This is a genomic window from Actinoplanes sp. NPDC023801, from assembly GCF_040639655.1.
Taxonomy (GTDB): Bacteria; Actinomycetota; Actinomycetes; order Mycobacteriales; family Micromonosporaceae; genus Actinoplanes.
Window position 1 is genome coordinate 57,510 of the sequence record NZ_JBFAAI010000014.1, and the last position, 55,105, is coordinate 112,614.

Annotated in this window: 60 protein-coding genes and 1 other RNA gene (1 of these 61 running past the window's edge); 35 read left to right on the forward strand and 26 right to left on the reverse strand. The window is 68.9% G+C overall.

What is annotated here, in order from left to right; translation table 11 throughout:
- Window positions 1-110: 110 nt before the first annotated feature.
- On the reverse strand, window positions 111-1,463 hold the full coding sequence (gene glnA / locus AB0G04_RS24205) for a type I glutamate--ammonia ligase (RefSeq protein ID WP_360986827.1): 1,353 nt from the start codon (window positions 1,461-1,463) through the stop codon (window positions 111-113).
- Window positions 1,464-1,574: 111 nt separating this feature from the next.
- On the opposite strand from glnA, the gene AB0G04_RS24210 reads away from it, so the two are divergent.
- Both AB0G04_RS24210 and panB read left to right on the forward strand, forming a co-directional pair.
- The gene (locus AB0G04_RS24210) at window positions 1,575-3,317 is read left to right on the forward strand and encodes an NAD+ synthase (protein ID WP_360986830.1); all 1,743 of its coding nucleotides are present in this window, start codon (window positions 1,575-1,577) and stop codon (window positions 3,315-3,317) included.
- A 98-nt stretch (window positions 3,318-3,415) separates the two neighbouring features.
- Window positions 3,416-4,249, forward strand: coding sequence for a 3-methyl-2-oxobutanoate hydroxymethyltransferase (panB, locus tag AB0G04_RS24215; protein WP_360986833.1), 834 nt, complete (start codon window positions 3,416-3,418; stop codon window positions 4,247-4,249).
- A 116-nt stretch (window positions 4,250-4,365) separates the two neighbouring features.
- On the opposite strand, the gene AB0G04_RS24220 is transcribed toward panB, so the two are convergent.
- Complete coding sequence (locus AB0G04_RS24220) at window positions 4,366-5,904, reverse strand: RNB domain-containing ribonuclease (RefSeq protein WP_360986836.1); 1,539 nt, start codon at window positions 5,902-5,904, stop codon at window positions 4,366-4,368.
- Window positions 5,905-6,016: 112 nt separating this feature from the next.
- Window positions 6,017-9,652 (reverse strand): hypothetical protein, encoded by a 3,636-nt coding sequence (locus tag AB0G04_RS24225; protein WP_360986839.1) that lies wholly within the window; start codon window positions 9,650-9,652, stop codon window positions 6,017-6,019.
- Between the two features lie 76 nt (window positions 9,653-9,728).
- Here AB0G04_RS24225 and AB0G04_RS24230 point away from each other — a divergent pair, with 76 nt between their 5' ends.
- Together AB0G04_RS24230 and AB0G04_RS24235 are read left to right on the forward strand one after the other, a co-directional pair.
- The gene (locus tag AB0G04_RS24230) at window positions 9,729-10,055 is read left to right on the forward strand and encodes a hypothetical protein (protein ID WP_360986842.1); all 327 of its coding nucleotides are present in this window, start codon (window positions 9,729-9,731) and stop codon (window positions 10,053-10,055) included.
- Window positions 10,056-10,472: 417 nt separating this feature from the next.
- Entirely contained in the window at window positions 10,473-11,759 is a 1,287-nt protein-coding gene (locus tag AB0G04_RS24235; protein WP_360986844.1) for a hypothetical protein, read from the forward strand.
- A 139-nt stretch (window positions 11,760-11,898) separates the two neighbouring features.
- On the opposite strand, the gene AB0G04_RS24240 is transcribed toward AB0G04_RS24235, so the two are convergent.
- On the reverse strand, window positions 11,899-12,105 hold the full coding sequence (locus AB0G04_RS24240; protein ID WP_360986847.1) for a hypothetical protein: 207 nt from the start codon (window positions 12,103-12,105) through the stop codon (window positions 11,899-11,901).
- A gap of 318 nt (window positions 12,106-12,423) precedes the next feature.
- Complete coding sequence (locus AB0G04_RS24245) at window positions 12,424-13,449, reverse strand: aspartate-semialdehyde dehydrogenase (RefSeq protein ID WP_360986850.1); 1,026 nt, start codon at window positions 13,447-13,449, stop codon at window positions 12,424-12,426.
- Window positions 13,450-13,551: 102 nt separating this feature from the next.
- On the opposite strand from AB0G04_RS24245, the gene AB0G04_RS24250 reads away from it, so the two are divergent.
- Window positions 13,552-14,349 carry a methyltransferase domain-containing protein gene (locus AB0G04_RS24250; protein ID WP_360986853.1) on the forward strand — a complete coding sequence of 266 codons (798 nt, stop codon included), beginning with the start codon at window positions 13,552-13,554 and terminating at the stop codon, window positions 14,347-14,349.
- Between the two features lie 34 nt (window positions 14,350-14,383).
- Here the strand turns inward: AB0G04_RS24250 and AB0G04_RS24255 are convergent, their stop codons facing one another.
- From AB0G04_RS24255 to AB0G04_RS24275, 5 genes are all read right to left on the reverse strand, one after another.
- Window positions 14,384-14,974, reverse strand: a complete 591-nt coding sequence (locus AB0G04_RS24255) for a M15 family metallopeptidase (RefSeq protein WP_360986856.1) — start codon at window positions 14,972-14,974, stop codon at window positions 14,384-14,386.
- A gap of 87 nt (window positions 14,975-15,061) precedes the next feature.
- Window positions 15,062-15,670, reverse strand: a complete 609-nt coding sequence (gene ribA, locus AB0G04_RS24260) for a GTP cyclohydrolase II (RefSeq protein WP_360986859.1) — start codon at window positions 15,668-15,670, stop codon at window positions 15,062-15,064.
- An 87-nt stretch (window positions 15,671-15,757) separates the two neighbouring features.
- A complete protein-coding gene (locus AB0G04_RS24265) occupies window positions 15,758-16,870 on the reverse strand; it encodes an ABC transporter permease (RefSeq protein ID WP_360986862.1) in 1,113 nt (370 codons plus the stop codon).
- 27 nt (window positions 16,871-16,897) lie between these two features.
- A complete protein-coding gene (locus AB0G04_RS24270; protein ID WP_360986865.1) occupies window positions 16,898-17,803 on the reverse strand; it encodes a serine/threonine dehydratase in 906 nt (301 codons plus the stop codon).
- A 9-nt stretch (window positions 17,804-17,812) separates the two neighbouring features.
- Window positions 17,813-18,871, reverse strand: coding sequence for a type I glyceraldehyde-3-phosphate dehydrogenase (locus AB0G04_RS24275; RefSeq protein WP_360986868.1), 1,059 nt, complete (start codon window positions 18,869-18,871; stop codon window positions 17,813-17,815).
- Between the two features lie 207 nt (window positions 18,872-19,078).
- On the opposite strand from AB0G04_RS24275, the gene AB0G04_RS24280 reads away from it, so the two are divergent.
- Entirely contained in the window at window positions 19,079-19,495 is a 417-nt protein-coding gene (locus AB0G04_RS24280; RefSeq protein ID WP_360986871.1) for a toll/interleukin-1 receptor domain-containing protein, read from the forward strand.
- A 253-nt stretch (window positions 19,496-19,748) separates the two neighbouring features.
- On the opposite strand, the gene AB0G04_RS24285 is transcribed toward AB0G04_RS24280, so the two are convergent.
- A complete protein-coding gene (locus tag AB0G04_RS24285) occupies window positions 19,749-20,516 on the reverse strand; it encodes a sulfite exporter TauE/SafE family protein (protein ID WP_360986874.1) in 768 nt (255 codons plus the stop codon).
- 369 nt (window positions 20,517-20,885) lie between these two features.
- Here AB0G04_RS24285 and rnpB point away from each other — a divergent pair.
- The 3 genes from rnpB (at window position 20,886) to AB0G04_RS24300 (ending at window position 23,256) form a co-directional block, all read left to right on the forward strand.
- Window positions 20,886-21,288: RNase P RNA component class A (gene rnpB / locus AB0G04_RS24290), an RNA gene on the forward strand.
- A gap of 785 nt (window positions 21,289-22,073) precedes the next feature.
- The gene (locus AB0G04_RS24295; RefSeq protein ID WP_360986877.1) at window positions 22,074-22,679 is read left to right on the forward strand and encodes a hypothetical protein; all 606 of its coding nucleotides are present in this window, start codon (window positions 22,074-22,076) and stop codon (window positions 22,677-22,679) included.
- Between the two features lie 94 nt (window positions 22,680-22,773).
- Entirely contained in the window at window positions 22,774-23,256 is a 483-nt protein-coding gene (locus tag AB0G04_RS24300) for a hypothetical protein (RefSeq protein ID WP_360986880.1), read from the forward strand.
- A 454-nt stretch (window positions 23,257-23,710) separates the two neighbouring features.
- Here AB0G04_RS24300 and AB0G04_RS24305 read toward each other — a convergent pair whose 3' ends face one another.
- Together AB0G04_RS24305 and AB0G04_RS24310 are read right to left on the reverse strand one after the other, a co-directional pair.
- Window positions 23,711-24,271: a GNAT family protein gene (locus AB0G04_RS24305; RefSeq protein ID WP_360986883.1), complete on the reverse strand. Its 561-nt coding sequence runs from the start codon at window positions 24,269-24,271 to the stop codon at window positions 23,711-23,713.
- Between the two features lie 14 nt (window positions 24,272-24,285).
- Window positions 24,286-25,566, reverse strand: a complete 1,281-nt coding sequence (locus AB0G04_RS24310) for a hypothetical protein (RefSeq protein ID WP_360986885.1) — start codon at window positions 25,564-25,566, stop codon at window positions 24,286-24,288.
- A gap of 440 nt (window positions 25,567-26,006) precedes the next feature.
- On the opposite strand from AB0G04_RS24310, the gene AB0G04_RS24315 reads away from it, so the two are divergent.
- The 19 genes from AB0G04_RS24315 to AB0G04_RS24405 all read left to right on the forward strand — a co-directional run bounded on the left by AB0G04_RS24315 (window position 26,007) and on the right by AB0G04_RS24405 (window position 37,456).
- Window positions 26,007-26,219, forward strand: a complete 213-nt coding sequence (locus tag AB0G04_RS24315; protein ID WP_360986888.1) for a hypothetical protein — start codon at window positions 26,007-26,009, stop codon at window positions 26,217-26,219.
- Window positions 26,220-26,364: 145 nt separating this feature from the next.
- Window positions 26,365-26,751, forward strand: coding sequence for a hypothetical protein (locus AB0G04_RS24320; RefSeq protein ID WP_360986891.1), 387 nt, complete (start codon window positions 26,365-26,367; stop codon window positions 26,749-26,751).
- A 154-nt stretch (window positions 26,752-26,905) separates the two neighbouring features.
- Entirely contained in the window at window positions 26,906-27,808 is a 903-nt protein-coding gene (locus AB0G04_RS24325) for a hypothetical protein (protein WP_360986894.1), read from the forward strand.
- Between the two features lie 119 nt (window positions 27,809-27,927).
- Window positions 27,928-28,779, forward strand: a complete 852-nt coding sequence (locus tag AB0G04_RS24330; protein WP_360987246.1) for an FtsK/SpoIIIE domain-containing protein — start codon at window positions 27,928-27,930, stop codon at window positions 28,777-28,779.
- Entirely contained in the window at window positions 28,776-28,967 is a 192-nt protein-coding gene (locus AB0G04_RS24335; protein ID WP_360986897.1) for a hypothetical protein, read from the forward strand. Before AB0G04_RS24330 ends, AB0G04_RS24335 begins: the two co-directional genes overlap by 4 nt.
- A 114-nt stretch (window positions 28,968-29,081) precedes the next feature.
- Window positions 29,082-29,606 (forward strand): hypothetical protein, encoded by a 525-nt coding sequence (locus tag AB0G04_RS24340; RefSeq protein ID WP_360986900.1) that lies wholly within the window; start codon window positions 29,082-29,084, stop codon window positions 29,604-29,606.
- Window positions 29,603-29,791 carry a hypothetical protein gene (locus AB0G04_RS24345; protein WP_360986903.1) on the forward strand — a complete coding sequence of 63 codons (189 nt, stop codon included), beginning with the start codon at window positions 29,603-29,605 and terminating at the stop codon, window positions 29,789-29,791. The genes AB0G04_RS24340 and AB0G04_RS24345 overlap by 4 nt, the downstream gene beginning before the upstream one ends.
- Complete coding sequence (locus tag AB0G04_RS24350; RefSeq protein ID WP_360986906.1) at window positions 29,788-30,240, forward strand: hypothetical protein; 453 nt, start codon at window positions 29,788-29,790, stop codon at window positions 30,238-30,240. The genes AB0G04_RS24345 and AB0G04_RS24350 overlap by 4 nt, the downstream gene beginning before the upstream one ends.
- Before the next feature lie 776 nt (window positions 30,241-31,016).
- Window positions 31,017-31,367 (forward strand): RRQRL motif-containing zinc-binding protein, encoded by a 351-nt coding sequence (locus tag AB0G04_RS24355; protein ID WP_360987248.1) that lies wholly within the window; start codon window positions 31,017-31,019, stop codon window positions 31,365-31,367.
- Entirely contained in the window at window positions 31,364-31,546 is a 183-nt protein-coding gene (locus AB0G04_RS24360) for a hypothetical protein (protein ID WP_360986909.1), read from the forward strand. Before AB0G04_RS24355 ends, AB0G04_RS24360 begins: the two co-directional genes overlap by 4 nt.
- Window positions 31,543-31,962: a hypothetical protein gene (locus tag AB0G04_RS24365; protein WP_360986912.1), complete on the forward strand. Its 420-nt coding sequence runs from the start codon at window positions 31,543-31,545 to the stop codon at window positions 31,960-31,962. The genes AB0G04_RS24360 and AB0G04_RS24365 overlap by 4 nt, the downstream gene beginning before the upstream one ends.
- Window positions 31,959-32,396 (forward strand): DUF3307 domain-containing protein, encoded by a 438-nt coding sequence (locus AB0G04_RS24370; RefSeq protein WP_360986914.1) that lies wholly within the window; start codon window positions 31,959-31,961, stop codon window positions 32,394-32,396. Before AB0G04_RS24365 ends, AB0G04_RS24370 begins: the two co-directional genes overlap by 4 nt.
- Before the next feature lie 17 nt (window positions 32,397-32,413).
- Entirely contained in the window at window positions 32,414-32,650 is a 237-nt protein-coding gene (locus AB0G04_RS24375) for a hypothetical protein (RefSeq protein WP_360986917.1), read from the forward strand.
- A 68-nt stretch (window positions 32,651-32,718) separates the two neighbouring features.
- On the forward strand, window positions 32,719-33,561 hold the full coding sequence (locus tag AB0G04_RS24380; protein ID WP_360986920.1) for a hypothetical protein: 843 nt from the start codon (window positions 32,719-32,721) through the stop codon (window positions 33,559-33,561).
- Complete coding sequence (locus tag AB0G04_RS24385; protein ID WP_360986923.1) at window positions 33,558-35,138, forward strand: replication initiator; 1,581 nt, start codon at window positions 33,558-33,560, stop codon at window positions 35,136-35,138. The genes AB0G04_RS24380 and AB0G04_RS24385 overlap by 4 nt, the downstream gene beginning before the upstream one ends.
- A 69-nt stretch (window positions 35,139-35,207) precedes the next feature.
- Window positions 35,208-35,456, forward strand: coding sequence for a hypothetical protein (locus tag AB0G04_RS24390; protein WP_360986926.1), 249 nt, complete (start codon window positions 35,208-35,210; stop codon window positions 35,454-35,456).
- A complete protein-coding gene (locus AB0G04_RS24395) occupies window positions 35,404-35,598 on the forward strand; it encodes a helix-turn-helix domain-containing protein (RefSeq protein ID WP_360986929.1) in 195 nt (64 codons plus the stop codon). Before AB0G04_RS24390 ends, AB0G04_RS24395 begins: the two co-directional genes overlap by 53 nt.
- Window positions 35,598-36,875, forward strand: a complete 1,278-nt coding sequence (locus tag AB0G04_RS24400; protein ID WP_360986932.1) for a site-specific integrase — start codon at window positions 35,598-35,600, stop codon at window positions 36,873-36,875. The genes AB0G04_RS24395 and AB0G04_RS24400 overlap by 1 nt, the downstream gene beginning before the upstream one ends.
- Window positions 36,876-37,198: 323 nt before the next feature.
- A complete protein-coding gene (locus tag AB0G04_RS24405) occupies window positions 37,199-37,456 on the forward strand; it encodes a hypothetical protein (RefSeq protein WP_360986935.1) in 258 nt (85 codons plus the stop codon).
- Window positions 37,457-37,547: 91 nt separating this feature from the next.
- Here the strand turns inward: AB0G04_RS24405 and cutA are convergent, their stop codons facing one another.
- Both cutA and AB0G04_RS24415 read right to left on the reverse strand, forming a co-directional pair.
- Window positions 37,548-37,886: a divalent-cation tolerance protein CutA gene (gene cutA / locus AB0G04_RS24410; RefSeq protein WP_360986938.1), complete on the reverse strand. Its 339-nt coding sequence runs from the start codon at window positions 37,884-37,886 to the stop codon at window positions 37,548-37,550.
- Window positions 37,887-37,900: 14 nt separating this feature from the next.
- Window positions 37,901-38,359, reverse strand: a complete 459-nt coding sequence (locus tag AB0G04_RS24415) for an NUDIX domain-containing protein (RefSeq protein ID WP_360986941.1) — start codon at window positions 38,357-38,359, stop codon at window positions 37,901-37,903.
- A 158-nt stretch (window positions 38,360-38,517) separates the two neighbouring features.
- Here AB0G04_RS24415 and AB0G04_RS24420 point away from each other — a divergent pair, with 158 nt between their 5' ends.
- A complete protein-coding gene (locus tag AB0G04_RS24420) occupies window positions 38,518-38,844 on the forward strand; it encodes a hypothetical protein (protein WP_360986944.1) in 327 nt (108 codons plus the stop codon).
- A gap of 671 nt (window positions 38,845-39,515) precedes the next feature.
- The gene (locus tag AB0G04_RS24425; protein WP_360986947.1) at window positions 39,516-39,884 is read left to right on the forward strand and encodes a hypothetical protein; all 369 of its coding nucleotides are present in this window, start codon (window positions 39,516-39,518) and stop codon (window positions 39,882-39,884) included.
- A 228-nt stretch (window positions 39,885-40,112) separates the two neighbouring features.
- On the opposite strand, the gene AB0G04_RS24430 is transcribed toward AB0G04_RS24425, so the two are convergent.
- A complete protein-coding gene (locus AB0G04_RS24430) occupies window positions 40,113-40,841 on the reverse strand; it encodes a DUF2637 domain-containing protein (protein ID WP_360986950.1) in 729 nt (242 codons plus the stop codon).
- 177 nt (window positions 40,842-41,018) lie between these two features.
- Between AB0G04_RS24430 and AB0G04_RS24435 the strand changes: the two genes are divergently transcribed.
- Complete coding sequence (locus AB0G04_RS24435) at window positions 41,019-41,807, forward strand: DUF6301 family protein (RefSeq protein WP_360986953.1); 789 nt, start codon at window positions 41,019-41,021, stop codon at window positions 41,805-41,807.
- A 27-nt stretch (window positions 41,808-41,834) separates the two neighbouring features.
- Here the strand turns inward: AB0G04_RS24435 and mctP are convergent, their stop codons facing one another.
- From mctP to AB0G04_RS24475, 8 genes are all read right to left on the reverse strand, one after another.
- The gene (gene mctP, locus AB0G04_RS24440; RefSeq protein ID WP_360986956.1) at window positions 41,835-43,481 is read right to left on the reverse strand and encodes a monocarboxylate uptake permease MctP; all 1,647 of its coding nucleotides are present in this window, start codon (window positions 43,479-43,481) and stop codon (window positions 41,835-41,837) included.
- Window positions 43,478-43,699 (reverse strand): DUF3311 domain-containing protein, encoded by a 222-nt coding sequence (locus AB0G04_RS24445; protein WP_360986959.1) that lies wholly within the window; start codon window positions 43,697-43,699, stop codon window positions 43,478-43,480. Before AB0G04_RS24445 ends, mctP begins: the two co-directional genes overlap by 4 nt.
- A 124-nt stretch (window positions 43,700-43,823) precedes the next feature.
- A complete protein-coding gene (locus AB0G04_RS24450; protein WP_360986962.1) occupies window positions 43,824-45,113 on the reverse strand; it encodes a glycoside hydrolase family 18 protein in 1,290 nt (429 codons plus the stop codon).
- Window positions 45,114-45,197: 84 nt separating this feature from the next.
- Window positions 45,198-46,328 (reverse strand): bifunctional RNase H/acid phosphatase, encoded by a 1,131-nt coding sequence (locus tag AB0G04_RS24455; RefSeq protein ID WP_360986965.1) that lies wholly within the window; start codon window positions 46,326-46,328, stop codon window positions 45,198-45,200.
- Window positions 46,325-47,059: a C4-type zinc ribbon domain-containing protein gene (locus AB0G04_RS24460; RefSeq protein ID WP_360986968.1), complete on the reverse strand. Its 735-nt coding sequence runs from the start codon at window positions 47,057-47,059 to the stop codon at window positions 46,325-46,327. The genes AB0G04_RS24455 and AB0G04_RS24460 overlap by 4 nt, the downstream gene beginning before the upstream one ends.
- Window positions 47,056-47,886, reverse strand: a complete 831-nt coding sequence (locus tag AB0G04_RS24465) for a Nif3-like dinuclear metal center hexameric protein (RefSeq protein ID WP_360987250.1) — start codon at window positions 47,884-47,886, stop codon at window positions 47,056-47,058. The genes AB0G04_RS24460 and AB0G04_RS24465 overlap by 4 nt, the downstream gene beginning before the upstream one ends.
- Before the next feature lie 28 nt (window positions 47,887-47,914).
- Complete coding sequence (locus AB0G04_RS24470) at window positions 47,915-48,499, reverse strand: flavoprotein (protein ID WP_360986971.1); 585 nt, start codon at window positions 48,497-48,499, stop codon at window positions 47,915-47,917.
- Window positions 48,500-48,548: 49 nt separating this feature from the next.
- Complete coding sequence (locus AB0G04_RS24475; protein WP_360987252.1) at window positions 48,549-49,775, reverse strand: helix-turn-helix domain-containing protein; 1,227 nt, start codon at window positions 49,773-49,775, stop codon at window positions 48,549-48,551.
- Between the two features lie 223 nt (window positions 49,776-49,998).
- Here AB0G04_RS24475 and AB0G04_RS24480 point away from each other — a divergent pair, with 223 nt between their 5' ends.
- Complete coding sequence (locus AB0G04_RS24480) at window positions 49,999-50,634, forward strand: bifunctional DNA primase/polymerase (protein ID WP_360986974.1); 636 nt, start codon at window positions 49,999-50,001, stop codon at window positions 50,632-50,634.
- Between the two features lie 217 nt (window positions 50,635-50,851).
- On the opposite strand, the gene AB0G04_RS24485 is transcribed toward AB0G04_RS24480, so the two are convergent.
- Window positions 50,852-51,694 carry a hypothetical protein gene (locus AB0G04_RS24485; protein WP_360986977.1) on the reverse strand — a complete coding sequence of 281 codons (843 nt, stop codon included), beginning with the start codon at window positions 51,692-51,694 and terminating at the stop codon, window positions 50,852-50,854.
- Between the two features lie 367 nt (window positions 51,695-52,061).
- On the opposite strand from AB0G04_RS24485, the gene AB0G04_RS24490 reads away from it, so the two are divergent.
- On the forward strand, window positions 52,062-52,640 hold the full coding sequence (locus AB0G04_RS24490; RefSeq protein WP_360986980.1) for a DUF402 domain-containing protein: 579 nt from the start codon (window positions 52,062-52,064) through the stop codon (window positions 52,638-52,640).
- A 24-nt stretch (window positions 52,641-52,664) separates the two neighbouring features.
- Here the strand turns inward: AB0G04_RS24490 and AB0G04_RS24495 are convergent, their stop codons facing one another.
- Window positions 52,665-52,931, reverse strand: coding sequence for a hypothetical protein (locus tag AB0G04_RS24495; RefSeq protein ID WP_360986983.1), 267 nt, complete (start codon window positions 52,929-52,931; stop codon window positions 52,665-52,667).
- A gap of 664 nt (window positions 52,932-53,595) precedes the next feature.
- Here AB0G04_RS24495 and AB0G04_RS24500 point away from each other — a divergent pair.
- The gene (locus AB0G04_RS24500) at window positions 53,596-53,982 is read left to right on the forward strand and encodes a hypothetical protein (protein WP_360986986.1); all 387 of its coding nucleotides are present in this window, start codon (window positions 53,596-53,598) and stop codon (window positions 53,980-53,982) included.
- 284 nt (window positions 53,983-54,266) lie between these two features.
- Window positions 54,267-55,105: the 5' portion of an FAD-dependent monooxygenase gene (locus AB0G04_RS24505; protein ID WP_360986989.1), read on the forward strand. 409 nt of this gene lie beyond the right edge of the window; only the first 839 of its 1,248 coding nucleotides appear in the window; the start codon lies at window positions 54,267-54,269; the stop codon falls past the right edge of the window.

The following is a 55,105-nucleotide window of genomic DNA, read 5'->3' on the forward strand; positions in this document are numbered from 1 at the left end:
GGTTGCACCGAAGCCAGGCGGTGGCGGCTCGGACACCGCCGCCGCCTGGCGCCGTACACGAGAGAAGGGCCCTCCCGGTCGCGGGAAGGCCCTTCTTCGGTGTACGACTGTTACAGCGCGCCCAGGTACCGCTGGCGCTCGTAGGGCGTGACCTCGCGGCGGAACTGCTCCCACTCCTGACGCTTGTTGCGCAGAAAGAAGTCAAAGACGTGCTCGCCGAGCACCTCGGCGATCAGCTCGGAGCCGGACATCACGTCGATCGCCTCGGACAGGTTCTCCGGGAGCGCCTCGTAGCCGGCGGCCTTGCGCTCGGCCGGCGACAGCGACCACACGTCGTCCTCGGCGCCGGGCGGCAGCTCGTATCCCTCTTCGATGCCCTTGAGGCCGGCGCCGAGCATGACCGCGAACGCGAGGTACGGGTTGGCGGCCGAGTCGATCGAGCGGACCTCGACGCGGGCCGAGTTCGGCTTGCCGAACGCCGGGACGCGGACCAGGGCCGACCGGTTCAGGTGGCCCCAGCTGACGAACGCCGGGGACTCGGTGATGCGGTCCGGCAGCTGCAGCGGGAAGAGCCGCTTGTACGAGTTGACCCACTGGTTGGTGACCGCGGTGTACTCCCGCGCGTGCACCAGCAGACCGGCGATGAACGACCGCGCCGTCTTGGACAGCTTCTGCGGGTCCTCGCTGTCGTAGAAGACGTTGCGCTCGCCCTCGAACAGCGACAGGTGGGTGTGCATGCCCGAACCGGGCTGGTCGGTGTACGGCTTCGGCATGAAGGTGGCCTTGACGCCCTGCGACAGTGCCACCTCCTTGACCACGTGCCGGAACGTCATGATGTTGTCGGCTGTGGTGAGGGCGTCCGCATACCGCAGGTCGATCTCCTGCTGGCCGGGCGCGACCTCGTGGTGGCTGAACTCGACCGAGATGCCGATCCGCTCCAGGGCCAGGACGGCCTGCCTGCGGAAGTCACGGGCCACCGCGTGGGTGGTGTGGTCGAAGTAGCCGCCGGTGTCGACCGGGACCGGCACGGAACCGTCGTTCTCCCCGTCCTGGATCAGGAAGAACTCGACCTCGGGGTGGGTGTAGAAGGTGAAGCCCTTCTCGGCGGCCTTGGCCAGGGCGCGGCGCAGCACGTGACGCGGGTCGGCCCACGCGGCGCTGCCGTCGGGGAGCAGGATGTCGCAGAACATCCGGGCGCTCTCGCCGCTGACCCCGCCCTCGAACGGGAAGACCTGGAAGGTCGTCGGGTCGGGCATGGCGACCATGTCGGACTCGTAGACCCGGGCGAAGCCCTCGATCGCCGAGCCGTCGATGCCGATGCCCTCCTCGAAGGCGGACTCCAGCTCGGCCGGGGCGACCGAGACGCTCTTCAGCGTGCCCAGCACATCGGTGAACCAGAGCCGGACGAATCGGATGTCGCGCTCCTCGAGCGTGCGAAGCACGAACTCCTGCTGTCGGTCCACTGCCACCCCTCGTCCAAAGCCACCTATCGAGTGCGAGACTACGCCGTTCACCCCCTGTGACGTCGGCCCGGGTCAGGATCGGACGGTACGGCTTGGGGGAAGAATGGGGTCATGCCCACGCTGCGCATCGCCCTCGCTCAGGTGAACTCGACAGTCGGCGACATTCCCGGCAACACGGCGACGGTCCGCCGCTGGTCCCGGCAGGCGGCCGAGGCCGGCGCGCACCTGGTCGCCTTCCCCGAGATGATGCTGACCGGCTATCCCATCGAGGACCTGGTCTTCCGCAACTCGTTCGTCGAGGCCTCGCAGCGGGCGCTGCGCGCGCTCGCCGCCGACCTGGCCGCCGACGGTCTGGGTGAGCTGGCCGTGGTGGTCGGTTACGTGGACGCCGACGGCCCGCCCGCGATCAGCTCCGACGCGGTGCCCGGGGTCGGCCGGCGCGACGCATCCGCGCTGCTGCACCGCGGCGAGGTCGTCGCCACCTACTTCAAGCACCACCTGCCCAACTACGGCGTCTTCGACGAGAACCGGTATTTCGAGACCGGTGACACGCTCACCGTGGTCCGGCTCGGCGGGATCGACGTGGCGCTGACCGTGTGCGAGGACATCTGGCAGGCCGGTGGCCCGTTCACCGCGGCGCGGCGGGCCGGGGTCGGCCTGGTCGTCAACATCAACGCCTCGCCGTACGAGCTGAACAAGGACGACGTCCGGCTGGCACTGGTCCAGCGGAGGGCCGTCGAGGCCGGTGCCACGGTCGCGTTCGTCAACATGGTCGGCGGGCAGGACGAACTGGTCTTCGACGGCGACTCGATGATCGTGTCCGAGGCCGGTGAACTGCTCGCCCGGACCGGCCAGTTCACCGAGGAGCTGCTCGTACACGATCTCGATCTTCCGGAGGCCACGGACACGCCGCCGGCCCCGGAGCACGGTGACGGCATGCGGATCCGGCGGGCCACCGTCGCCGGTGAGCTCCCCGCCCTGGCCGGCACCCGGAACGGCGGCATCGCGGACCGCGCCGAGGACGAGTCGGAGATCTGGTCCGCCCTGGTCCTCGGCCTGCGCGATTACGTGAACAAGAACGGCTTCCGCTCGGTGGTCTTCGGCCTGTCCGGCGGTATCGACTCGGCCGTGGTCGCCGCGATCGCCGTTGACGCCCTCGGGCCGGAACGCGTGACCGGCGTCTCGATGCCCAGCGGCTACTCGTCCGAGCACTCCAAGGACGACGCCGCCGACCTGGCCAAACGCACCGGCCTCGACTACCGCGTCGAGCCGATCCAGGCGATGGTCGACTCGTTCCTGGCGAACATCTCGCTGTCCGGCCTCGCGGTGGAGAACCTGCAGGCCCGGGTCCGCGGTGTGATCCTGATGGCGCTCTCGAACCAGGAGGGCCACCTCGTGCTGACCACCGGCAACAAGAGCGAGCTGGCGGTCGGCTACTCGACCCTCTACGGCGACTCGGTCGGCGGCTTCAATCCGCTCAAGGATGTGCCGAAGACGATGGTGTGGCAGCTCGCACGATGGCGGAACACCCAGCCCGGCACGCCTCCGATCCCGGAGAACTCGATCACCAAGGCACCCAGCGCCGAGCTGCGGCCGGACCAGAAGGACTCCGACTCGCTGCCCGACTACGAGATCCTCGACCCGATCATCAAGGGGTACGTGGACCGCGACCTGGGCCGCGACGAGCTGATCGCGGCCGGCAACGACCCGGCCCTGGTCGACCGGACGCTACGCATGATCGACCTGGCCGAGTACAAGAGGCGGCAGTCCGCCCCCGGTACCAAGATCTCCGGCAAGGCGTTCGGCCGTGACCGCCGCCTGCCCATTACGAATTTGTTTCGAGAAGGCCTGTGAGAACCTCCACTGACCCCTGACCGGCGGCCGGTTCCCGGTGCGACGATTAGCGCACCCGGGGACCGCATCCGCGCGGCCTCGAGGGAGGAGCGAACGAGATGCCGGACACCATCCCGACCCTGTACGGCGGCCCGCCCACCCGCCGGGTGCGCACCCGCGACCTGCTCAACGCCAAGGTCCGCGGCGACCGCTGGCCGATGCTCACGTCGTACGACATGTACACCGCGCAGATCTTCGACCAGTCCGGTGTGCCGGTGCTGCTCGTCGGCGACTCGGCGGCCAACAACGTCTACGGCTACGAGACCACCGTCCCGGTCACCGTCGACGAACTGTTGCCGCTGGTCCGCGCGGTCGTCCGGGCCACCAAAACCGCGCTGATCGTCGGCGACCTGCCGTTCGGCAGCTACGAGGAGGGCCCCACCCAGGCGCTCCGCACCGCCGTCCGCTTCATGAAGGAGGGCGGCTGCCACGCCGTCAAACTCGAGGGCGGCCGCCGGATGGCTCCGCAGATCGAGGCGATCACCGGCGCCGGCATCCCGGTCATGGCGCACATCGGCTTCACCCCGCAGCGCGAGCACGCCATCGGCGGCTACCGCGTCCAGGGCCGGGAGAACGAGGGCGCCGAGGTGATCTCGGACGCCCGGGCGGTCGCCGACGCGGGCGCCTTCGCCGTCGTCCTGGAGATGGTGCCCGGCGAGGTCTCCAAGCAGATCACCAAGGAACTGGCGATCCCCACGGTCGGCATCGGCGCCGGCCCCGACACCGACGCCCAGGTGCTGGTCTGGCAGGACATGGCCGGGCTGCGCACCGGCAAGGCACCGCGCTTCGTCAAGCGTTACGCCGACCTGGCCGGCGCGCTCACCGAAGCGACGCGGCAATTCGCGGACGAGGTCCGCAACGGCGAGTTCCCCGCCGCGGAACACACCTTCTGAAACCTTCTGCCGGTACGGGGTCCGCAGCGCTCACATGCAACGGACCCCGTCCCGTCATGGCACCACCGGGCGGCGCGGCCCGGGTCTTCGCCCAGGCACCCGTGCCGCCGGCCCGTTCACACCCGCTCGAACCCGACCGCACGGCTCGCCGGGTCAGCAGCCGTCAGCCGGACCCGGATCCGCTGCCCGAGCGGCAGGTCACCGACACACTTGGCACGCACCGCCGGCTCGTCCAGAGCGATCGTCCCGCCGGCCGGCCGCTTCCCGTTCGCCTCGTCCCGGTCCAGCACGGCCGCCTCGAACACCTCGCCGACCCGGCCCTGCAGCAGCACCGCCTCGGCCAGATCGATGGCACCCCGGTCGGCAGCACCCGCGACCCGATCGGTCGACGACATCGCCTTCGGCAGCCGCGGGAGTGCCCCGGCCGCCCACTCGGGAACCGGGCGCCCCTCGTACAGCGAGAGACTGATCTCGGTCGCGTAGCGATCCGCAAGCCGCCGCAGCGGCGCCGTCACATGCGCATACGGTGCCCCGACCCCACCGTGCCCCATCGCGCCGGTCTCCCGCCCGGCGTCCCCGGACGTGTTCTCCCCGGCCGTTCCCGAGCCGGCCTTCGCAGGCGGGTTCTCCCCGGCTCTTGCCGGCCCGCCGTCCCCGGACTTGTTCTCCCCGGGCGGCCCCACCGGCCCGCCGAACGCCGTGTAGGCGGCACCACGCAGCAGCTCGGCCGCCTGGTCGAGGAACGCCGCACCCCGCGGATCCGCCGGGTCCACGGCCGCGACCACCGCACCGACCTGCGCGCCGTCCGGCCACGGGATGCCGAGCGGCCTCGCCGCGGCCCGCAGTTTCTCCACCGCCTCCGGCTTCGGCGACGGCATGGTCCGCAGCAGGCCGATCCCGCCGTCCAGCATGATCCGCGCCGCCGCCATCCCGGTGAGCAGCGAGATCTGCGCGTTGTGTTCCTCGATCGGCAGCGGCGCCCGCAGCACCAGCCGCCACCCGTCGCTGTCCCGCTCGACCTCCTGCGACGGCAACGGCAGATTGACCGCACCCCGATCCGACGCCCGGCGCGCCAGCAACCCACCGATCTCCGGCAGCAGCGTCAGCATCTCCGGAGCGGTACCCGCGTCGATCTGCCGCTGCACCCCCGCATAATCCAGCTTCGCCCGGCTGCGCACCCGGGCCCGCTCCAACCGGACGGCCACGGTCGCCCCGTCACCGTCCAGATCGATCGTCCACACGACCGCGGCACGGTCCCCGTCCGGCAGCAGACTCACCGCGTCCTCGCTCAGCACCGGCGGATGCAACGGAACCCGCCCGTCCGGCAGGTAGATGGTCTGCCCCCGAACCCAGCTCTCCGCCTCCAACGGCCCACCCGGCCGCACATAGGAGGCCACATCGGCGATCGCGTACTGCACCCGATAGCCGCCACCGGCCCGCCGGCTCAGATGCATGGCCTGGTCGAGATCCCGCGACGTGGCCGGATCGATCGTCACGAACTCGACCCCGGTCAGATCCCGCTCGGGCAACCGCGTCCCGCCGGCCGCGGCCCCCGCCTCGGCGAGCACCGCCTCCGGGAACGCATCCGGTAGATCCAGCTCCCGCCGCAGCGCCGAGAAGTCGATCTGCGGCGCCACCACCCGTTTGATCGGCACGGCTCATTCCTACCAGTACACGCCCGTGACCGCCCGGGTAGCCGGGCCACGACGCGCTGCCGGGTGTCCCCACCCCACGACAGCGCGCCGCGGCCCCCGCTCCACCGGCTACCTACCGCCGGCGCGGCACCGCACGCGACGCCTGCACCGGCTCGCTCTTGGCGGTGTTACGAGCGGTCCGAGCACTCCCCGGCGTACGGCTGGAAGCACCCGCGTTGACCCCCGAACTCCGCCCGGCCCGCGTCGCCTTGGCCGCGTTCCCGCCCGCACTCCTGGCCGCGTTCCCACCCGCAGCCTTGGCCGCGTTCCCGGTCCCGCCCGCGTTCCCGGACCCGCCCGCGTTCCTGGACCCGCCGGCCATCCTGGCCGCGGCCTTGGTGGGTGCCGCCTTGGCGTTGGCCGCTCTGGCCGTGGTGCCCTTCGCCGCGGTGGGCCTGCCGGTGGCCGCCTTGCGCACACCGGTGCCCGCGGTCTTGGCTGCGGACCCACGGGTTCCGGTGGCCTTGGTAGCCGTCCCGGTGACCGTGGCCCCGGCCCCCGCCGCCTTCGCCGCTACCCCGGTCGCCTTCGCACCGGTCACCTTCGCGCCGGCGGCCTTGGTCTTGGCAGCGTTGGTACCAGCGACCTTGGCCGTGGTTGCCTTTCCACCCGCCGCCTTCGTTCCGGTGGCCTTCATTCCGGCGGCCTTGGCCGCCGGAGCCTTGGCGGCCGCAGCCCCGGTCCCAGCAGCCTTGGTCGCCGTCGCCTTGGCACCGGCAGCCCTGGTTCCGCCAGCCTTGGCCGCCGTCGCCTTGGCACCCGCAGCCCCGGTCCCGGCAGCCTTGGCCGCCGTCGCCTTCGCGGGTGCCTTCTTCGCGGCGGTGGCCTGACCCGCCGCCGACCTGGCCCCAGCGGTCTTCGCAACCGCAGTGCCGGATCCGGCACTCTTCGCAGCCCTCTGCCCGGTTCCGGTCACCGCCGAGCCAGCCTTGGCACCCTTCGCAGCGGTCGCCCGCCCCGCCGATGCCGTGGCCGATGCGGTCTTCCGTCCGCCGCGCCCGGCCGACGGCGAAGTAGCGGTGGTCTTCGCCGCCGTCTTCCTCGCCGCGGCGCCTTTAGCCGTGCCGACTCCACCGGTACCAGCAGCCTTGGCGGCGCTCGCCGTGCCCGTAGCCTGCTTGGACGCCGCCGGCTTGGCTTCACCGGACGTGTCCGCTGCCGCCCTGCCCTTCGCGCCCGCGACCTTTGCCCCAGTCGCCTTCGTCCCCGTCGCCTTCTTCACAGCCGCCTTCGTCGCGGCGACCTTCGTTCCAGCCGCCTTCGTCCCGGCCGCCTTGGCCCCGGCCAGCTTCGTACCAGCCGCCTTCGTCCCGGCCAGCTTCGTACCAGCCGCCTTCGTCCCAGCCGCCTTGGCCCCCGCCAGCTTCGTCCCAGGCGCCTTCGTCGCTGCGACGGACAAGGTCGCCGCCGCACCGCCGCCGGAAGCGTTCCTGCCGGCGGTTTTCCCAGCCGCCACTCCGGCACCGGTCGCTTTCGCAGCTGTCGCCCTGGTGCCGGCCGCCGTCCCAGTACCGGCTGCGGTCTTGGCCGCCGTAGCCTTGCCCACGGTCTTCTTGGCCGCCGTAGCGCTTCCAGCCGTGGCCGCGCTCTTCCTGACCCCGGTGGCCCTCGTTCCCGCCGCTGTGCCGGCAGCCGCTCTGCCACCCGCCGCCTTGGTCGCCGCACTTCCGGCGGCTGCCCTGGTCCCGGACGGCTTCCCGGCAACAGCCTTGGCCGCGGCGCTCTTGGCGGCCGTAGCCTTCGCCCCTGCCGCCCTGCCAGCCGTGCCGCCGACGACCGCTGCCCTGCTTCCGGTCGCCTTCGCGGCCGTCGCCTTACCCGCCGCGCTCTTGGCAGCCGTCGCCTTCGTCCCGCCCGCCGCCTTGCTCGCCGCCGCGCCGCCCGCTGCCTTGGCGCCGGTCACCTTGGTGGCCGTCGCTTTCGCAGCCGTCGCTTTCGCAGCCGTAGCCTTCGCAGCGCCCGCCCGTGTGGCCCCCGCCGAGGTCCCCGCCGTGCTCGCGGCACCTGCCTTGGCGGCACCTGCCTTCGCGGCGCCTGCCCGGCCCCCGACCGTCTTGGCCGCAGTGCTCTTCCGAGCGCCCGACTCCCTAGTCGTCGTGGCGGCCGTCTTCCGCGCCGTCGTTCCGGTTCCGGCCGACCCCGTCGCGGTACGCCCACCGGTTCCGGTCGCCTTGGCGGGCGCCTTCGACGCCGTGGCCTTGACCGCGGCGCCTCCGGCGGTACCGCGCCCGGCAGCCGTCCCCCGTGCCCCGGCCTTGGCCGCCGTATCCGAGGTCCCGGCAGCACCGGCCCGGCTCGCGGGGGCCTTGGCGGTCGTACCGGCGCCCTTCCCCGCGGTGGTGGCTTTGCCCGGAGTCCCCTTGCTCGCCGCGGTCCTGGTCCCGGTGGATTCACCGGCCGGGTCCGTCGAAGTCTTGCTCGCGGCGGCTCTGGCCCCCGTTGCTTTGGCTGTTCCGGTGCCGGTGGTCTTCTTCGGCGCCGTACCGGATCCCGCCGCCTTCGAGCCCGTTCCCGCTGTGCTGGCGCTCTTCTTGGCGCCGGCCATCGTTCCCGCCTTGCCGGCGCCCGTGCGGGCGCCTCGCCTCGCGGGGCCGGTGCTCGCCGGGGCTGTCACCTCGTCCAGGTCGGCCGCGATGTCGTCGGCGATCTCGCCGGTCTTGTCGTCCCCGTCCTCCGCCGAGGGCCCGACCCGCGACTCCGCGCTCTCGAACTCGCCCGGGATCACCGTCCCCGCGAGACCGGCCGCCCGGGAGGGGCCGGCCGACGGCCTCCGTGTCCGGCTCGGTGTCGTCGTGGGGACGGCCGGCTCGGTCACCTCGCCGGCGACGCCCTCGTCCCGGCGGGCCTCGACGTCATCGTCGTCGTCCGTGTCGTCATCGTCGTCGTAGTCGTAGTCACCGTCGGCCTCGTCCAAGCCGGGGTCGTCGAACTGGCCGAACGACGCGTCACCAGCACTGCCGGCCGAACCACCGGCACCGCCGGCTGTCGCTGCGGTCGGCTGCCTGAGTTCATCGTCATCGGGTTCGCCGGCCGAGCCTGCGGTCTCCCCGGATTCTTCGTCGGCCGTGGCCATCTCGCGCCCGTCGGCAACGGAGACACGTGCGAGGGTGGAGACCCATCCCGACTCGACCGCGTCCGCCGGGCCGGTGTACTCGGGGGCTTCCTCGTCGTCGTCCGCGTCCTCGGTTCCGGTGTCGCTGCCGATCGCCTCCAGATCGGGCCGGTCGGCACCCCACTGATCGGATTCCTCATCCGGCTGTACGGGTCCGCGATGCGGCGGGAACCACCCTCCGAGGAACGGCACGTCCTGCGGGGAACCGGTGCCGGCCGCGTCGTCCTCGGTATCGTTCTGCGATCCGGGTACGAGCTGCTCCGGCCGCATCGGCGCGGCGAGGTAGTCGGCGGTTCGTCCTTCGGTGTCGTCGTCCCGGTTCCCGGTGTCACCCGTGGAGACGGTCACCTGGTTCTTCGGGGTGTTGCTCATGGCTGCCGCGACGCGCCGGGAGCCGGCCCGTCCGGCCGGAACGCGTCCCCCGGTGGCCGCGGCACTCCCGCTCCTGGGCCGGATCGGCAGGGTGACGGCCCCGGCGGTCTTGCCGGCGGTGGTCTTGCCGGTCGTCGCTCGTCTGCCGCTCGCCTTGGCTGCGGCGTCCTTCCCGGCCACGCTCACCGACGACACGGCCTTGCCCGAGCGGGGTACGCCCTTCACAGCCTTGCCGGCAGCCGGTGCCTTACCCGCGGGAACGGCTTTGGTGGAGGCACTTACGCCCGCGGATCGTCCGATCTTGACCCGGCCGGCCGGCGCCTCGGCAGTCACGTCACTTCTGCCCGTCGAGGCACGGCCAGGCTTCGCGGCCGCCGATTTCGCGGTCCCGGCCTTCCCCGCCGCCGGGCTGACCCCGGCCTTGGCTGAGGTTCGCGCCGATGCGGTGGACGGCTTCGCTGCCATGGCGGACGACTTCGTGGCGGAGAACTTCACGGAGGCGGCAGACGACCTGCCGGAGGCGGCAGACGACTTGGCAGCGGCGGAGGCGGCGGGCGACTTGGCAGCGGCGGAGGCGGCGGGCGGCTTGGCAGCGGCGGAGGCGGCAGAAGACTTGGAGGCGCCGTAGGTGGCGGACGGCTTGGCGGAACGGGCGGACGGCTTCGCTGTCGTGGCGGCGCCCGTCGATCGGCCGGCAGGGGTCCGGCCTCCTGGCCCCGTGACCGTGGCGGCGCGGCCACGGCCGGGAGTCGCGGTCTTCTCGGGGGCGGCAGCGACCCGGGCCGCGACGACGCGGGCCGGCTTACCGGCCGCTACCGCTCGGGCGGCCGGCTTCTTCGGCCCCGGTGTGTCGGCAACGGTTCCCGCGACGGTTCGCTGCGCCGCGACCCTGCGGCTCCCGGTCAGCGCCCCGATCCGGGCAACGCTGCCCGCACCGTCCTTGGCGCCGGCCTTGGGGACAGAGGCGACCGCGCGCTTGCCGGCGGTCTTTTCCGCAGCCGTGGGCCGAGCGGTCGTCCTGCCCGCGGATGTTCGGGTACCGGCGGTGCCGCGCGTACCGGCGGAGGTGCCGGTCTTCGTGGACGCCGCCGTCCGTGTGCCGGGAACTGTCGCGGTTTTCCCCGCGGAGGCCCGGCCGGTGCTCTCGGCGGCCTTCGTCCGGGTGGTCAACGGCTTCCCGGCGATCGACTCGGGCGCGGAACGCTGCGCCACGGGACGGCGGGACGTGGTCTTGGCGGCCGGCGCCTTACTGCCGGCGGCCGGCGCGTTCCTGCCGGCGGCCGGCGCCTTGATAACGGTGGCCGGCGCTTTGCTGCTGGTGGCGGCCGTCCTGGCCCGGGGCGACGCGTTCGCGCCGCCGGTCGAGGTCGTGCCGCGTTTTCCGGCGGGGATTGCCGGGCTCGCGACAGCGGTCCTTGAGCGGCTCGTGCCGGTCGGCGACTTCGACGCGGTGGTCTTTCCCGGCGTGGCCGGCTTGCGGGGCTTCACCACTCCGGCTTCCGGCGACGCTTTCGTACGGCCGGCGGCCGCCGATGCTCCGCCGCCCTGGGCTGCTCTGCGGATCGGCTGCCGTACGGCTACCGGGTCCGGCCCGGCGGCCTTCCCGGCGCTCTTCTTCGAAGGAGTCACGGCAAGCTTGCCCGTCACCCGCGCCGATCCGGCGGCACGGGACGCTGCGGGCGTGCCGATCACCCGCGCCGATCCGGCGGTACGGGCCGCTGCGGGCGTGCCGGTCACCCGCGCCGACCCGGCGGTACGGGACGTCCCGGCGGTCACAGCGGGCGTGCCGGTGGCGCGCGTCGACCCGGCGGTACGGGGCGCCGGCGCTTTTGTCGGCGACGTGGCCGCTGACCGGGCCGTTCCGGATCCGGCGGCGACAACGCCGGCGGTTCGCCCGGCTCGGACGGGGACACCTTTGAGGGTTTTCACCGGAGCTGCCGTGTTCGAGCCGGCCGCGCTTCTGCTGACAGCCTTGGCGGGAGGGTTCCGCACCGCGGCACCGCTCTTCGACGAGACCGCGGTACGCCCGGCGGCGGCCTTCACCGTGGTGGGCCGGGCGGCTGCGGGTGTGGTCCTCGGGCTCACGGCCTTCGCTGCCGGGCTCTTCGCTGCGGGCTTCGCGGGGACGGGCTTCGCGGGGACGGGCGTGGCCGTGGAACGGGTGGGTTTCCGGGCGGCCGAGCCCGTGGAGGCGTTGGTGGCGGTGGCGGTCGCGCGGCTGCCCGTACCGGATGGCGTTTTTCTGCGTTCCGGACCTTTGCTTTCGGCAGCGGGCCCTGTCGAAGCCTTTTTGGCAGGGGGCATCGAGGTGTTCCTCCTTGCGAATGACTGAACTTTTTCAACGTGGCGAGGGCCGATCCACAGACCCGCAGGGCTCGGCCCGATGCCAGGTTGAGAGAGGTTCGCTGCGGGCACGTCCGCGCCGGGAGACTCGCGGCTCCGGCGCTGTCGGCCGGAGCGGCGGATTTACGTCAGCTGGCTTCCCCTGTCCAGCGGGCGTCGTCGGCATCCCACTCGGCATTGCGCTTCTCGACGGTCTCGAGTGCCCGCGTCGCTTCGTCAGCCGTGGCGTAGGGACCGAGCCGGTATTGAGCGGGGCACACGTCGTCGCCACTCTCCACCCGGTGGTCGCGAAGGCACCAGAAGTAGCCCGCTCCGCCCAGCCCACTGTCGTTCATTCCATCACTGTGCCGTTAAAACCGGCCAAGCGCTACCGATTCGTGCAAAAAGTCCCAAATTCCCATTGTAAAGCCCAACAGGGTCGCGCATGGCCGCCGCCGCCCACCGCGGGGCCGGCCGGACAGCGCAGGTCGCCGGTGATGCGGACATGCCCGTGAGGCGCCTTGGGGCCGTGCGCACCGGACATGTCGCGCTGTGGCCCCGGTACGCGTCCGATGCGCCCGGGGTCGCCTGGCCGTACCGGAAAAATGACGCTGCCCCGGTCGGACGGCGACCGGGGCAGCGTGGGAAGCGTCGGGAAACGCTCCGGAAGTGGGTCAGCGCAGTTCGGCGGCGACCAGCTCGGCGATCTGGACCGCGTTGAGGGCCGCGCCCTTGCGGAGGTTGTCGTTGGAGATGAAGAACGACAGGCCGTTCTCCGCGGTGGGGTCGACACGGAAGCGGCCCACGTAGGACGGGTCCCGGCCGGCGGCCTGCAGCGGGGTCGGCACGTCGGAGAGTTCCACGCCGGGCGCCGTGGCCAGGATCTCGCGGGCCCGCGCGACGCTCAGCGGGTTCGCAAAGCGGGCGTTGACCTGCAGGGAGTGGCCGGTGAAGACCGGTACGCGGACGCAGGTGCCGGAGACCAGCAGACCCGGCAGGTCGAGGATCTTGCGGCTCTCGTTGCGGAGCTTCTGCTCCTCGTCGGTCTCGAAGCTGCCGTCGTCGACGAAGGAGCCGGCCTGCGGGATCACGTTGAACGCGATCGGCTTCGGGAAGACCTTCGACTCGGGGAACTCGACCGCGGAGCCGTCGTGGGTCAGCTCGGTGGCCCGGTCGGCGACCTTCTTGACCTGCTCGTCGAGCTCGGCCACCCCGGCGAGGCCGGCGCCGCCGACCGCCTGGTAGGTGGTGGCGATGAAGGAGACCAGCCCGGCCTCGTCGTGCAGCGGGCGCAGCACCGGCATCGCCGCCATGGTGGTGCAGTTGGGGTTCGCGATGATGCCCTTGGGGCGTACGCGAGCGGCATCGGGGTTGACCTCGGCGACAACCAGCGGGACGTCAGGGTCCATCCGGTAGGCCGACGAGTTGTCGACGATGACCGCGCCGGCCTCGGCGAAGCGCGGGGCGAACTCCAGGGACCCGCCCTTGCCCGCGGAGAAGAGCACGATGTCGAGGCCGGAGTAGTCGGCCGTGGCGGTGTCCTCGACGGTCACGTCGCCGCCGCCCCACGAGATCGTGCGGCCCGCGCTGCGCGCGGAGGCGAAGAGCCGGAGCTCGGAAACAGGGAACTGGCGCTCGGCCAGGATGCGGCGCATGACGCCGCCCACCTGTCCCGTCGCCCCGACGATACCGATCCTCATGGCCACCAAACTACGTCCTGATCTGCGGAGTAAGAAATCGCCTTATCCATGATGTGGGACGCCTGTCTCACATTCGAGGACAACAGGCCTACCGTGAGGGCCATGGCGACCTACACCCACGGACACCACGAGTCGGTCTTGCGCTCACACCGGTGGCGCACCGCAGAGAATTCGGCGGCGTACCTGCTGCCGCATCTTTCCTCCGGATTTTCCCTGTTGGACGTCGGATGCGGTCCCGGAACGATCACGGCCGAGCTGGCGGAGCTGGTGGCACCCGGCCGGGTGACCGCCCTGGAACAGACCGCGGATGCGCTCGGCCTGGCCCGTGCCGAGATCACGCGCCGCGGCCTGAGCGGCGTCGACTTCGTGGTCGGTGACGTGCACGCGCTCGACTTCCCGGACGGCACCTTCGACGTCGTCCATGCCCATCAGGTGCTGCAGCACGTCGCCGACCCGGTGGCGGCGCTGCGGGAGATGCGCCGGGTCACGAAGCCGGGCGGCGTGGTCGCGGCACGCGACAGCGACTATGCGGCGTTCACCTGGTTCCCGCTGGTCCCCGAGCTGGACGAGTGGCTGGACCTGTATCAGCGGGTGGCCCGGGGCAACGGCGGCGAGCCGGACGCCGGGCGGCGGCTGATGGCGTGGGCACGGGAGGCCGGGTTCACCGACGTCACGGCGACGGCGAGTGTCTGGTGCTTCGCGAACGAGGAGGACCGCGAGTGGTGGGGCGGCATGTGGGAGGAGCGGGTGCTCAACTCCGAGATGGCCGCCTCGGCCAAGCGCACCGGCGCCGCGACCGAAACCGATCTGCGGCGGATCTCGGCCGGCTGGCGCCGGTGGGCCGACGATCCCGACGGCTGGCTGATCATCCCGCACGGCGAGATCATCTGCCGGGATTGACCGGGCAGCGCGGCCGGAGGAGCCGCGCCCGGGGCTACGACGGCGGCCGGAACGCCCAGTGCCACGACTCCCGCGGCACGTTCTCCACGAAGCCGTAGTTCTTGGCGTTCTTCCGCATCCAGGAGAGCGCCTCGGAGTTGAGGTCCAGGTCGGTGGCCATGCCCCAGCCGTGCTCGCTGGTGCCGGGCTTGGCCGCCAGACCGCCCTGCGAGTAGAGGCCCTTACGGCGGACCAGGTCGACCTGCTCGGCGTACGGCCGGTAGGAGTCGGTGATGCCGATCTTGACGCCGTCCCGTTTGGCGTCCTCGATCATCCGGTTCAGTTTCTCGGCGGCCGGTGCCCAGAGCTGGTGCCTGGTGTCACCGACGCGGCCGAGCGCCTCCGGGGGGATCTTGCCGTTGCCGTACGCGGCGAGATCCTCCGGAACGCCCTTGCTGTTGAGTTTGTAGCTCTTGTCCGGCGCGCCGGTGGACGCCACCGCGCTCTGGAGGTGACTGGCGAAGGTCGCCTGCCCGGGCGTCTCCGTCCGGGCACGTGACGTCGTGGTCGCCGCCTGCTGACCCTGGAGCGCGAGGATCCGGCTCTGGATGTCCGCGATACGCGAATTCACTCCCTCGATTCCCACGCCTAACACCTTCGGCGCGCCTCAGGGAATCTGAGGCGCAACCGAAGAGAAACCCGGGACGAACCCGCGGCGCCGCAGGCGAGGAACTCAGGACGCCGGGGCCAGGTCGATCGTGTGCTGGGTGTGGGCCACCTTGGCCTGCAGGTAGCGGACGTTCGCCGGGGACGCGTGCACCCCGGTCGGCCGGACCGCCCGCACGTCGACGCCGAGATCGCGCAGCTGCCGGGACTTGTCCGGGTTGTTGGTGAGCAGGTCGACGGCCTCGGCACCGAGCGCCGTGAGCATCTGCGCGGCGGCGGTGTAGTCGCGCTCGTCGTCGGCGTGCCCCAGAGCCCGGTTGGCCTCGTAGGTGTCCATGCCGGTGTCCTGCAGGGCGTAGGCGTCGAGTTTCGCGTACAGCCCGATGCCACGGCCCTCCTGCCGCAGGTATAGCAGGTACCCGCCGACCTCGCTGATGCGTTCGACGGCCTCGCGCAACTGCGGGCCGCAGTCGCAGCGCAGCGAGCCGAAGACATCGCCGGTCATGCATTCGGAGTGCAGCCGCACGAGCGGCACCTCGGACTTCGCGACGTCCCCGAGGGCGAGCGCGAGGTGTTCCTTACCGTCGGACAGACCGGTGAAGGTGACGACCTCGGCGGTGGTGCGATACCCGTCGGGGAACTCGAGCGGAACGGTGACGCGCGTACGAACCGGCATGCCCTCTCCCAGCACTTGACACTTCAAGTACGGATCGACCGTACGCGCCGGTTCATGAGGTGGCCATGGTTGCGGATGGGTCGCCGATCACAGACTCAGATCCACCTCGGATGTACGATCCGTCCGGTTCGGGAGAATGTTGGTGATGAGCACGATCAGGCAGCCGATAGCCGCGTAGAGCACCAGCACGGTCAGATGACCACCGATCGGCGCCTGCGGGAAGTAGAGATTGTCGCGGACCGCCTGCACCCCGGCACCGGTCGGCAGATGCTCCCCCAGCTCCCGCCCGAAGGCAGGCAGGAACTCCGGCAGGATGCTGGCGCCCGAGATCACCGTCCCGATCGTGAAGTAGAAGGCGCCGAGCAGCGCCCCGGCCGGACCCACCAGCGCGACCGCACCGGCCGTCGACCCGGTCACGGCCAGCGAGATCAGCGAGAAGATGCAGAGCATCTCCACGTGATCGGCACCCTCGCCCACCCCGAACCAGCTCATCGACCAGAGCACCGCGGCGGCCGACCCCACCGCATAGAGGATCAGGGTCGCCAGATGCGCGACGCCACGGCGCCAGGATCTTCGGGTACGGGGAATGAGGCGCCCCAGCCCCATCGAGGCGATCGTGCCGCCCAGGGACAGCGCCTGGGTGAGGAAGCCCAGCGACACCCCGTTGACGTCGTCCGCGGGCAGCGGCACCACGTCGGTCACCTTCGGCGCCGTGATCAGCGACTCGGCCACGGTGACACCGACCGTGTCCCCGCCCTGCGTCATCGCCGTGAGCTGCTGCGCCTTCTGCTGCTGCATGACGTCGCCGTAGGTGGAGCGCAGCAGGGACGCCGCCGAGGCTCCCGCCGCGCCGGCCACGTAGAGCATCGGCTCGTTGCCGGTGACGTCCACCCCGCCGTACACGTCACGCCGTCTGATCGCCGTGACCAGCGCCTCCGCCGAGTCGTAGTCGGCGACCGCGAACGCGCCGCCCTCCTCCAGCATCGTGGTGATCGATCCGCGCTGCTCGGGGCCCGCGACCAGCCCGACCGGCAGGTCGTGCGGCGCGGCCCGGTGCCCCATGCCCAGGTAGTAGGCGGTCAGCAGCAGCTGGACCAGGATGCCGACGACACAGACGGCCGTCGCGAACCGGCGGAACTCCCCGGCCGGCGTCTCGGCAGCCCCGGGTTTCTCGTCCGCTTCGGGCTCGCTGTCCGTCATCAGCCGAGCCTCGCCGAATCAGCGCGCCTACGTGGCCAGATCAGCGGGATCGGTGTTGGCTCCGCAGAGCAGTACGACCACCCGTTCACCAGGAGCGGGACGGTAGGCGCCGGAGAGCAGGGCGGCCTGTGCCGACGCGGTGCCGTGCTCCACGACGATCCGGTACTCGTCCCACAGCCGGCGGCGGGCCTCGACGATCGCGGCGTCGTCCACCAGAACCGAGTCGATCTTCGCGGCACGCGCCAGCTCGAAGGCGATGCCGCCGACACGGCGGGCGCCGAGCGAGTCAGCGGCGACGCCGCCGACCGGCACGTCGACCGGCTCCCCGGCTTCCAGCGCCGCATGCAGGGCACGTGCGCCGATCGACTCGACCGCGACGATCCGGGCATTCCGCGAGACGGCGGAGATGACTCCGGCGAGCAGACCGCCCCCGCCCACCGCCACGATCACCGTGTCGAAATCGAGCTGTTCCATCAGCTCCAGGCCGAGCGTGCCGTTTCCCGCCACCATCGCCGGATCGTCGTAGGCGTGGCAGAACCGGGCGCCGGTCTCCGCGGCCCGGACGATCGCGGCCGCGTACGCCTCCGCGTACTCCCCGCCCTCCTGCACCACCCGCGCGCCGAGCTTGCCGAGTTTCGCCACCTTGACCGCAGGCGCCGTGACCGGAACGAACACCTCGACCGGATGGCCCAGCTCGCGGGCCGCGTAGGCAGCGGCCAGCCCGGCATTGCCGCCCGAAGCGGCGATGAGCCCGGCCGCGGACACCTCGCCGGCGAGAATCTGGTTCATCATGCCGCGGGTCTTGAACGACCCCGCGTGCTGGGTGAACTCGAGCTTGAACCACCGATCCGGGCCGGCGGCGAGCACCGGGGTCCGCCGGATCCGGCCGTCGATGCGCTTCGCCGCGGCACGCACGTCCGCCAGGTCGACCACGACGCCAGCCTAGGCCACGCTCCAGGAGACCCGGCTCGACCCGACGGGTAAACGTTCACCCACGAGCTTGGCCAGGTCCAGCAGGCGGTTGGAGAAGCCCCACTCGTTGTCGAACCAGCCGCGCACCTTCACCCCGCCGTCCGCCGTGGTCTGCGTGCCGGACGGGTCGAACAGGCAGGATGCCGAGCAGTTCTTCACGTCGACGGAGACCGTCGGGTCGGGGTCGTAGGCGAGCACCCCGCGCAGCGGCCCGGCCGCCGCCTCGGCCATGGCCCGGTTGACCTCCTCGGCCGTCACCGGGTGGCTGGTCTGGCCGGACAGCTCGGCCAGCGAGCCGATCGGGGTGGGCACGCAGTAGTAGCTGTAGCGCATCTCGCCGATCTCCGGCAGCGCGACGCGGACCAGGTCACCGACCACGTAGTTGTGCGGGATGATGCTCTCCCCGATGGCCCGCCCCAGCCGGGGGTCGTCCCGCGAGTTGCCGACCATCGAATCCTGCACCCGCTGCCAGCCCTGGCTGGCCAGGATGACCGAGGTGTTCACCGAGCGCAGCCCGAACCGGTCGAGCAGCACCTTCGCCATCACGGTGAGGGCGTTGACACCGCACGAGGCCGGGGAGACCACGTCGTGCGCGACCGGGTCGTAGCTCTGATGGTTGGCCCCGACGATCAGGAACGCGTCCGGGTCGTCGGCGGAGGCGCTGATCACCACCTTGCGGGCGCCACCGTGGGAGATGTGCTGGCGGGCCGTCGTCCCGGCCCGGAACCGGCCGGTCGCCTCGATCACCACGTCGACCCCGTGCTCTGCCCACGGGATCCGATCCGGGCGCTCGTGGCGGAACGCCCGGATGGCGTGGTCGTTGACCACGAGATAGTCCCCGCGGGCGGTCACGGTACCCGGGAACGCGCCCCGGATGCTGTCGCGGCGCAGGCCGTACGCCAGCTTGTCGGTCGTGGCGATGTCGTTCACCGCGACGATCTCCACACCCGGGTGTGGCATGGACGCCACGATCCGGGTCAAACTTCGGCCGATCCGCCCGAGTCCATTGATCCCGATCGCGACAGTCATCGAGCGCTCCTCGATTGTGAGGCTTTGTCAGCATTTCCCCCGTGACTCGGCCGACCCGGTTTCCATAAGGGTCCACGCGCCGTCACGATACCGACACTATGAGTTGTGCAAGTTGCACGTCAACGGACGACATTCTCACACCACGCAGTCGAGTGGCGACACAAACCCCATCGAGCACTATGGACGACTGTCCGGCATGCTGGGGTTGTGCCCGTGCTCATCTCCCACCCGCTCGCCGACGAGCCATGGGCACAGTGGATCGCCGGCGCCCTCCGCGCCGCAGGTCACGAGGTCGTCCTCGACCCCGCCGACCCGGCCTTCGCACAGCGCCTCACCGAGGCCCGGCACAGCGGCACCGGCCCGGTCCTGCTGCTGCTCTCCGCCGAACACCGGGCCACCGCCACCGACTGGGAGCTGCTGGTTCACTCCCCCGCCCTCGTCGGCCGTCTCATCACCGTGCGCCTCGACGCGTGCGAGGCACCCCGCGTCCTGCGCGCCCTGCCCTGCCGCAGCCTGCACGACCTCGACGAGGAGGAAGCCCTCGAGATCGTGCTCAACCTGGCCGGCGGCATCCGCCGCGAGAAACTCCGGACCCGGGGCCCGCGCGCCACTTGCGGCTGGTGACCGACAGGCCTCCACACCCCGATGTCGTACGGGACAAGCCGCCAGTTTTCGCGCGATACTCCATTCGGCGAACCCCTGTTCCGCCGGGAACGCCGCGGCGCCGTTCAGCCGGCAACGCCCGATCGTGTTCAGCGGGCAACGCCCAGGTGCTGTTCAGCCGGCAACGCCCGGGTGCCGTTCAGCCGGCAACGCCCGGGTGCCGTTCAGCCGGCAACGCCCGGGTGCCGTTCAGCCGGCAACGCCCGGGTGCCGTTCAGCCGAGGAACGCCCGGTGGAGTAGGAACAGCCCGATGGCTGTCCCGAACGTGACGATCAGATACCGCAGAACCCGCTGCGGCAGGCGCCGGGCCAGACGCGCGCCGGCGTACCCCCCGATGATCGTGGCCGGAGCGAGCGTGACCGCCGCAGCCCAGTCGACCCGGGCGAACGCCGCGAAGACCACCAGCGTGACGAGACCCACCGTGGCGGACAGCACGTTCTTCAGCGCGTTGATCCGCTTCAGGGGCTCGTCGATGATCAGGGCCAGCGCCGCCACGTACATCACCCCGAGCGCCGCCCCGAAGTAGCCGCCATAGATCGCACCGGCGAAAACCGTGACCTGAAGCGTCACCGCCGCCCGCCGGGACGACATGCCACGCGGATGTCCGACCAGGCCACGCAGCCTTTCCTGAAAAGCCAGCGTCGCCGCCGACCCCAGCACCAGGAACGGCACCACCACCTCGAACGCCCGCGCCGGGGTGAGCAGCAGCAGCGCGCAGCCCGCCGCCGTACCCAGAGCCGCCGCCGGAATCGTGACCCGCACCCGGCGCCCCTGCCCGGCGAGATCGGCCCGGCTCCCCACGACACTGGACACATACCCAGGGAACACCGAGACCGAGTTCGTCACGTTCGCCTCAACCGACGGAAGTCCGGTAGCGATCAGCGTCGGAAACGTGATCAGCGACCCGCCCCCGGCGATCGCGTTAGCCGCCCCGGCCGCGATCCCGGCCGACACGAGCAGCAGGATGTGCGTGAGATCCATGGTGCAGGTGAATCTACGTCCTCAAGCCCGCCCCGGCCCGCCGATCATCCCGGCGAGACCCCAGCGCCGTATCAACCCACCGGAAACAGCCCTGAGCACTGGCCGCGAGCAGCCAGCCAGACCCCAGCGCCGTATCAACCCGCAGGAAACAGCCCTGAGCACTGGCCGCGAGCAGTCGGCCAGAGACCCCAGCGCCGCATCAACCGGCCAGACCCCAGCGCCCTATCAACCCGCCGGAAACAGCCCTGAACACCAGCTGGGCACACCCAGCCAGACCCCAGCGCTGTATCAACGGGCGGGATACAGCGGTGAGTGCCAGCCGGACCGGAGGCGGTGACGGGGCGGCACGTAGGATTGCGGCGCGACGGACGAGTCGGCTGGGCGGTCGCGTCGGCATCCTTGCGGTGCCGCCGAGGAACGTCCGGACTCCGCAGAGCAGGGTGGTTGTTAACGGCAACCCGGGGCGACCCGCGGGAAAGTGCCACAGAAAACAGACCGCCGACGGCGTACGCCGTCGGTAAGGGTGAAACGGTGAGGTAAGAGCTCACCAGCACCCCGGGTGACCGGGGTGGCTCGGTAAACCCCACCCGGAGCAAGGCCAAGCAAGGCCCGAGCCGCAGGGCGAGGGCCGGCGCAGGCGTTCGAGGGCTGCTCGCCCGAGCCTGCGGGTAGGCTGCTCGAGCCTGCCGGCAACGGCAGGCCTAGATGGATGGCCGCCACCGGCGACCTTGGTCGCCGGGCACAGAATCCGGCGTACAGGCCGACTCGTCCGCCGCCCTCAAGGTGATCGCGACCTTAAGGGCGCTGACCTCTTCTTATTACTAGGTGTTGTTGGTCAACATTGGCCAACCTTGGTTGGCGTCCAACGCCCTGGAGACGCCCTGACGCCCTGGAGACGCCCTGACGCAGCACTCTGGGAGCACCTTCCGCTCTTTACACCAAGTCACTGGTCGACTACGCATCTATGTATGAAGCTTGTGCGTCGATACTGGGGCCTGGTCGCCTTGGCCATCCTTCTAACGGCCTGGTGGACGACCGAAGTCGGACCCGGCTTCTTGTACATACTCTCCGGGCTGGTGGTGGCATGGTCGCTGTTTTCAGCGCCAGCTTGGTGCGGTGCACCGACTCGTGACGGCAACTTTTGCCGCCGCAACTCTTCGGGGCTCATGTTCGGTTGCCACCTGCGTCAGCACCGTTGGGAGAAATTCAAGACGCTCTTCTACCAGCGGCGCTGGGCTGCAATCACCCGAGGCATGTGGGCCTCACCCACCGCAAGGCTCGCTACCGTCTCCGGAGCAATCGGAACCGTGTCAGCCCTGGCCACAGGGGTCAAAGACTTCGGCCCAGGCGTAACGAACCTGCTAGGGATTTGAACCCCATAGATCCTTCGAGGCAGGCAAGGCATCGATATCCGACACTTAGGCCGCCTGGCCTGGGCAGGGACTGTGATCGTCTGACAACGTCTTACATGCCTTGCTGGCCTCATTTGTGCCCGGCGCGTGCCGGATGATCAAGGCCCGCGTCCCGGAGTCGCGCGCTGTCTCTAGCCTTAATTGCATGACTCCGTGGTGGGTAGCCCTCATCAGTGCTCTTTCCGGCGGGATGCTCGGCGGCGCTTTCAGCCTGTGGAGCGTCAAGGTCGTCCAGGACCGCACTGACAGGCGGGAGACGGCCAAGCTTGAGGCCGAACATGCCCGTGACCTACATAGGTTGGAGGGCGAGAAGCCGTCCCGACTACGACCGGACCGTGTCGCGATGCTCTACGAGATCGGTGAGCTGTTGCACGGCTTCGAATCTCTTATGGAGATCATCTTTGACGGGTTGGGCGACGACGGCGAGGCGTCCGACTGGATCCCGGTAGCTGCCGATGCTGGCGATTTCATTCACCAACACCGCAAGCTCGACATTCGCGTGCGCCTCCTCTTCCAGCATGAGGAAAACATGGTTGACAGCTGGAAGGCATTTGGCGCTCGGCTGACCGGCCTCAACCAGACCGTAGAGTTTGGTGATCAGTGGGTCGAGCCGAGTGTGGTCAAAGACCCAGAAGCCAACAGAAAAGCACACTGGCTGACCATCCTGAAGGTAGCTAAAGACGCCAGGGAAGCTGCTGAGAACCTCGGAGTTGCCCTCACAGGCGCCATGAAGCGAATCGACACGGAGTAGGTCATCCCGAACGCCCTACTTCGCTAGGCACGCCCTCAAGGTCAGCATCGAGTAACGTTCGATCACGTACAAAGCCTTTTGAATGGAAATAGCTATGACTGATCCGCAGGCAATGGGGCTGGCCGCGACGCCCTACGGCTTCACGCCCGACGAGCTCGCCGATGCCGCGCGTGTGATGAGCGGGACGCATCCCGTCGAAGTCCGGCCACTCCAGCGGGGCGGATCGGGCTGGGATGTTGAGATCTTGCTCCAAGGTAGCTACGTGGTCCTGATGGCCCTTGGCCCGAATCTTGCCGCGTCGGCAATTTGGGATGGCCTCAAGCTGCTGTTGGTGAACTTCCGGCGTACCCATGGACCATCGCGTCCTGAGCCTCTCGTCACTTTCAAGATCAACGAGGCGGGCGACGGCGGGCGCAGCGTGGAGGCCTTTGTCCGAACGGATGACCCCGAAGTTCTTCGACGGGCGATGAACGGCCTCACCGATGCCATTTCTGCCACCTTTGATCGTTCAGAGGAGGAGTGGAGTTACGTCGTCTATGAGGAGGACAACGGCGGCTGGAGCCCAGCCGAAGAGTAGATCTGATCACCACTCGATCCAGAGGAGTCATCCCGGTCGCCTGGGCTCCGCCATGCTGGACCACCGCCAGGGCGTCAAATAGCCCCATCGTTTGACGCCCTGGCGGTGGTGTGGCATCCCTCTGGGCAGGCGATCGGGATGACTCCGGCACACCTGCCCACAAGTTCTCCGCATGTAGGCAACGGCGCCATCCTGGGAGCCTGCCCGTCCGGCGAGGACATCAGATCTTGCCTCGATCAGCCAGAAGCCCTCGCACTCCTCGTTACTGAGGGCGGCCGGGGCTTCTCTGTATCTACTTCGCGCCTGCCGCCGGGCTGGAACCGCCGTGGGTGCGCCCAGCGAAGCGGCCGGGCGCGGGCCCCGCGAGCGGCGGGCCTCCGGCCCGGCCCTGCTGGGCGGCGCGAGCGGCCGGCGGAGCTGGCCGCCTTGAACCCGTATAGAAACTTCTCACAAGCTAACTGCTGGCTAACAGGGAAACCGAACGCTGCGACCACTCATCCGCCAAGACCGAGTAAAGGAGAGAGTCTCGCCAGGCTCCGTTAGTGAAGACGTGGTGCCGAATACGTCCTTCGTATTGCATGCCCAGCTTGACTGCCACGGCGATGGACGACTCGTTGTCCGGGCCAATAGCGGCCGAGATACGGTGAAGACCGAGCACACGGAACCCAAAGTCTGTAAGTACTTCGGCCGCGTCCGTTGCGTACCCATGCCCCCAGTGTTCCGCTGCGATGGCATAGCCGAGCTTCGCGGCTTTGACCCCGTCGAACCCAAGCCGACAGAACCCCACGAACTCATCGTCCGCTGTCACGGCCAAGTAGTACTCGGTTCGAGGTTCTAACCTGGCTCGTTCCATAGCTCCGCTGATCATGTTCTCGGCCTCAACCCCGCTGCGGCTGTCGAACGAGAGCCATTGCGTGACGCGGTCGTCGCCTACGACGGATAAAGAAGCGGCCGCGTCCTCCATCCGGAATTCCCGGAGCTGGACGACACGGCCGCTGAGTTCTACGGGGTACATGCCCCGATCTTGCCCTACCGCGGCAGGGACCTCAGAGGTGTAGTGGTGAAGTCTTCGATCTGCTCGATCATGTCGGTCGCTTCGGCGGCGAGACCGGCCCGGCTCACGGCCTGGTGGACTCGCTGGACCGAGTGGATGATGCCGTTGATGCGCTGGCTGGGTTCCAGGTCGAGCACCGGGGACACCGCTTCGTACGCTCCCTCAATCTCACCCGCAGCGATCCGCGCAATGGCGAGGTCCGCCTGTGAGCCGGCCTGGTCGCCGAATGCCCACGCCGGATCCCGCCGATCGGCGTAAGCGGCGACCGCCCGTTCGGCGTAGCCGACCGCCTGCTCGTGGCCCGGCAGCCAGGCAAGCGCGTCGGCGGCGTAGTACACGGTCCTCGGCTGGTTGAAGGTACAGGTCCCGCCCAACTCGTCCATCTCGTCGGGCTCGACGTGATGCCACGCCTCCTCCGCTGCCCGGATCGCGGTCATTGCCTTCTCGCTGTTGCCGAGAGCTGCGTACGCGCGGGCGGCACTGACCGGGAGCCAGACAGACGCGGTGCCGCTGCTGCGGGAGGCGAACACTGTTCCCATCTCGGCGTAGCGGACAGACTCTGCGTAGCGTCCGGCCCAGTAGGAGACGAGGGACTGAAGGCCGCGAAGCCAGGCTCGGAGCCCGTTGTGGTCGGCCTGGTCCGCACACAGGATCGCGGTGCGCGCCTGCAACATCGCCGCGTGAGGATCTGCCAGGTCGTGCGAAGCCTTTGCCAGAAGACCGCTCGTCACGCTGGCGAGGAAGTGCAGTTGACGGGCCTGCTGGGGAGTCTGGCGCCGCTCCAGCAGAGTGAACAGGGTGTCCTGCGTTTCGGCGAGATCGCCGAGAATCTCAGGCAACGGTCGCTGCGGGTACGCCAGCGCCAAACGCTGAACGTCATCGCGGAGCTGGTCGACGGCCTCCGGAGTGGTGCTCTCGGAGGTGAGTAGCGCGAAGCGACGGGCTCGGTCGGCTGCCATGACGAGGATGCTCCTTTCGTTGCCGGGAGACGGCAGCACCAATGAGCTGTCATTCGCCGGCGGCGGGGTGACTTCGAGAACCGATTGGTAGGGACGGAGCAAGTCCTCCAGCGACATCCCGAACATCGACTGAAGCGCACGCCGCGTTGCGGGTGTCGCTCCGGTCGATCCCCGCTCACCACGGGCCAGTCGGCCAAGGTGCCGAGCGCTGATCGTTGCGTGCTCGTCCAGGCGGGAGAACTCCACGACCATCTCTTCGTAGGTTCGGTTCCGCTGCTGGATGAGGTGCTCAAGCACGGTCCGGGGTTCGGGGCGCGATCTGGACACGCTGTGTATCCCCTCCCTGTGTCTTCCGGTTCTTTCCTCGACGGTGACTCACGCTGACATGCCTGTTCAACCGATGTCCGTCAGAGGTCCACGAGATGTCCGGCATTGGTCCACACCGGGACCTCGATAGGTCCCTGTCGATCACCGCATTCTTCGATTGTGCCCGCTGCCACTCCCGGCAGCGACCCGATACCGGAGAGGCGGTGGCGTGATGAACGTCCCCGGAATGATTCCCGTCCTGGTCTTCGTCGGGGGGTGCGTGCTGATCGGCCTGGAGATCTGCTTCATCCTGCTGGTCAATCACGGGCGTACCCCACGTAACCGCCGACACCCGAGGCGGCAGACACGCGTTCGCGAGCGCGTGGGTTAGTTAGTCGATCAATGTCGCCAACTGACGTAATCTGGGAGGGATGCCCACGCCTGTAAACGCCGACCAGCTGCCCACCGACTGGTGGACGGCCACCGATTGCGCGGCCTTCCTCGGCATCACGCGGAGCACTTGGGCGGCGTACGTGGCCCGTGAGCAGGCACCGGCTTCCGAACGGATGTTCGGCCGCTCGCCGGTGTGGCGTCCGGCGACCGTCAGAGCGTGGGCTTCCTCCCGGCCTCGCCGTTCCAAGTAGGCACGTCCTCACCTCAGCACACCACTAGCGAATACAGCACTGGAGCTGTATGGTCGCTTTTACAGCACCGGCGCTGTATATCGTCGGATGTTCACCCGGACAGTCACCCATGGTGGGTGCGTCATAGATGCCAAGGAGTCAACAAATGGCCAACCAGCCCCGAATCAGCACTCAGCCGCGTCTGCTGCTGGACACCACGGGCGTCATCTTCGAGATGGCGGACGAGATCATGCCGAAGCTCGATGACAAGGGTGCGCAGAAGATCGACACCCGGGACACGGGTCTGCCGATGTGGACCGCGCCGGTGTTCGGTCGCGGTCGTACGCCGGGCAAGAAGTGGAGCGCGCAGATGAACGTCACGATCGTCAGCGCGGAGCGTCCGAACGTTCAGGACGGCGACCAGGTCCACCCGGTCGACCTGGAGGCGCTGCCGTGGGTGTCGGAGCAGAACGGCAAGACCCGTTCCGGTGTCGCTTTCAAGGCGTCCGGTCTGGAGGTTCTGTCCGGTCCGACGGCTCTCAAGGCGGCCTGACCCCTATCCGTCTGGCTCCTGAAGCCACAACGAGTCACAGGACGCGGGGCCGCCAGAGATTGGCGTCCACGAGCGGCCCCGCACCTGCTCTTTCAGCAACTCCTAGCCCTCCGGAGAGGGAGGAATCGTCATGCAGAAGTGTAGCCGTCGCAGAGTGATCGGCGGCAACGGCAAGGGGCAGTCCGTCACGGTCGTTGAGGCCCCGGTCCTGCAAAGCCAGCGTCGCAAGGCGCTCATCACGTTCTGGGTCACCCTGGCGGTGACCGGTCTGCTCGGCGGCACTGTCGCATCGCACTACATGCACCCGATCCTCGGCATCCTGACCGGGCTCGCTGCGGGCTTCTTCCTGGGCATTCTGCTCGGGTTCCTGGTCCTGGTGTGGCCGATCATCAGGATGGTCTGGTGGTGGCTGCCAGAAATCCTGATCAGCGCGGTACTGGTCTACGGCTGGGTGCTGTTGATGACTTCAACCCCGTTGTGGGTGTCGCTCGTGGTCGTGGTCGCGCTCGCTGCTTCTGCTCTGGCCCGGGTGGTTCGATTCGCAGTGATGTCGGTGTTCTGGTGCCTGGCGGTCCGGCATCGGCTGCGGATGTGCTTCGCCGCGTTCATCGCTAAGAATCGGCAGGGCACGTTGCCGTTCATCCTGCTCGCCCGGCCTACCCCGGCCGGTGAACGGGTGTGGGTCTGGCTCCGGCCCGGTCTCGCGCTGCACGATCTGGAACAGGAAGGTCAGCTGCAACGGCTGGCGGTGGGCTGCTGGGCCAACGAAGTCCGCGTCATCCGCGCGTCGCGCAAGCACGCGGCGTTGATTCGTCTCGACATCACCCGCCGCGACACGCTGGCGGACACGGTGCTGTCGGGCCTGCCGGACTTTGTGCCCGAGGACATGCCGGCCAACGCGCCGACCTCCCCGGCCGTCCCGCCGGTCGGCGTGAACCTGAACGACGTCCCTGTGCGCCCTCGGCGTTCCCCGGACACCAATGAATCCCGGTCGCGTCGCGGACGCCAGCCGGAACCGTCGCCCTCCGACGACTTCGACCCCAACGACTACGCCTGACCCTTCCTGACACGTAGGTGTCAAGAACTTTCCATCACGGTTCCGGCGTGGCCATCGACCGTCGGTCACCAGCGTCACGCCGGACCATCCCTCCGCTATCCGATCGGAGCCACGGCGCTATGTCCTCGCCATTCGCCCGGCCGAATATCCCGGTCGGTCCCTCCATGTCCATATTCGATCCGCTGTTTCTCGGCATCGACGAATTCGGTCACCCGGTCTACCTGCCCCTGATCTACCGGAATCTGCTCATCGGCGGAGAGCCCGGCGCCGGGAAATCGTCGCTGCTCAACACCATCATTGGCACCGCTGCGCTGTGCACTGATGTCCGTCTGTGTCTGCTCGACGGCAAACTCGTCGAACTCGGCCTGTGGAAGGGCTGCGCTGACGTGTTCGTCGGCCCGGACCTTGACTTGGCGATCCTTACCCTGGAACGCCTGCAAACGGTCATGGACAACCGGTACACGTTCCTCGACTCAGTTCGCCGGCAGAAGTTCATCCCGGCCGACGTGTTCGAGGCGATCCTGGTCGCGATCGATGAGATCGCCTGCTTCTCCGCCACCATGGGCGACAAGAAGGACCAGGAACGATTCATGGTCCTGCTCAGGGACCTGGTTGCACGTGGCCGGGCCGTCGGCATCATCGTCATCGCCGCGACTCAGCGGCCTTCTTCGGACATCATCCTGCCGTCGCTGCGGGACCTCTTCGCCTGGCGGTTCGCCGGACGGTGCACCAACGACGTGTCCTCGGACATCGTCCTCGGGCACGGCTGGGCGGCGAAGGGCTACTCGTCCAACACCGTCGATCCCCAGAACCAGGGATGCGGCTTCCTCATCGGTGAAGGCGGGACACCAGGCCTGGTGAAGGCCGCCTACCTCACCAACGAGGACATCATCCGCGTCGCGGACTACGCCGCCTGGGTGCGGCGCACGCGAGCGGCCAAGCCCACCACCGGATTGAGGGCAGTCGCATGAACACCGTCACCGCTCTGATCCCGCGTGTCCGCCGCGACCACCACGGCCGGGCACAGGCGATCCGCTGCACCACCTGCGGTACCTGGCGCAAGCCGCACCGCTTCGCCCGTAACTCCGTCACCTGTCGCCGATGCCCGTTCGGTCCGGTCGGCAGATACCTCGTCGCCTACGCGGCCAAGCACCGCTGACACACGGCTCCACCAGCACCAACCACATAGGAAAAGCCGACGAACCGGTCTCAGCCCTGGAAAGCACGCCCGGCCCGTCGGCCACCACCACCGCCCCCGAAAGGACGTGGCGTCATGCACCGTACCCAAAACCCGACCGGCACCGCAGCCGACACCACCACCGAACTGGTGGTGACTCCGGCTCTCACCCTGCGCGGGGCCGCCGACTACCTCGAACTCCGCGGCTGGGCTCGCGCCCGCTACTACTCCGGAGACGGGGCCTTCCCTTCGGCCTGCGCCCTCGGCGCGATCGGCATGGCCGCTCACGGCTGCCGTACCTCGATCCCGACCACTGCCCTTCTGGAAACCCAGGGCGACTTCCGCCGCGCGGCCGGCTACTTGACCATCTACCTCAACGAGCAGGGCATCGGCTCCTTCCACAGCGAAGGCGACACCGACCTGACCGACATCGTCGGCTGGAACGACAGCGACTGCCAGACGGCCAAGAACGTCATCGCCACCCTCCGGGCGGCGGCCGACGAATACGACTGGGAGCACGCGTCCGAGGACGACCTCGAAACCTATGCCGAGAACGAACTCGACAACGACCGGATCCCCGCCCGTGAAGGCTTCCTCGCTTGGCTGGCGGCCCACCGATGAAGGCCGCGACCCGTTCCCGCTGGCACCGTCGTTGTCGCCGCTACCTGATCACCGCCGCGCCCGCCGACCTGGGCTACGGCTACTCCCGCGAAACCGAGCCGATCACTGCTGAGCCGGTGCCGGTCCCTGCGCGCATCGAGCTGTTCTTCTTCACGGGCCGCGCCACGCGGAGGGCCGTCGCATGACTCTCCCGAAGTGCGACCACCAGACAGTGCCGCCGCGCACCTGCCTGGACATCGGCGATGTCGCCGACTTGCTCGACCGGGCCGCCGCCTACCTCGTCCAGAACGGGTGGACCCCGGCTGCCCTATACGACACCCATAGCGGGTGCAGGGCCAACTGCTGGGTGCATCGCACCCACCGCTACTCCGCCTCGGCCCTGGGCGCTATCCGCGCCGCCATGTTCGGCCGGGCCGTGTTCTACCTGGACCACACCAGCGATGAAGCGCTGCACGTCTACACCGCCGCCGTCGAGTGGTTCAACTCCTACCTGCTCACCGTCGGCCATGCCCGACGGCACGCCTCCCTCTTCGACTGGGAGACCGCCCCGAACCGCACCCGGGTGCACGTAATCGGCGCGCTTCAGTACGCCGCCTCTGCCTACCGCCTTCACTCGCGGAGGACTGCCGCATGACCACCTCCACCACGAAGCCCGACCTGACACCTACGTGTCAACCGTTCACCTCTGCCGGACTGCTGTCCGCTCTCGAATCCGCCTGGACCGCCATCCGGACCCGGCACCCCGAGGTTCCGGAAGTCGTTCTGATCGTCGGCTCTGGCTCGCCGGCCAAACCCAACGCCTCGCTCAAGTACGGGCACTTCGCCTCCCTGCGCTGGCAGCACGGCGACCGCCAGCTGCCCGAGGTGCTGATCTCCGGTGAGGGCCTTAAGCGGTCCCCCGCCGAAATCCTCGTCACCCTGCTGCATGAGGCCACCCACGGTCTCGCCGACGTGCGCGGTGTGCAGGACACCTCCCGTCAGGGCCGTTGGCACAACAAGAAGTTCGCCACCCTCGCCGCCGAACTCGGCCTCAAGGCGGAAAAGGACGACCGGCTCGGCTACTCCCCCTGCACCCTCACCGACCAGGCCGCCGCCGACTACGGCGACGTCATCACCGGTCTGGCCGAGCAGCTGGGCATCTACCGGCACCCGGAGACCTTCGGTCCCGGCAAGGAGCGCACGAACAACAACAACGGCGTCTCCTGCGAATGCGAGTGCCCCCGCAAGATCCGCCTGTCGGTGACGGCCTTCGAGGAAGGCCCGATCGTCTGCGGCGTCTGCGAGGCCGCGTTCCTGCCCGAGGACATCGACCGGGACACCTACACCTTCCCGACGTTCGGCCAGCCGTGCACCCACGGCGACGACCAGGCCGACGACGTCCCGGCCGCCCCTGAAGACCCGGAGGACTCGATGCGCTTCTACGACCCCACCGGTGAGCGGCACGGCGGCACGCCGACCTACCCGTTCCGGATGGCACCCACCGACCTGGCTACCCGCCGCCAGCTGCGGGAGCAGGGCCTTCGCCCAGGCGGTCAGGAGATCGCCGCCCAGATCCTGTGGCGTCGCGGGGACCGCGTCGCCTACCTGTACCGCATCGATCAGGCCAAGCCCAAGCGAGAGGCCACTCCGGCTCAGCGTGCGGCAATCAGCAAGGCCCTGGCAGCGCGTCGGACCTGCCCCAAGTGCGGTGACATAAAGGACTACTACATCTCCACCCGCAACGAGATGTGCGGCGACTGCCTCACCGGCGGTGCCGCATGACTCAGCCGACTCCTCCCACCGAACAACAGCCGTGCCCGTGCGGCGACCACTACTGCGCGGACCTGATGCCGAAGGGCCAGGACCGTTCCGACTGCTGCCAGTACTGCGGCTACTACGACTGCGACGTCTGCCGCTGGACCGACCCGAACCGCCCCACCAGCCGGTGGTGGACCCGATGAGTCTGTTCAACCAACAGCGTGTTCGAGTCGAACTCAACTCACTGGGCTTCTTCGCTCCCGAGCAGCCGTGGGAGGCGTTCTGCCCGTGCTGCGTGCTCGTCCTCGGCGCCTTCGCCACCTGGCCCGAGGCCACAGCGCGGGCACTGGAACACCTGCGGCGTGATCACTGCCGGTTCTGCATCGAGCGCAACATGCCCGCCGGCCGTGATCCCGTGCTGGGCGAACTCTTCGAGCGCTGCCCGGTCTGCACCGACGAGTGCCCCGGCTGTGACGGCATCGCCGTCCATCCGATCGCTTACGCCACCTTCGCCGACCTGGTCGACGACCTGGCATCGATCAACCTCACACCCATTTTCTGCGAAGACTGCCACGGCGTCGTGGCGGTCCTCCCTCTCGATCCGGAGGTCTACGCGTGACCACCATCGCTCTCACGACTGCTCTCACGTTCGCCGTCATGGCGGTCACCCTGCACGCCGCTCACCAGGTCGGCGACCACATCATCCAGACCGACGACAACGCCGCCGGAAAGGTCGGTCCCGGCCGTAGCGGCTGGCAGCACGTGCTGATGCACGTCACCACCTACCACCTCACCGCCTCGGTCATGATCACCATCACCATCTTGTTCCTGGACCTGCCAGTCACCGGGCTTGGTCTGGCCACCGGACTCGGATTTTCCTTCATCACTCACGCGGTCATCGACCGCCGCTGGCTCGTGCGCTGGCTCCTCGACAACACCGGCTCCGCCGCCTTCGCCGATCGGCAGACCCCGATCTGCGGCATGTACCTCGCCGACCAATCCCTTCACTACTGCTGCCTCTGGGTCGCCTCCCTGCTCATCGCCTGTCTCTGACGAAAGGACGTCATCTCATGAACGCCAACCCCACTCGCCACCGGTACTTCATCTCCTTCACCAGCGAGGGCCGTCGCGGCCGTGAATTCCGCAACGCCGAGATCGTGGTCAAGGACCTGATCTCCAACATCGACCAGATCCGGGACCTGTCTGACCAGCTGGCCAGTCAGGGTTACCAGAACCCCGTCATCCTCTCCTTCTCCCTGTTCGCCGAACCGGCTCAGCGGCCCACGCCGTCGCGGGCCTACTCATGACCACCGCCGCGTCTGTAACGGACGCACCCGCACCCACCACACCGCCTAAGCGGATCTCCGTCGACGGTGTGCAGTTCCTCATCCTGATCGTCATCGTCCTGCTCGTTGGCGGCATGGCCGGAGCAGCCTCGTTCACCCACGTCAAGGAATGGACTCTCGACAACAGCCCGACCGGAACCGACGAATGGTTCGGCTGGGCAAACGCGGTCATCTCGGAGCTGATCCCGACCGCAGCCATCATCGAGATCGGCCGTCGCCGTCGCCGTGACCCGCGTGCGGATGTCCGGTACCCGATGGTCCTGTTGTTCGGCGCGGTGCTGTTCTCCCTCACCGCGCAGCTCGCCGTCGCCAAGCCCGGCGTCTCCGGCTGGGTGGTCTCCGCCCTGCCCGCGCTGGCCTTCCTCGGCCTGTCCAAGCTCGTCTTCTCCGCCACCAGCAAACGGCCCACCAACCCGGTCGCGGCTGAAAAGCCGGCCACCTCACCCGCCACGTCATCTGACACCACGCGCGTAGAGGTCCGCCCGGCCGCCGCATCCACGACCAGGGCCACCGCCCCCGCCAAGAAAGCAGCACCGGCGAAGAAGACACCCGCGAAAAGGACCCCGGCCAAGAAGACCACCGCACCGGCAGCAGCGGCACCCGCCCCTGCCCCGGAGACAACCGCGCCCACCGCCCCGGCACCGGCTGCACCGGAACCCCGGTACCCGGACGCGCTGCTGAACAACGCCCGGACCATCGCCGCCTCGCACCGCGAGACCAACGGCAACGACATCAACGCCGGCCAACTCGCCGTCCGGCTGCGCGTCTCCAGCGCCATCGCCCGCGACCTGCTCGCCAAGCTCGAATCCCACCCGACCCTGCCGGAGAACACCCGGCCCCACAACGGCACCCCGATCGGGGCCGCCCGATGAGCAGCTCGACGCTGCCTCTCACACCCACCACCACTTCCCTGGTGGTGGGTGCGGGGGAGAACGCCGAGACCTACTGGCCCTGGGCAACCCCCAAGGCCGGCCCCATCCGCGAGCACCCGGACGCCCGGCTCGGGTTCGACCCTGCCGAAGTCGCGTCAGCCCGCCGCCGTGTCCGTTCCGGTGAGTTCCCCGAGTGGCTCGACCACATCAGCGCGGTCGCCTCCTGCACCCGCCCGATCCGGCTGTCCGGGCAGATCGAAGTCAAGAACCGCGACGGCTCCCTGATGCACGTCATCGACACCGCATCCATGCCCGATGGCGTCATCTACACACCGTGCGGCAACCGCCGCGCTTCCGTCTGCCCGTCCTGCGCCGAGGTCTACCGCCGCGACACCTTCCAGATCCTCCGTGCCGGGCTGGAAGGCAACCGCTACGGCCTGCCCCCACTCGACCAGCACATCGCAATCTTCCTCACCGCCACCGCACCCTCGTTCGGGCCGGTCCACCACCGCGTCGTCAAGACCCATGCCGCCGACTGCAAGAGCCGGGAACGCTGCACCTGCCGGGCCTCCGTCTGTCGACCATTCGGCAACACCTGCCCGCACGGCGCGGAGATCCGCTGCACGCTGCGGCACAAGACCACCGATCCCGCTGTCGGCACCCCGTTCTGCCTCGACTGCTACGACCACGCCGGGCACGTCGTATGGAACCAGCAGGCCACCGAGCTGTGGCGCCGCACCGTTCAGGAAGCCGACCGGGAACTCGAACGCCTCGGCAAGCGCCTCGGTGTCGACCTGCGCCGCCGCTACGTCAAGGTCTACGAATTCCAGGCACGCGGCGTGATCCACTACCACGCCATCTTCCGCCTGGACGGCTACCACCCGGACTGCCCCTCGGCGATCGTCCCGGCCGACCGCATCGTCACCCGCGCCATGTTCGCCAGCGTGCTGGAGACCGCATTCCGCAAAACCTCCTTCGTCACCGCTGCCCACCCGGCCAACGGCGGCAAGGGCTGGCGGATCGCCTGGGGTAGCAAGGGCCTGGACCTCAAGGACATCAACGCGCCCGGCGGCGACGACAACATGGTCAAGCTCACCGGCTACCTCGCCAAATACGTCACCAAGAGCACCGAGGCCACCGGGCAGGTGTTCCGCCGCATCGACGAGATGACCATCGAGTTGTTCGCCCGCCCGGACACCCACCTGGGCCGACTCATCCAGGCCTGCTGGGACCTCGGCGAGGCTGAGGGCTGGCAACGGCTGCGCCGCTACGCCCACCAGTACGGCCACGGCGGGCACATCACCACCAAGAGCCGGGGTTTCTCGGTCACCTACACCTACAAACGGCTGGAGCGCACGATCTGGCGGCGCACCCAGGGCTACCCGCACCTGTGGGACGACCAGGAAGCCGACCTCGTGGTCTGCCGACTCGGCTACGAGGCCACCGGCTGGATCACCACCGGAGACGCTCTGCTCGCCAACTCCGCCGCCGACGCCGCCCGCCGCCGGGACCACGCCCTGGACCTGGCCGACCTCGACCAGGCCCCATCCGCCACCGCCCACCCTCGCGCCGCCTGACACGTACGTGTCAAAACCGTTCCTTGAAAACTCCACAGCGTGAACCCACAAACCCGAAAGGACACCACCATGCCCAACGTCGCCCGGCCCCTGCTGGCCATCCGGCTCATCGGCCCGACCGACACCGTTCAGGTTCAACAGCGCTACCTGACCGCCTATCTCGACAAACTGTTCGGCGGTCAGGCGACGGTTCGCAGCAGTACCCATTCCGCACGTCGTACCGGAGAGATCCGGGTGTACGTGACCGTCACCCGCAAGGAGACCCATGGCAGCACCGAAAACGACGGAACCACTCTGGGAGATAGACCAGGTCGCTGACTATCTCCGCATCCCGAAGGAAACGCTCTACACCTGGCGCAAACGCCACTACGGCCCACCCGCCAGCCGCGTCGGCCGGTACCTGCGGTACGACCCCGAGGAAGTCCGGCAGTGGTTCCGAGACCAGCAGCAGGCGGTCTGATGGGACACATCGAGGACCGCTGGTTCAATACCGTCACCCGGCCCGACGGCAGCACCCACCAAGTCAAGACCCGGCTGTACGGAACCGGCATGCGCTACCGGGTCCGATACGAGGACCCCAACACCGGCCGCGAGCGTAAGAAGTCCTTCCCGGACCGGGCCAAAAAAGCCGCTCAGGATTACCTGATTTCGGTTGAGTCGGACAAGCGTAGGGGCGTCTACATCGATCCGGCCGCCGGCCAGATCCTGTTTCGGGACTACGCCGAGACGTGGCTACGGACACGGCGTATCGACGCGTCCACCCGCGAAAGCATGGAGATCCGGGTCCGGCGGCATCTCTACCCGTTCTTCGGGCATCGGCAGCTCTCAGCTATCCGGCCCGGCCATATCCGTGAATGGGACGCTCAGCTGGTCGGCGTCATCGGCTCGGCGACCCGTGCGGTCACCTTCGCTCATCTCCGCTCGATTTTCAGTGCGGCCGTCGATGATGAGCGCATCGCCAAGAATCCGTGTTCGGCGAAATCAGTGGACCGGCCACGTCCGGACGAACGCAAAGTCGTTCCCTGGACACTGGAGCAGGTTCGGGCCGTACGGGCGGCCATTCCGGCGCGATATCAGCCCATGGTCGATCTCGGGAGCGGCTGCGGGCTCCGCCAAGGGGAGATTTTCGGTCTCGCGGCTGAGGACATCGATTTCGCAGGCGGCTGGATTCACGTCCGACGGCAGGTCAAACGGGTGCGTTCCCGGCTCGTATTCGGCCTGCTGAAGAACAACAAGGACAGACGTGTTCCGCTGGCGGACGCGATCGCGGAAGTCCTCGCACAGCACATCGCCGATGTACCGCCGATGGCGGTGACCCTGCCGTGGGAAGACCCGGACAACGACCGGCGCGAATCCGCCGTGCTGCTGTTCACCACCACCCACAAGAACGCAATCAACCGCAGCGACTTCAACCCGAACTTCTGGCACCCTGCCGTGGCGGCGGCCGGGATGGAGCGCAGCCGGGACAACGGGATGCATGCGCTGCGTCACTTCTACGCCTCGGCGCTCCTGGATGCCGGGGAGACCGTCAAAGCGCTCGCGGCGTACCTCGGCCACGCCGACCCGGGGTTCACGCTCCGGACCTACACCCACCTGATGCCGGCCAGCGAGGAACGCACCCGCGCGGCGATCGACAAACTGTTCGGCACCCGGAGAGAGCCGCACACGCCCTGGAGACGCCCTACACGGGCCTGGCGGCACAGAATCCGCAGGTCAACCCCAGTTCGGGGCACATAGTCCGGCGTACAGGCCGACTCGTCCGCCGCCCTCAAGGTCACGACCGCCGGGGCGGCGTCGAACTCTCCTTATATATGGGTGTTACTGGGTGACGTCGGTCAACATTGGCGCGATCTCCCAGAGGGTCATCCCGAACCACATCTCGACCTCACCGTCGGTGAGCGAGCGGAGTTCCCCTTATCCCGGGAGCCTGCCCGTCCGGCCACGACCGAGTTTTCTCACCGCAAGGCTCGGCTTCCAGAGGACTGGCAGTGATACGCCGAAGGCCCAGTTCGGGACCAAACGGAGGATTCGGAAGCCTAGTCAATCCGTATCTTGAGCGCATGACCAGTGACATCGCCGTACGCCTGCGAATCGCAGTGTGTGCCGCGGTATTGCTCGCTTCAACGGTAGGCACCTTCCAGTACTTCCTGGGGCCCGACTGGGAGCTGAGCGGAGAGTTGCAGTTGGTAGAGGAACACCAGGCCGCAGTGCCAAGTAGCTCCCCCACCCCCTTCCCTGAAGCTCCTTCCGGCTTCGTCTACGACATCGAAGTGACCGTGGTCGACACACCAGATGAAGCCGCCACCCTCACAAGGTGAAGTCCTGGACGTCCTCCCTCCGAGGCGATCCAGGGCTTTTGCATCTCTACGCGCCCGCCGCAGGGCTAAATCGGCGCTGAGGCGGAGGCGCTCATGCGGGCGGGGCAGCTGGGTTCGTCTCGTCGAGGATCCACCGCAAATACGCCGGATTGCCCTCGGTGATCGGCAGAGCTATGACGCAGGGAACCTCGAAAGGGTGCTCGCGGTTCGTACGACTGATGATTTCCGGCACGAGGGCACGCCGGGTGTGAAGGGCCACGCGGGCTTCCGCCTCGTCGTGCACCACTCCTTGCCACCGGTAGACGGTTCGGATGGGCGTCATGTTGTGCCCGCACGCACAGAGCCGGTCTTCCACCAGGGAGCGTGTGAATTGCGCCAGCCACTCGGCATCCGGCGCCGTAATGATCACTTCACAGACTTTCTCGGTCATCGCTGACGTGCTCCTCACATGGCCGGCGGGGCGACTTCCTCATTGAGAAGCTGTACCCCGTCGTGAATGCGGACGGCCACGTCGGTGGAGTCGAGTGCGTCCAGGACTCGGATGGCGAAGGTTTCGCTCATGCGGGCGGCGACTTCGTCAGGTGTCCACCAGTCGACGGCGACGCTCTCCTCGGTCGGCCCCGGCCGGCCGCTCACGAGGCGGGCTCGGAAGACCAGTGCGACGACGCCGAGCCGGACGTTCTTGTAGACGCCGGTGAGGCGATCCGGTTCGGCCACGACGCCGGTTTCCTCCTCTACTTCGCGGCGCGTTCCGGCATGGACGGATTCGTCGAGTTCGAGGATGCCGCCGGGGATCTCCCACTTGCCGGTGTCGCGGCGTTGCACGACGAGAACCCGTCCTGAATCGTCGGTGATGACGGCCGCAACGCTGACCGAGTGGCGTGGGCGTTCAGGGTGGCTCATCAGTTGATCCCTTCGAAAGGAGCGAGAAGGTCCAGCAGGCCGCCCCCATCAGAACAAGTCGACTGTACGACCGCTGCCGAAGCACCGTGGGTCAGCGAAGGACACGGCCCGGACGGTGCAGGGGAAATTGGCGGCGGCGATCCAGTGATGACACCGCCGTGAGCGCCTCCGACCGGAACCAGCTCGCCGATGTGGACGAGGCGATCGGCGACCCGCAAAACCTCCGGACGCACCGACCTGCAGCCCGCTGCGTACAACAGCCCGCGGCTGAACAGTCGGCAGCCAACAACCCGGACATCTACTCCCCGGTATGGCGAAATGAACGAATCCTTGTCGGCCTCCGCGTGGACCCCACCAGAATCACCCATGCGCGGATGCGCGAGTTGATCGAGCTTGCCTGGCGAAACCGGGCACCCAAGCGACTGGTCACCGAGTACGACCGGCGGCTCACCGGCAACTCCGCCGCCCACCCGGCAGCAGACTGATTGAGCCGGCCAATCCGGCGGCCGCGCACCGAAACCTGAAACAACCGTCAAGCAACCATGGGGACGGAAACGTCAAACATCAGCCGGGATGGGACACCAGCGTTCACCACCTGCCCTTTGCAGTGATCTGCGACAGGCGGGCGCGGATCGCGACAGTTCAGTCCGGAAAGGCGTAGCGGACCGCTAAGGCTTCCGCGGCCGCCTCCGCACCCGTGCCGCCACCTCCCTCTATCACCGCGGACACCTCGACCCGCTCAAGTTCGAAGAGCCTGCATGTTGCGCTCGCGGGCGGCCACCGGTGCAGAGGCACTGATTATGATCATGATCGATTCCTATGTCCCGATTCTTCCGCGGTGACCGCGGACGCACTCTACGCTTGCAGCGAGTGTCCGGTTGCCCGGTGAATTGAGTTCCGGAAGATCGATCAGACACTTCTCGAATCGAATTGCCGGCGCTCTTGGCGTCGAGCCTCATCCGCCCGAGGCGGAGCATTCGGTGCGCGACCCGTTCTGGGTGATCCGTTCCTGGGAAACAAATCAGAGGTGTGCAGAGCCCTCTCCGACCGAGGTGGGCGAGCTCATCGGCCCTACCGGAAAAACTCGGACTCACTGTAGCGAAATTCGCTAAATGCCATCAGGGCTGGAAAGAACTGAACTCAGGAGGTTCCCGCAATGCGCCCAATCAATGTCTGGATGACCGCAATACCGCTCGTGCTCGTCGCCGCGCCCGCCCAAGCGGCCACGGGTGCTGCGGGACACGACGCCTCGGCCGATATGGGGTGTAAACGGCCGTCTTGGACGGTAGTGATGAAGTCCGGTGGATTCCTCAACGACGACGTCCCCATCCACACCGGCCCCAGTACTGACTGCCACACGACCGCTTGGGGGGAGGCCACCGACTCGGTGCTTTATCACTGCTACGTCATAGATGAGGATGGCAACTCCTGGACGCACCTGGAAGCCTCCGACGACACCCAAGTCGTGCGCGGCTGGTCCCAGGACTCCGAACTGGAAGATGGGGGCAGCAACCACAAGTGCTGACAAGCCGTACCGCCCGGACTGATCGGCGCCGGACGGGTGACCGTCCGGCGCTGCGAAATGAACGAGTCGATCCCAGAGAGGGGTGCCGCAGCCGCACGCCTTCACTTCGCCCGTTGCACCTCAGCCAACTCCCGGACAGCCCGCTTCTTCCGGCAGAAAGAACCCCGGCAGAAAGGGATCAGGGGACGTGAGGTGCGGCGCGGGTCCAACGGATGCGCGGCGAGCTGGTCAGGTGGCTCGGTGGGCTCCGACGACGTCGTCGTATTCGGCTCGGCCCTCGCGTAGGAAGCGGTCCAGCTCGGCCTGTTCCAGGGCTTCCCTGTCGGCCTTGGCCTTGGCTCGTTCGGCGGCTCGGGTGGCCCGGGCCCGGGCCGCCTCCTCCGCGGCGCGGGCTGCCGCCTCGGCCGCCTCCTGTTTCGCCCGCCGGGTGGCGGCGGCCTTGGCGGCGCGGGCCTTGGCGACGTCGGGGTCGAGTTTGCGGTTGGGGCGGACCTCGGTGATGACGGCGACTTCGCGGGCCTCGATGGCGGCGAAGTCGGGGCGGATCTTGGCGGCTACCCATTCGACTCCGGCGACCAGGCCTACGACCAGGGCGAAGATGATGCGGAGGCCGAGTGGGCCGGGTGCTGCGAAGTTGACCGCGGCCGAGATGGTCACGACGACGGCGAGGATCTTCATGGCTGCCCGTTTGGCGTCGGCGGCCATGCCGGCGGTGTGCGCGATGGTCAGCATGGACAGCATGGCCAGGTCGAAGACGGCCGGTACGATCCAGGCGAACATGCCGGCGCCGAGCGTTGCCAGGTAGTGAGCCTGGTGCAGGTAACTGGCGGCGAGCGCGCCGATGAGGATCAGACTGTTGGCGCGTTTGATCGTCCGGATGGCCCTGAGCATGCCGGGCACCGCGCCTTTGGCGTATTCGGTAGCGAACTGCTGCGTCAGGGTCGTCTGGGTGGGCAACGCTGAGCTCCTGGCGAGAAGGCGGTCGGGCGGTGCAGAACCCGACGCTACCGAACTAAAGGCTCTAGTCGGACTAATACCGAAATTCGTCTCGCGTACGCCCTTACCGTCGCGTGGCCCGGCGATGTGACTTTCGCCAGCGAGAATGGCCGCGGACACGGTGAACGGGGGTCTCGCGTGAGGGTGCTGGAGCGGACCGTGGCCGCGGTCGCCGGGACCGGCTGGGGCTGGACCACGGGCGAGCTGGAAGGGCTGGCCGCGGTTGCGGGCTGGATCTATCGGCCCCCACTGGAAGGCACCGTGAGCTGCACGTTCGACGCCGCACCGGGGCGGGCGGGGGCGTTCCTGTTCCGGGACGAGGTGACCGCCGTCTACCTGATTCTGAGCGAACGGGACGGCATGGCCGTGCTGGACCGGCGCGACGAGTTCGTGGCCGCGATCGATCAGGTGGCGGAGCGGCTCGGGCCGCCGGCGAGCCGCTGCCCGGGCCCGGATCCGAGCGTGGGATGGCGGGTGGCCGCCGGCGTGCTGGAGATCGTCGACCGGCCGGGTGCGCTGGACCTGTGGCTACGCCCGGCCCCGCGGCGGGCACCCCAGCCGGCCGCCACACATGACAAAGGCGCACCTGACAAGGCCACGCCCGACAAGGCCACCCCCGACAACGCAGGGCACGACAGGGCAGGGCACGACAGGGCAGGGCACGACAGGGCAGGGCACGACAGGGCAGGGCACGACAGGGCCGCGCGGGACGAAGCCGCGCGGGTGGAGCACCTGGCGACGGCCGCCGCGGTCCTGCCCGTCGGCGGCGTGCTGCGGGTGTTCACCGGCACGGAGACGGTTGTCGAGCTGCGCCAGGTGGAGGATTGCCTGACCGTGTACGCCGGCGGCCGGACGGAGATCCTCCCGTGGCCGGCCACCGGTTGGGCGTACCGGAAGATGGTGGTTGGTATTACGGCGGGCCGGTGATGAGCAGCCCGCCGCAACCGGAGATGGTCAGGTCGACGAGACGTTGTCGACCGGGGTGGTGCGCTGCCGCTCGATGCGCGGGTCGCCCTCGTCGGCGAGATAGTCCGCCGGCTCGGTGCCGTCCACGCCCTCGGGTGTCTTGGCCGCCCGCAGCGCCAGCGTCACGATGGCCGCGACCAGCGCGTTGACCAGCACCGCGACGAAGCCCACGTAGATGGTCCGCGGGGTGTCGAAGCCGAACTCGGACAGCGGGAACGCCGATCCGCCGAAGTGCTTGCGGCCGGTGGCTGCGTTCGGGATCTGCCAGAGCATCCAGAAGCCGATCGACATGCCGGCCGCCCAGCCGGCGATGAGCGCGCCCCGGTGCAGCCATCGGGTGTAGAGACCGATCACCACGGCCGGCGCGGTCTGCAGGATGATCACGCCGCCGATCAGCTGCAGGTCGATGGAGAACTGCGGGTCGAGGAAGACGATGCAGGCCACCGCGCCGACCTTCACCACCAGCGAGGTGATCTTGGCTACGTTGGCCTCCTGGGCATGGGTGGCGTCCTTGCGCAGGTACTCCTTGTAGATGTTGCGGGTGAACAGGTTCGCCGCGGCGATCGACATGATTGCGGCCGGGACCAGAGCGCCGATGCCGATGGCCGCGAACGCGATGCCGGCGAACCAGGACGGGAACTGCTGGTCGAAGAGCACCGGAACGACCGTGTTGCTGTCCACGGTGCCGGGGTTGGTGCCGGGCAGCGGCTTCACACCGGCGGCGATGGCCATGTAGCCGAGCAGCGCGATCAGGCCGAGCAGGAGGCTGTACGCCGGCAGCGCGCTCATGTTGCGCTTGATGACGTCACGGTTCTTGCTGGCCAGGACCCCGGTGATGCTGTGCGGGTAGAGGAACAGCGCAAGCGCCGACCCGAGGGCCAGGGTGAAGTATTGGACCTGGTTGTTGGCGTTGAGGATGATCCCGTCGTTGGGTGCCGGGGACGCCTGGAACTTCGCGTCCGCCGCGTCGAAGATGGCACCCCATCCGCCGAGCTTGTAGGGAAGCCAGAGCACCGCCACGATGATCACGATGTAGATCAGGGTGTCCTTGACGAACGCGATCAGCGCGGGCGCGCGCAGCCCGGACTGGTAGGTGTAGGCGGCCAGGATCGCGAACGCGATGATGATCGGCAGGTGCCGGGCCAGGACGCTCTCGCCGGTGACGCCCATCGTCTTGAGGACCGCTTCGATACCGATCAACTGCAGGGCGATGTACGGCATGGTCGCCACGATTCCGGTGATCGCGACGACGAGCGCGAGGGTCGGTGAGTCGAACCGGGTGCGCACGAAGTCGGCCGGCGTGACGAAGCCGTGCCGGTGCGACACCGACCAGAGCCGGATCAGGATGAGGAAGAACAGCGGGTAGATGACGACCGTGTAGGGCACGGCGAAGAACCCGGCGGCACCGGCGCCGAAGACCAGGGCGGGCACGGCCACGAAGGTGTACGCCGTGTACAGGTCCCCGCCGACGAGGAACCAGGTGACCCAGCCCCCGAAGCTGCGGCCGCCGAGTCCCCACTCGTCGAGGTGGGCCATGTCCTTCGGCGCCCGCCAGCGCGCCGCCACGAAGCCCATGCCGCTGACCAGCAGGAACAGGGCCGTGAAGATGACGATCTCGGTGACGTGCTCGCTCATGACCGGCCCCGGTTCCGCTTGGTCATCTGGTAGACGAGCGTCGTGGTGCCGACGCCGAGCAGGATGAAGGCGAACTGCAGCCAGTAGAAGAGCGGGAAGCCGGCGATCCGCGGCTCCTCGTGGTTGTACAGGAAGGTCAGCAGCGGCACCACGATCGGCACCAGGAGCAACCAGTTCCAGGGACTTTTATCGGTACGGGGAGTTTCCGGCCCAGCCATGAGTCTCCTCAGTCGACGTTGCGTGTGGTCCACGTCACGCTAACGAGAATCTGGCCGTACAGGCGATCCCTGATGCGCCGAACGGGCGGGACGGTGCGCCGAAAAGCACCGCCCCGCCGCTGTCTCAGCTCAGTCCGGCCGCGATCGCCTTGGTGAGCGACGCCTTCTCGTCGTCGCCGTCGAGCGACCACATCATGGCGCCGCCCAGACCCTTGGCCCGGATGTAGAGCGCCTTCTGGAAGACGACACCCGGGTCGTCGTACGTCCAGAAGGTCTTGCCGTCGAACAGCCAGGCGTGACCGTTACGCAGGTCACGGTGGACGGTGAAGCCCTGCGCCGGCAGCTTCTTGAGGGTCTTGTAGTCCTCGGTGCCGGCCGCGAAGAGACCCGGCGCCGGGCCGGTGGCCGGCTGGAAGAGACCGTTGTTCGCGCTGCTGGCGATGCCGGTCCAGCCCTGCCCGTAGTAGGGCACGCCCAGGATCAGCTTCCTCTTGGGTGCACCGCCGGCGAGCCAGTGGTTGACCGTGTTCTCCACCGAGAAGTCCGGGTTGTCCGGCGCTCCGGCCGGCACGCGCAGCGCCGACTGCTGGTTGGCACGCGGCTCCCAGGTGCCGTGGAAGTCGTAGCCCTGCACGGTGGCGAAGTCCAGGTACTTGAAGATCTTCTTGACCTCGAAACCGACGTCGATCTTCGCGGGCGCGGCCGGCACGAACGCCGTGAGCAGGTACTTCTTCTTCGTCGTACGGCTCAGCCTGTCGAGCTGGCTGCGGAACTCGGCGAGCAGCAGGGTGAAGTTCTGCTTGTCCTCGGGCCGGATGATGTTGCCGTCGTTGCCGGACGACGCCGGCCACTCCCAGTCGAGGTCGATGCCGTCGAGGATACCGGCGGCGACGCCCTCGGGCAGACCGGTCAGGTTGCCCTTGATCCACAGGTCGATGCACGACGAGACGAGCTTCTTACGCGACGCGTCGGTGAGAACCGCGTCCGAGAAGTACGCCGAACCGCTCCAGCCGCCGAGTGAGATCAGCGCCTTGAGCTTGGGGTTCTTCTTCTTGAGCTCGGCGATCTGGTTCAGGTTGCCGGAGATGGGCTGCCCGGCCACGTCGGCGACACCGTCCACACTGTTCTCCGCGGAGAACGGCGTCTGCCAGTCGGCCCACGGGTCGGCGGAGGCGCAGACGCCGTCCGCGGTGACCGGTCCGAACGCGTAGTTCAGGTGGGTCAGCTTGGCCGCGCCGCCGGAGTTCTGCACGTCGGCGAGCTGGAAGTCACGGCCGTAGATACCCCACTGGGTGAAGTAGGCGACCTTGGTGTATTTGTCGTTGCCGTGCGCCTGTGCGGGAGCGGATACGACCACCGTTGCGCACGAGGCGGCCGCCGCCACGGCGACGAGGCGGCGGGTGAAACCGCGCATGAGCCCTCCAGGGCTAAACGTTGAAGAAAGTTTCCTAATTGAGGAAGCTAAACGTCGAGCCCTGCGAGGGTCAATATCCGCCGGCTATCGAAGATGCGCGGTCTCGTTCACCGAGCGGACCGCGATGTTGCCGTCCGGCCACACGTCCATCGTCGACACACCGGCCGCGTCCAGGAACAACCGGTGCAGGAAGGCGTCGCCGGCCGCCAGCGCGTCCCGGAGGATCAACTTGATCGGGGACACATGGGAGACCAGGACCACGACCTTGCCCGGGTACGCGCTGAGCACGGTCGCGAGAGCGCCACGCACCCGTTTCGCCACCGCCTGGAACGACTCCCCGCCCGGCGGGGCGACACTCGTCGAACCCAGCCAGGCGTTCATCTCGGCCGGCCACCGCTCCTGCACCTCGGCGAACGTACGGCCCTCCCACGCACCGAAGTCACACTCGATGAGGTCGTCCATGATGGTCACCGGCAGCCCGCCCGCCTCGTCGGCGATGAGCTGCGCGGTCCGTACACAGCGGGTCAGGGGTGAGCTGAGGACCGCCGCCACCTCGCGGGAGATGCCGGCCACCCGCCCCGCCGCCGCCATCGCCTGGGCCTCGCCCTCGTCGGTGAGCGGCACGTCGCCGCGCCCCGAGTACCGGCCCTGCGCGGTCATCGGCGTCTCACCGTGCCGGACCAGGATGATCCGGGTGGCCTCGGCCAGCGACGCCGGCGGCGCCCAGGACTTCGGCGACTCGGATTTGGGCGCCTCGGACTTCGGCGACTCGGCGGACTTGCCGGCGCGCTTGCCCTCGACGGCCGCCTCGCCGTCCATCGCCCGGTTCGCCAGCTCGTCGGCGGCCTTGTTGCGCTCCCGCGGGATCCACTCGAACGTCACCCCGGCGAACTTGCCGACCAGGGCCGCCGCCTCGGCCGCGAGCGGGCGCAGACCGGCGTTCTTGATCTGCCAGCGGCCGGACATCTGCTCGACGACCAGCTTCGAGTCCATCTTGACGGCCACCCGGGCGGCGTTCAGCTCCGCAGCCGCCGCCAGGCCCGCGATGAGGCCCGAGTACTCCGCCACGTTGTTCGTCGCGACGCCGAGCGAGGCGAACCGCTCGGCCAAAACCTCGCCGGTCTCGGCGTCCCGGACCACCGCGCCGTACCCGGCCGGACCCGGATTGCCGCGCGAACCCCCGTCCGCCTCGACGATCACCCGCAGGTCGCTCACAGGCCCGACTCCGCGGTCCGGACCATGATCCGGCGACACTCCTCGCAGCGGACCACCTCGTCCTTCGGGGCCGCCTTCACCCGGTTCAGGTGGGCGCCGTACAGCTCGATCCGGCAGCCGCCGCAACGGCCCGCGTAGAACAGCGCCGCACCCATGCCCGTCTCCGAACGGATCTTCTCGTAGAGGGTGACCAGGTCGTCCGGCAGATCCGCGGCGAGCGGCACCCGGGACTGGGTCTTGAACTCCAGTTCCTTGGCGATCTCGCCGAGGGCCTCGTCCCGGCGGCGCTCGGCGTCCGACCGGCGCTCGACCGCGGCCGTCAGTCGTCCCTGCACCTCGGCCAGCGTCGCCGAGGCGGTCTCGGTCTGCTCCATCAGTTCGAGCTCGGCGTCCTCCAGCTCGGACTGCCGCCGGTTCAGCGTGCCCAGCTCGTGCTGAAGGCCCTCCACCTCGCGCAGCGAACCACCGGCCTCGAGGCGCTTCTGGTCCTTGTCCTTGCGCTGGCGTACCTGGTCGATGTCCTTCTCCAGGCGCGCGATGTCCCGCTCCAGGTCGTCGACGACCACCTGGGCACGGACCCGCTCGTCCTCGAGCGCGGAGATCTCCCGCGCGACCGCGTCGATCTCGGCCAGCTCGGGCAACGACTTACGCCGGTGCGCGAGCTGCGCCAGGGTGGTGTCGACGGCCTGCAGGTCGAGCAGACGGCGCTGGGCTTCCGGGGCGGCCTTCACGGGCGGATCTCCAAATCATCGCGATTCGCATGGACGGTCCAGGGGTCGGTGTCCACGTCTGACACCAGCACTTCGACTCCGAACGCGTCGCGCAGCCAGGCCGCCACGTCGTCGAGCCAGGGACGCTCGCTCGCCCAGTGGGCGACGTCGAGCAGAGCCGGACCACCGGCGGCGAGATGCTCGCTCACCGGGTGATGCCGCAGATCGGCGCAGAGGTACGCGTCGGCGCCCGACCGCGCGGCGACGGCCAGGAACGAGTCGCCCGCGCCACCGCAGACGGCGACGGTACGGACGATGCGCTCCGGGTCACCGGCGGCACGCACGCCGGCCGCGGTCGCCGGGAGTCGCTCCGCCGCGAGACGGGTCAGCGCCGCCAGGGTCAGCGGCTCGGGCAGCTCCCCGACCCGGCCCAGCCCGCGCCCCTCACCCGCGGCCGCGCCCTCAGCCGGAGCCAGCGGCCGCAGGCCGGTGAGGCCCAGCCGGGCGGCCAGCGCGTCGGAGACACCCGGGTTGGCCACGTCGGCGTTGGTGTGCGCGGTGTACAGCGCCACCCCGGCCCGGATCAGCCGGTGCACGAGGGCGCCCTTGAAGGTGTCCGGGGCGATCGACGACACGGCTTTGAGGAACAGCGGATGATGCGCGACGATGAGGTCAGCGCCCACGTCAAGGGCTTGATCGACGGTCTCCGGCACGCAGTCGACGACGCAGAGGACACGGTTGACCGGATGCTCGAACTCGCCGAGCACCAGTCCCACCCGGTCCCACGACTCCGCCCAGTTCCGCGGGAAACGCGCGTCCAGGGCATCCACCACGGAGCGGACGGTCAAGTCGGTCACGAGGGCCAACCCTATACCGCTAGGAAAGCGCCCCCGGCTCGACTCGGCTGCCCGCCGCGATCGGGTTGCTGACCGCCTGCAGGGCCCGTCGCCAGGGGAACTGGCCACGGAAACGATCCGTCTGTCCCGGGCCGCCGAGACGGCACACATCTTCCCCGTAGAGCACGTGCACGCCCCAGTCCCGGAGCTTCGCGAGACTCTCGTGCAACGCGGGGTGCAGCGCCATCACCTTGTTGGTGTACGGCACCACCGCGGTGGGGACGCCGTAGCCGTACCCCTCGATGAGGAGCCCGAGCACCAGTGTGTCGGTGATTCCGGCGGCCCATTTGTTGACCGTGTTGACGGTGGCCGGCGCGACGATCATCGCGTCGGCCGCCGGCAGCACGTCCGGGTCGCCGGGACTCTTGTAGTCGGAACGGACCGGGTGCCCGGTCTGGGCCTGCAGCGCGGCCACGTCGACGAACTTGCGCCCGTCCGGGGTGGTGACCACGCACACGTCCCAGCCGTCACTCTGGGCAAGACTGACGAGAATCCCGACGTCCCGGGCCATCGGTGAGCCGCACACCAGCACGTACAGCACACCGGGTGAGGGGTTACCCGTCATCACTCGCCAACCCCCCGCCCGCCGCCCGAAAGCGGACTGACGGCTCCCCTCATACACCGACTCCCATCTGTTCGGCCAGCTCCGCGATCGGAGCGGGCGGCGTGCCCCGGGTACGCCGGAGCACGTCGGAAAGGACCTCATGGGCGAGCGGCCGGCACCGGATCTCGGAGGGGGCGAGGCGGTCGCCCTCCAGCAGCATCTCGCCCGCCTTCTCCACATCGCCGATCTGGGTGTAGCCACGCGCGATGTCGAGGTAGTGGTGCGCCCGCCGCTCCGGGAGCATGGCGTGGAACCCGTTCTGGTCCATGCCCAGGTGCGTCTCGACGGCGAGGCGCCCGTCACCGAGCTCGACCGCGGTCGCGCAGCGGTGCAGCTGCACGTTGGTCGGCCCGAAGCTCGTCCAGTAGTGGTTGAAGTCGCCGCCCAGTTCCAGAGAGGCCTGATCGGCGCCGCAGAGCAGGTCCCGGACGGTCGCGCTGTCACCGATCCGCGCGGCCGACATGGCCCCGTTGAGCAGCAGCATCCCGTACACCGAGAGCTGCTCCGGACGCGGCCGGTCCGGTCCGGGCGCGAGCCTGTTCGCTATGTTGACGTTGACCTCGAGCGACGGCCGGACCCGCCCGAGTGCGAGCAGCGCGCTGCCCACCCGGTAACTCGCAAGCCCGGCCAGCAACTGGTCGCCGGCCCGCTGTGAGACGGCGATCGAACGGTCCGCGGCCAGCCAGGACAACTCGTGCTCGCCGACCTTGCGCAGCGCCGACGAGGCGATCTGATAGACCTGGCCGAGCAGGTGCGCGGCGTGCGGCGCGTCGTCGCTGTCGGCGTGGGCGCTGTCCGCCGCCTGGGCGTCGCGGAGCAGCTTGGGCAGTGCGCGCGCCAGTGCCCCGTACTTGGCGTGCTGATAGGTCAGCCAGGCGTGGCTGACCGCTTTGCGCATTTCCGGCAGCGGTGGGCTGTGTGGCACCGCTTGGAAGAACGCACTCATCTGGTCATACCGTTCGAGAGCAGCCCGAATCTCCTCGACCTCGACCTGGTCGATGCAGTTCTGCGTCTCCGGCTTGCGCTCCACCTCCTTGCCCAGCAGCAGCTGGACGTCCACCTGGAGCACGTCGGCGATGTCGTAGACAACGGAGAATTTGTCGAGTCGGCGGACCCCGCGCTCCACCTTGTCGACCCAGCTCTTCGATTTACCCAGCCGGTCCGCGAACACCTGCTGGGACATTTTGCGTCGGCCCCGCCAATAGGCGACGCGGCGGCCGATCGGCAGCTCGTCCACGGTGCCTCCCCCACTCATCCGGCGGACTTTCCGCCGGTGAGCCATCCGGTGTAACTCGCAGTGTGGACCTCTCACGTGCGCGCAGATCGCACAGCGTGTGTGATCGCCTGCTCACCGATGCTCGTAGTTTTCTTGCAAGTTGCAAAGGGTGGATCTGCCGGGCCCAACGACGTCCGTCGCCGCGGGATACGGCCTCCCCACCCGACTCGGGGGGTATCGAGCTATGCAGTGGACCAGCCGTCAGCCGTTCGTCCCACCGTCAATCCTCGACAGAGCCCTCCTGCGCCGGGCCGCGCTGCGGTATGCAGCGCACGGATGGGCCGTGACGCCCGGCGCCTATCTGACCGGCCACAGGTTCACCTGCGGCCGCCCCGGCTGCACCATCACCGGCTGCCACCCGGCCCTCGACTCCTGGGCCGCGGCGGCCGGCGACGATCCGGCCCATGTCGCGACGTGGTGGCGCAGACACCCCTACACCGTCCTGCTCACCACGGGTGGCGCCTTCGACGTACTGGAGGTGCCCGCGAGCCTGGGCCGGCAGGGACCCGGCACCGGACCGGTGGCGGTGACCGCCGCCGGCCGCTGGATGTTCCTGGTCCGCAGCGGCAGCCCGCTACGACCGGAACTGGAACGGCGCCTCGACGTGATCCGCCACGGAACGGGATCGTGGATCCCGGCGCCACCGAGCCGGATGCCCGAAGGCCCGGTCCGCTGGGAGGTGCCGCCGGGCCGCACGCAATGGCGGCTGCCGAGTTCGGAGGAGGTGCAGGAGAAGCTGGTCGCCGCCCTCGGACCGAGCCGCCCGGCCGGCGCGATCCTGGTGCCGCGGCAACTGTCCACGTCCCGCAGGGCGGCCTGAGGCCGCCCCGACTAGGCTCTGGAACACGTGTCACCGGACTAGGGTGCCGGACCGGTGCCCTCGATCACATCACCCCCACGGGGGAAATGTGTGAGTGAATCTTGCCGGCTTGTCCGAGGCGCAGCTCCCCGGCTTTCGGACGGCACTGCTCCCGCGCTTCTCTCGAGCGGCGCAGCCTCCGGTCTTACTTCAGGCGGCGCAGCCTCCGGGGCTTCTCTCAGGCGGCCAGGTCCCGGTAGGCGGCGATCACGGCCTCGGTACGACCGGCGAGGTCGGGCCCGCTCTCGGCGATCGCCGGCACCCCGGCCACCCGGGCCAGCGTCCGCTCAGCATGCCGGGCGGTCGCCGCCACCTGCCGCTCCCGGATGAAGCTCTCCCCCGCACGAGCCGCGGCGTCGATGCTGCCCAGAATGCGGTTGGCGGTGTGCCCGGCCTCCCGCCAGGCGGCGTCGGCCCGCTCCCGCGCGGCATCGGCGGCCAGCCGCGCAGGGCTGTCCCCGGGAATGTCGGCGTCCCGCACCCCCGCGAGATCCGCGCGCAGCCGCCGCAGTTCCTGCCGCCGCGCCAGCACATCGGCCAGCTCACCGAGCGCCCGGGTCAGGGAGCCGTCCGCCAGTACCGGATCGATCATGCCGTTCAGAGCCGGCCAGGTCCGGCGCACCCGCCGCGAGGCATCCAGCGCGCCGGCGAACGCGGCTCGCTCCGGCACCGACCACAGAACCCGCGACTCGTCATCCCGCGGCATTGCGAACACCGTCTCCTGCGCCGCCCGGGCCTGCCGGCGCCACACCGCGGCAACGAGCGCCACACTGCCACCGGCCGCCAGCCACCAGTTGAAACCGGCCGCGGCGAGCACGGCGGAGACGAACAGCAACGGCAGCGCAAGGCGGGCGGCGAACGTCACCCGCTCCTCCCGGCCACGCCCGCTGGGCGTCCGGGGAACCACTTCGATCAGAGTTCCGGTCCGCTCACGGCGGACGTTCCCCCGGCGAGCCTTGATCGGGTACGGGGAGACGACCACCTTCCCGGCGTCGATCCCGGCGTGCAGTTCCGTACCCACGTCCGGCCTCCGTGATAGGTGTCGCCGCTGTTCAGACCCGTATCCCCGGGCGGGCCCAGACCGCCGAGGGGAAACCGGCCGGGACCCGCCCACCGCGGTGTTCCCGCGGACGCCAGTACGGATCGGTCCTCCCACCCTCCTCTTGAGCCCTCCCCCCGTTGCACCTCGGTTGCCGCCTCCCCAACGCACAACCCACTCACCGCCCTCACCGCCCGCCGACCACTCACCGCCCGCTCACCGCCCGCGACCACTTACCACCCGCCGTCCTCACCGTCCGCCGCCCGCCGCGACCTTGTGACCTTCCGGCTCCGGCTGGGGAGGAACCGCACAAGATCTCGCCCTGGGAGCGAGCGGTTAGCCTCAGGCCGTGGATCGGGTTGAGCTGGTGCTCCGCAAATACGACGGACGACCGCACCGCCGGGTGACCGCTCTACGGCTCGGCACCGACGAGTTCGGCACCTGGCTGGGCACGCCTCGCCGGACCGTCGTCCGCTACAGCTACGGCTGGCGGCGGATCGAGTTCACCCGTGAGGACTCGGTCCGCCTGATCCCGCACGACGGCTGGTGGATGGCGATGTTCCTGGCCGAACCCAGCCGCAAGGACGTCTACTGCGACATCACCACGCCCGCCGAGCACACCGGTTCGCGTATCACCGTGATCGACCTGGACATCGACCTGATCCGCTACCGGGCGGACCACCGCGTGGTGATCGACGACGAGGACGAGTTCGAGGCGCACCGCCGCCGGTTCGGATACCCCACCGACGTGGTGGCCCGCGCGACGGCCGCCACCGGTGTCCTGCATGAGGCCCTGGCCACGGCTCGCGAACCGTTCGGGGCCCACCATCACGGCTGGATGACCCGCCTGTGGTCGGTCACGCGCCCGAACCACCGCCGGGCAGATCAAGGACGGACGCCACCGGCGGAGCCGGGAGTTCCGGGATGAGCGAAGGACAGGTACACCGGCGGCTCATCGTGGCGAGAGCCGCAGGTCGCCGGTCCGCGAGAAGGTGAGGGTCAGCGCCTCGATGGTGCTGCCCACCGGAGGGAAGTCCGCCGGCTTGAGGTGATCGTCCTCGGAAAGCAGCACGAAGTCGATGAATGCCGGCATGCCCGGCACCGGACCCGTGATCTCGACCTCCAGGCCGAAGCGCCCGCGATGCCCCACCACCACGCAGACGACCTCCTGGAACGGCCGCAATCCGCTGCTGGACCAGAGGGATTCAGGACCCGTCACAGCCGGCACCTTACTGCTCACGACCGCCCGCCGCTCTTCACTTCAATTACTTGTGATTTCTTCGCCACGGATTTTTCTGCAGCGAGGGCTGCAAATCCAAATTTCGCAGCGTGTGTCGGTGAAACAAGAAACAAGGACATAGTCGACACGAGGACAACGATTTACCGGCGCCGGCCTGGGCAGGAATTCCCAGCCCCGGCCCGCCCTCTCAGGGGACGAATATGCGGCCGGACCGTGACCGATGTGAGGGAGGTCACGTATCGCACTTTACCAATCACCCACGGTCACGTAATCGCGGGCTGAGCGCCGGCAAGCATGCTCCCGAGCCGATGTTTCCGCTGCTCAAGCAGGTCAAGTCACACCCGCGGCACGGACGACCGGCACCGACCTGTGTCAGATCGCGACGACTCCGAGCCGCTCGCGGGCAACACCCCGGAAAAACATTCCTCCCATTTCGACCGGCAACCTGGACGCTCCTTAACGAAGAGAACAGCCCTCCGACCAGGCAAGATCCCACCCACATCAGAATTCATTCCCCTGCCTCACCAACACCCTCGTTGATCCACTCGAGAAACAACTCGGACAATCAAGTTGACAAATTCGTAACATTCTTTTAGCGTCGAGCCATCGCCCTAATCGGGCGAACACGGGAGGAGTAAGTATTATGATTTCAAAGGAAACCACGAGTGGACGGCGCAATGGCCGTTCCATCGCGGCAGCCCTCAGCGCAGCGGCTCTCGCGGTCACCGGAGGAGCCCTCATCGCTCCGTCCGCAGCCCAGGCCCACACCGTGGAGACATGGCTGAGCCGCTCGGGTTGCAACTGGAAGGTCTACAGCTCGCACTCGGCGGCCTACACCCAGGCCAGCACCGCGGACTCGTGCGCGGGCCACGCGTGGCTGTCCTACCGGCTGTCCGGAAGCTCGAGCTGGAGCGCCTGGTTCAGTTCCGCGACGACCGCCCGCGCGATCGTCCCGTCGGGCAAGACCATCACCGGAAGCGCGCACACCTCGTGCGCGAACGGCTGCGAGCGCAAGTACGTCTACCACTAGGCCGAAGCTGATCCGGCGCGCCGGCGTGTGACTCACGCTGCCGGCCCGGCCGACGGCACAGCAAGGATCACGGCGGCACCACCCTCGAGGGTGGTGCCGTCGCCGCATTCACGGACCCTCAGCAACCCCGGCTCCCGCGTTCGGGGCGGCGATGTCCGGGCTGCGCGCAGGAGGAGACATCAAGCGCGGTTCGGTCCGCGCTTTACGCGTCCGGCCGTACGGCTCGGTGGATCGTGGCATGCCGGCGACCTTGCCCAAATCATCTTAGTCATTAAGATAACCGCATGGGCATATCGACGGACTTCTCGGTGGCGATCGCCGGCGCCGGCCTCTCCGGCCTGTGCCTCGCCCAGTACCTGATGCGGGCCGGCATCGACGTGCACGTCTACGAGCGGGATCTGGGCCCCTTCGTCCGGCGGCAGGGCTACCGGATCATTCTCGACCGGTACGGGCTGGAGGCACTGCGCGAAAGCCTGCCCCGCCCGCTGTACCGCCTGGCGTTGACCACCGGCGACGAGCCCGGCGGGCATCTGCGCTTCACCGACAGCCGGCTGCGGGACGCGTTCACCATCAACTTCAAGGACGAACCGCACGCGACCCGGCAGGTCGACCGGCTCACGCTGCGGTCGATCCTGCAGTCGGGGCTGGACGGGCGTATCCACTACGGCAAGACCGCCGTCGCGGTGGACAGCGGCGGCCCGGCCGGGCTGCGGCTGCGGTTCTCCGACGGCGGGGCCGCCGCGGCAACCGTCGTCGTGGCCGCCGACGGCGTCGGCTCGGCGCTGCGCGCACAACTCACGCCGGACGCGGACCCGGCGAACACCCCGATGGCGGGCGTGTACGGCCAGTCGCCCCTGCAGCGCAGCGGTGTGAGCGTCATCCCGGACGCGCTGCGCACCAGCGGGGTCCTGGCCATCGCCGACCGGCCGGGCCGCGCCTTCTTCTTCACCTCCATGCGGTTCGGCGAGAACCCGCGGGAGGCGTTCGCACGCCTGGCCCCGGGCAGCTATGCGCCCACCGGTTACGACTACGTCATGTGGGGACTGCTGCTCCGGCAGGAGGAGGTGCCGGCCGGCGTCCGCGGGAACCTGCTGGCGCTGCGAGACCTGGCCGCCCGGATGAG

Excerpts from the sequence above, each read along its gene's own strand:
- AB0G04_RS24210 (WP_360986830.1), top strand. The coding sequence starts at position 1,575 with ATGCCCACGCTGCGCATCGCCCTCGCTCAGGTGAACTCGACAGTCGGC.
- panB (WP_360986833.1), top strand. The coding sequence starts at position 3,416 with ATGCCGGACACCATCCCGACCCTGTACGGCGGCCCGCCCACCCGCCGG.
- AB0G04_RS24240 (WP_360986847.1), bottom strand. The coding sequence starts at position 12,105 with ATGAACGACAGTGGGCTGGGCGGAGCGGGCTACTTCTGGTGCCTTCGC.
- AB0G04_RS24245 (WP_360986850.1), bottom strand. The coding sequence starts at position 13,449 with ATGAGGATCGGTATCGTCGGGGCGACGGGACAGGTGGGCGGCGTCATG.
- AB0G04_RS24250 (WP_360986853.1), top strand. The coding sequence starts at position 13,552 with ATGGCGACCTACACCCACGGACACCACGAGTCGGTCTTGCGCTCACAC.
- ribA (WP_360986859.1), bottom strand. The coding sequence starts at position 15,670 with ATGCCGGTTCGTACGCGCGTCACCGTTCCGCTCGAGTTCCCCGACGGG.
- AB0G04_RS24265 (WP_360986862.1), bottom strand. The coding sequence starts at position 16,870 with ATGACGGACAGCGAGCCCGAAGCGGACGAGAAACCCGGGGCTGCCGAG.
- AB0G04_RS24275 (WP_360986868.1), bottom strand. The coding sequence starts at position 18,871 with ATGACTGTCGCGATCGGGATCAATGGACTCGGGCGGATCGGCCGAAGT.
- AB0G04_RS24285 (WP_360986874.1), bottom strand. The coding sequence starts at position 20,516 with ATGGATCTCACGCACATCCTGCTGCTCGTGTCGGCCGGGATCGCGGCC.
- AB0G04_RS24295 (WP_360986877.1), top strand. The coding sequence starts at position 22,074 with ATGACTCCGTGGTGGGTAGCCCTCATCAGTGCTCTTTCCGGCGGGATG.
- AB0G04_RS24300 (WP_360986880.1), top strand. The coding sequence starts at position 22,774 with ATGACTGATCCGCAGGCAATGGGGCTGGCCGCGACGCCCTACGGCTTC.
- AB0G04_RS24305 (WP_360986883.1), bottom strand. The coding sequence starts at position 24,271 with ATGTACCCCGTAGAACTCAGCGGCCGTGTCGTCCAGCTCCGGGAATTC.
- AB0G04_RS24315 (WP_360986888.1), top strand. The coding sequence starts at position 26,007 with ATGCCCACGCCTGTAAACGCCGACCAGCTGCCCACCGACTGGTGGACG.
- AB0G04_RS24320 (WP_360986891.1), top strand. The coding sequence starts at position 26,365 with ATGGCCAACCAGCCCCGAATCAGCACTCAGCCGCGTCTGCTGCTGGAC.
- AB0G04_RS24330 (WP_360987246.1), top strand. The coding sequence starts at position 27,928 with ATGTCCTCGCCATTCGCCCGGCCGAATATCCCGGTCGGTCCCTCCATG.
- AB0G04_RS24335 (WP_360986897.1), top strand. The coding sequence starts at position 28,776 with ATGAACACCGTCACCGCTCTGATCCCGCGTGTCCGCCGCGACCACCAC.
- AB0G04_RS24340 (WP_360986900.1), top strand. The coding sequence starts at position 29,082 with ATGCACCGTACCCAAAACCCGACCGGCACCGCAGCCGACACCACCACC.
- AB0G04_RS24345 (WP_360986903.1), top strand. The coding sequence starts at position 29,603 with ATGAAGGCCGCGACCCGTTCCCGCTGGCACCGTCGTTGTCGCCGCTAC.
- AB0G04_RS24350 (WP_360986906.1), top strand. The coding sequence starts at position 29,788 with ATGACTCTCCCGAAGTGCGACCACCAGACAGTGCCGCCGCGCACCTGC.
- AB0G04_RS24355 (WP_360987248.1), top strand. The coding sequence starts at position 31,017 with ATGCGCTTCTACGACCCCACCGGTGAGCGGCACGGCGGCACGCCGACC.
- AB0G04_RS24360 (WP_360986909.1), top strand. The coding sequence starts at position 31,364 with ATGACTCAGCCGACTCCTCCCACCGAACAACAGCCGTGCCCGTGCGGC.
- AB0G04_RS24365 (WP_360986912.1), top strand. The coding sequence starts at position 31,543 with ATGAGTCTGTTCAACCAACAGCGTGTTCGAGTCGAACTCAACTCACTG.
- AB0G04_RS24375 (WP_360986917.1), top strand. The coding sequence starts at position 32,414 with ATGAACGCCAACCCCACTCGCCACCGGTACTTCATCTCCTTCACCAGC.
- AB0G04_RS24385 (WP_360986923.1), top strand. The coding sequence starts at position 33,558 with ATGAGCAGCTCGACGCTGCCTCTCACACCCACCACCACTTCCCTGGTG.
- AB0G04_RS24390 (WP_360986926.1), top strand. The coding sequence starts at position 35,208 with ATGCCCAACGTCGCCCGGCCCCTGCTGGCCATCCGGCTCATCGGCCCG.
- AB0G04_RS24395 (WP_360986929.1), top strand. The coding sequence starts at position 35,404 with ATGGCAGCACCGAAAACGACGGAACCACTCTGGGAGATAGACCAGGTC.
- AB0G04_RS24400 (WP_360986932.1), top strand. The coding sequence starts at position 35,598 with ATGGGACACATCGAGGACCGCTGGTTCAATACCGTCACCCGGCCCGAC.
- AB0G04_RS24405 (WP_360986935.1), top strand. The coding sequence starts at position 37,199 with ATGACCAGTGACATCGCCGTACGCCTGCGAATCGCAGTGTGTGCCGCG.
- cutA (WP_360986938.1), bottom strand. The coding sequence starts at position 37,886 with ATGACCGAGAAAGTCTGTGAAGTGATCATTACGGCGCCGGATGCCGAG.
- AB0G04_RS24415 (WP_360986941.1), bottom strand. The coding sequence starts at position 38,359 with ATGAGCCACCCTGAACGCCCACGCCACTCGGTCAGCGTTGCGGCCGTC.
- AB0G04_RS24425 (WP_360986947.1), top strand. The coding sequence starts at position 39,516 with ATGCGCCCAATCAATGTCTGGATGACCGCAATACCGCTCGTGCTCGTC.
- mctP (WP_360986956.1), bottom strand. The coding sequence starts at position 43,481 with ATGAGCGAGCACGTCACCGAGATCGTCATCTTCACGGCCCTGTTCCTG.
- AB0G04_RS24445 (WP_360986959.1), bottom strand. The coding sequence starts at position 43,699 with ATGGCTGGGCCGGAAACTCCCCGTACCGATAAAAGTCCCTGGAACTGG.
- AB0G04_RS24450 (WP_360986962.1), bottom strand. The coding sequence starts at position 45,113 with ATGCGCGGTTTCACCCGCCGCCTCGTCGCCGTGGCGGCGGCCGCCTCG.
- AB0G04_RS24470 (WP_360986971.1), bottom strand. The coding sequence starts at position 48,499 with ATGACGGGTAACCCCTCACCCGGTGTGCTGTACGTGCTGGTGTGCGGC.
- AB0G04_RS24480 (WP_360986974.1), top strand. The coding sequence starts at position 49,999 with ATGCAGTGGACCAGCCGTCAGCCGTTCGTCCCACCGTCAATCCTCGAC.
- AB0G04_RS24500 (WP_360986986.1), top strand. The coding sequence starts at position 53,596 with ATGATTTCAAAGGAAACCACGAGTGGACGGCGCAATGGCCGTTCCATC.